The organism is Streptococcus sp. 1004_SSPC (assembly GCF_001069025.1).
Lineage (GTDB): Bacteria > Bacillota > Bacilli > Lactobacillales > Streptococcaceae > Streptococcus > Streptococcus vestibularis.
Genome location: NZ_JWGQ01000052.1, coordinates 1 through 43869 on the forward strand (window position 1 = coordinate 1; position 43869 = coordinate 43869).

A 43869-nucleotide genomic window follows, 5' to 3' on the forward strand; every position below is an offset into this window, starting at 1 on the left:
CTGAACATACAAAAAGAGAAAACCTATCAGGTTCTCTCTAGATGTTAGCTTTTCGTCACCCACCACAGTTGACATAGAGCCAAACTCTGTAAGCTATTCCCCCAAAAGGCTCTTAAAACCTTGACTTCAGATAGGGGAAAAGAGTTTGCCTGCTATCCTCAGGTAGAGAATTTAGGAATTTCATTTTTTTTGCGGAGCCTACTCATCCTGGCAGAGAGGAAGCAATGAAAATGCAAATGGCTTAGGCTTACTAAGAGAATATTTCCCAAAGAAAACAGATTTAGCCGCCATCTCTGAGGAGGCTTTGAACAAAGCCTTATATGATATCAATCACAGACCACGAAAATGTTTAGCTTACAGAACTGCTTGTGAAGATCTAGAGAATAGGTTCGAGTAAATGTTGCACTTATTCTTGCAATTTATCATTAGAAAAAAGTCTATTACTCTTCTTTCAACTTCGCCAATTCTTGAGCAAGTAACTTGAGGGCTACTTGTGGGTTAGCTTGGCCTTTGGTTGCTTTCATGAGGAAACCTGTGAAGGCCTTGTCAGCGTTACGTTTACCTGACTTGAAGTCGGCTACGGCTGCTTCATTATCTGCAAAGACTTGGTGGATGATTGGGATCAAGACTTCAGGGTCTGAAATCTGTACCAATCCAGCTTTTTCGACGTATTCACGCGCACCTCCACCGTTTTTCGCCAAGTGAACGAATACTTTCTTGGCAATCTTAGATGAAATTGTTCCATCTTCGATGATGGCAATCATTTCGACCAAGTTTTCCGGTGTCAATTGGATTTCTTCCAATGTCTTGCCTTCTGCATTCAAGAATTGTGCGACTTCACCTTGGAGCCAGTTAGACACTTGCTTGGCATCTCCGCCAAGGGCTACGGCTGCTTCGAAGAAGTCAGATGTGACCTTAGTAGCTGTCAATTGGTTGGCATCATAGTCAGACAAGCCAAGCTCTGCCACATAGCGAGCACGACGGTCTTTTGGAAACTCTGGCAACTCAGTACGCATTTCCTCAATCCAGTCATCTGAGATTTCAAATAATGGTAGGTCTGGTTCTGGGAAGTAACGGTAATCCGCTGCCCCTTCTTTGACACGCATAAGGATAGTGCTCTTATTAGCTTCATCATAACGGCGTGTTTCTTGACGAATGACACCACCTGAACGCAAGATTTTCGCTTGGCGTTGCACTTCGTATTCAAGACCTTTACGGACGTTTGAGAAAGAGTTCAAGTTTTTCAACTCAGTCTTGGTACCAAATTCCTCTTGACCGTATGGGCGAAGGGAAATGTTAGCATCCACACGCATAGATCCTTCTTCCATCTTGACGTCTGAAATACCAGTATATTGGATGACTTCTTTGAGCGCTGTCAAATAGGCGTAGGCTTCTTCTGGAGAACGCATATCGGCTTCAGATACGATTTCGATCAATGGAACCCCTTGACGGTTAAGGTCTACGTAAGAGAATCCATCTGTTCCGTGGGTATTCTTACCGGCGTCTTCTTCCAAATGGGCACGTTCAATCCCGATTTTCTTAGTTGAACCATCTTCCAATTGCACTTCAATCCAACCGTTGTAACCGATTGGTTCGTCAAATTGCGAAATTTGGTAGGCCTTTGGATTATCAGGGTAGAAATAGTTCTTACGGTCAAAGTGCATGTGCTGGTGGATATCCATATTCAGCGCCAAAGCAGCCTTGATACCAGCATCCACAACACCCTTATTCAAGACAGGAAGCACCCCTGGGAAAGACCAGTCAATCACATTAGTGTTGGCATTTTGCTCGTTCCCAAAGTGAGCAGAGGTTGGTGAGAAAATTTTTGAGTTTGTATTCAATTCAACGTGGACTTCAAGTCCGATGACTGTTTCAAAGTTCATTAATTGTCACCTCCGAAAATTAGGGGTTGTTGCTTGTGGTAATCCGTTGTTGCTTCAAAGGCAGCTGCAGCTTGGTAGATGGTTTCTTCAGAATACTTCGGACCAATCAACTGCAAACCAACTGGTAGACCTTGCGCAAAACCTGCAGGAATCGAAATTCCTGGAAGGCCTGCCAAGTTGACTGGGATTGTCAAGAGGTCAGCCAAGTACATGGCAACCGGATCATGATTGAGCGAATCCAAATCAAAGGCCACGCTTGGAGCTGTAGGACCAAGGATGAGGTCGTAATCCGCAAAGACTTTTTCGAAGTCTTGGATAATGAGGGTACGAACTTGACCAGCTTTCTTGTAGTAAGCATCGTAGTAACCAGATGACAAACTAAAGGTACCAAGCATGATACGGCGTTTGACCTCATCGCCAAAGCCTTGGCTACGAGTGTTCACGTAGATATCATCCAAGTTCTTGGCATCCTCTGCACGGAAACCATAGCGAATACCGTCGAAACGTTGCAAGTTTGAAGACGCTTCTGAAGAAGCGATGATATAGTAAACGGCAACACCGTATTTAGAGTGTGGCAAGCTGACTTCTTCGACAGTTGCTCCCAATTTTTCAAAATGTTTCGCCGCATTAAGGATCGTTTCTTTGACTTCTGGGTCAATCCCTTCACCGAGGTATTCCTTCGGAAGGGCAATCTTCATGCCTTTAATGTCTTGACCAATCTTAGAAGTAAAGTCTGCTACACGAACAGGCGCTGAAGTTGAATCCTTGGCATCTTCACTGGCAATGACATTGAGCAATTGTGCATTTTCCTCAACCGTTGGTGAGAAAGTACCAATTTGGTCAAGTGAGCTACCAAAGGCAATGAGACCAAAACGTGAAACCGTTCCATAAGTTGGTTTGAGACCAACAATTCCGTTAAAAGCAGCTGGTTGACGGATAGAACCACCTGTATCTGAACCAAGCGACAAGCGGACTTGTCCTGAAGCTACAGAGGCTGCTGAACCACTAGAAGATCCACCAGGCACCTTGCTGTGGTCCCAAGCGTTTTTAGTCGCTCCATAGTAAGATGTTTCACCAGATCCACCCATGGCAAATTCATCCATGTTGGTCTTCCCGATGACAATCATATCTTTGGCTTTTGCATTGGCAACAGCTGTCGCATCAAAGATTGGCTCGTAGTTATAGAGCATTTTTGAAGCCGCAGTTGTCAAAATGCCATCTGTTGAGATATTGTCTTTGACAGCGAGTGGAATCCCTGACAGAAGGTTATCTGCATCGATCCCTTTTTCATCAATGGCCTTAGCTTGCGCAAGAGCAGCTTCTTCGGCCACCGTTACAAAGGCATTAACGGCTTCTTCACGCGCCTTAATATCATCAAGCGTCGCTTGTGTCAATTCAGTTGCCGAAATTTCCTTAGAGACAAGGAGGTCGTGCAACTCTTCAATGTTTTTATTGTTGAATGACATTAGGCATCTCCTCCATCTTCTAGGATAGCTGGTACCTTAATGTAATAGTTATCTTTTTCAGGTACATTTTTAAACAAGCGGTCACGGTCTGTCCCTTTTTCAGCAACATCCGGACGCAATACGGTCTTGCGATCAGCCATGGTCGTTGTTGGGGCAACACCTGTTGTGTCCACTTCTTCCAACAATTCCACCATGTCGACAATTTTAGACAAGGTTGTCGCAAATTCAGCTGTCTCTTCTGGAGAGAATTTCAATTTTGAAAGATTGGCAACATGGGTTACCTCTTCTTGCGTAATTTTCATCTTGCTTCCTTTCGTGAAATGATGATTTTTCAATACCTTCTATTTTACCATAATTTAGCCTATTTTGCTTGGAGGATAAAAAAACTGTAGTAACTTTTTTATCACTACAGTTTACAGAGATAGAGCTTTTTCAAAATACTTATCGTATGGCTATCAAGAGCTTTCTCCAAGCCTCTAGGATTTCTGGTTTCAAATACTGTTTTGCCAGGTCATATGAGACTTGGTGCATAGACTCAAGATCACTCTCTAAGGCAAATACAATTTTGTCTGCCATCTGAGAAACAAGTAGGTCTTCATCCATAGTCTCGCTATAAGGAACCAGATAGCCATTATCACCATCTTTGATGAAGGTTGGATTACCGTAACGCGGGCATCAAAACCAACCAGGGCTAAACCTGCTCCTACCGCTTCCATCAGAGTCAAACCAAAGGTCTCCCACTGAGAGGTAGTGACATAAAGTTAATACTGTGGGTAGACGTCACGCAAATCCGCATGTCCTCTAAGTTGAATGTAATCATTTGCCCCAAGAGTATTAATCAGATCTTGTAGATTCTCTTGCTCCCCACCTTTACCGTAGATGTCAAAGCGAAGATTAGGTTCTTTTTGATGGGCAAGGGCAACGGCTCTTATAGCTAAATCCGCCCAGATTCACTCCAAAAAGTGGTGACAAATCCTGCGTAAAAATCATATCACAATCCAAATAGAGAACACGATCTTCTTGAACAAACTCAGGAACCGCATAACGGAAAAAAGTCGCATAATGAATATGCGTACTTGGAAGCGAAACATGTTTAAAGCTTTCTGCAGACACACGACAATTAAGAATTTCAGAATCAGTAGCCTCTAAACGACGATTTATCAGCGTAAACCATTCTGTTAGTAAATTCTTATTTAGCACATAAATTTTCCACTGCCCTTTATGTGCACACAAATATTTAAGAGCTACCTCTAACTTTTCCATATAGGATAGCTCAGATACAAATACAACTGATTTTTTACCCATGTTTTCTCCCTCTCAAACTTTAATAAAAATATCATTTTTTAGAAAACATTACAATTTCTATCCCTTACAAAAAAGCCAACCCTAAGGCTGACTTTAAATGGAGATCAATTTTCTCTTAGTGCTAGTTACATGCGTAAAACAGGATTCAGACTAACACATGGCTTAGAACACTCAACACCTCTCAACTCATAGTGTCATAGGGCGAGAACTCATACCCTATTCTACAGAGGAACCGTTACTTGCGATAACTTCTTTGTACCAGTTAAATGATTTCTTCTTAGAGCGTTTAAGGCTACCATTACCATCATTGTCACGGTCCACATAGATGAAGCCATAACGTTTCTTCATTTCACCAGTTCCGGCAGAAACAAGGTCGATACAACCCCAAGTTGTGTAGCCCCAAAGCTCTACACCATCTTCATTGATTGCATCACGCATGGCCTTGATGTGGGCTGCCAAGTAGTCGATACGATAATCGTCTTCAACATAACCATTTTCATCTGGTGTATCCACAGCACCAAGCCCATTTTCAACGATAAACATCGGTTTTTGGTAACGATCCCAAATAGCATTGAGGGTAATACGAAGGCCTAGTGGGTCAATTTGCCAGCCCCACTCTGAAGCTTCCAAATAGGGATTTTTAATAGAGGCAAAGATATTTCCAGCAGTCTTTTCATTAACTTCTGGATCACCTGAAGCCACACGACTTGCATAATAAGAGAAGGAAATAAAATCAACAGTATGCTCTTTAAGAAGGGCCAAATCTTCTTCCGTCATCTCAAGCTCAATGCCATCACGTTCCCACTGTTTCTTAGCATAATTTGGATACTCTCCACGAGCTTGAACATCAGTAAAGAAATAGCTACTACGGTCTTCTTGCATGGCTGCCCAGTAGTCACGTGGATGGGCTGTATTTGGATAATATTGACCTGCTGCCAACACACAACCGACCTTATTTTCAGGGTCAATCTCATGGGCCAACTTCGTCGCCATAGCTGAAGCTACCAACTCATGGTGAGCTGCTTGGTATTTAACCTGCTCCTCATTCTCACCCTCTTCAAAGCAGAGTCCTGCTCCCATAAATGGTGCATGGAGAATCATATTGATTTCATTGAAAGTGAGCCAGTACTTAACCAAACCTTTATAACGTGTGAAAAGGGTACGGCAAAGATTTTCATAGAAGCCAAGCATCTTACGATTACGCCATCCTCCATACTCGGTAATCAAGTGCATTGGACAATCAAAGTGTGTGATGGTCACCAAGGGTTCAATGCCATGTTTATGACATTCCTTGAAGAGGTCCTCGTAAAAGGCAAGCCCAGCTTCATTTGGCTCAGCCTCATCACCCTTAGGAAAAATACGTGACCAAGCAATAGAAAGTCTATAAGTCTTAAAACCCATTTCACCAAAGAGAGCAATATCTTCCTTGTAACGGTGGTACATATCGATGCTTTCCTTAGCTGGATAAAAATAACCATCCTCAAAATTAAACATCTTGCGACGTCCAGTAATAATGGAAAGGCGATCCTCACCAATCGGCACCACATCAACATTGGCTAAACCACGCCCATCAGCATCATAGGCACCTTCACATTGGTTGGCTGCTGTCGCACCACCCCACAAAAAAACGTTAGGAAAAGTTATTTTTTTAGTCATTATTCTACCTCCTATATATTTCGACTTAATATGGTAATAGTATATAATAGCCTGTAATCGTTTTCTTATAGTAAACTACGGAAAACTGATACTATCCTATGATTTTAGACAAAGAATTGAGAGTAGGACTTACTCCTACATTCGATAAGAACTGAATTTCAATCCTCTCACCATTATTACAATTATCAAAAAAAGAGTAAGAACCAACTCTTACTCTACAATTGTTGCTCCAAGAACATTTTTTAAATGCCCAATAGCAAAGTCATGTGCTTCAGGTGTCAAGGAAGCTGTTGCACTCTCTACCACCTCGATATCATAGCCCAAATTATAAGCATCAATAGCCGTATGTAACACACAAATATCCGTTAAAACTCCCGTTAAAACAACTGTCGTCACACGACGCTCACGCAAACGAATATCCAAATCTGTTCCTGAAAAAGCCGAATAGTGACGTTTGTCCATCCAAAAGACACGATGGTCATCCTTGATGGCATCATATACACCAGCTAACTTACCATAAAGTTCTCGTCCGTCTGTCCCTGCAATATTGTGAGGCGGAAAGAGTTTAGTCTCAGGATGGAAAGTATCCCCCTCATCATGTCGGTCCATGGCAACAAAGATATAATCTCCATTGTCATAAGCTTCTTGCGTTACCTGAGCAATACGATCTTCAATGGCTTGGGCAGGCTTACCAGCCGTCAACTTCCCATCATCTGCCACAAAATCATAAGAGTAATCAATTGAAATCAATGCCTTGGTCATAAAACCTTCTCTTCTCCTTTTAAAAAAGTGCAGCGACCTCAGCCTACCTCACTTCTATTCAATGTTTTATTCGTATTCTTTCAATTTGTCGTAGATACCTTCGTTAAGGACTTTAAGATAAGTTCCTTTCATACCAAGCGAACGACTTTCAATAATACCAGCTGATTCTAATTTACGAAGAGCATTAACAATAACAGAACGAGTGATTCCAATACGGTCCGCGATAACAGAGGCTGTCAAACGACCTTCTAAACCGTCCAACTCATTCAAAATAGCTGAAACTGCCTTGATTTCTGAGTAAGACAAGGTGTTAATAGCCATATTAATAGCTGTTTGTTTACGAATCGTTTCTTCCAAGTTTTCTGTTTGAAGATTCAACAATTGCAAACCAACTACTGTAGATGCAATCTCAACCAAGATAAGGTCGTCGTCCACAAAATCATGGTCGTTACGCCAAATAATGAAAGAACCAAGACGCATACCACCACCATAGATTGGTGCAATTGTCGTTAAACCGTCTGGAAAATCATCTTTTGATTCCACTGGGAAAATGGTCAAGTCACTGTCAATACCGATATTTTCTTGAGTATCATAAACACGGCTGATACCACGTGTGTATTCCTCTGGAAGTTGTTTCGCTTCAAAAAACTCTTCCACACGGTCAGTGTTGGTTTTGTATTTCATAGCAAAACCAAGGAGAGCACCACCACCATTTACGATAGCAGCATTACAATCAATAATATCTGCCAACTGAGCAGCCATGTTGTTGTATGGAAGATCTCCTTCCAAGCTATCTACTGAGCGTTGCAAGATAGAAGTAATTTTACGTGTTTTAGCCAGCAAATTCGCCATTTTTATTATCTTCACTTTCTATTTATAATCTTAATAATCTCAGGTCCTGTACCAAGCATATCCGTTAAGACCCGCTAGCCCTATCATTATAGCACACCTGACCTAAAAATTGCAAATAATTATCTGAAAATTATTTATTATTCTACTATTCATTATATTATGTCTTTTTCAAGGAAAACGTTCGGATTTTAGGTAAAAACGACTCCTTTTTAAGCAAGATAAAAACCGGACAAGCCTTTTTGTCCAGTTTTCACGAATTTAGCGCTTGTAATATGACAAAACACGTTCGATTTTATTTCCAAGATCAGCCAATTCTTCCACACGAGGAAGGTAGACAATACGGAAGTGGTCCGGTTCATTCCAGTTAAAGCCTTTTCCTGGAACCAAGAGGACTTTTTCCTTCTTCAAGAGACGAAGACAGAACTCTTCATCATCGTCAATATCATACATGTTACGGTCAATCTTAGGGAAAATGTAAAGACCTGCATCTGGCTTAACAGCTGTAAGTCCTGGAATATCGTTTACTGTGTTTGTAATAAACTCACGTTGTTCATAAATACGACCACCAGGAATCAGGAGCTCATCAACAGATTGGTAACCACCAAGTGAAGTCTGAATTACGTGTTGAGAGAGCACATTAGAACAAAGGCGCATATTAGACAACATATTAAGCCCTTCAATATAGCCCCGAACATTCTTCTTAGGCCCAGAAAGAACCATCCAACCCACACGGAAACCACAAATACGGTGAGATTTAGAAAGACCATTCATAGATACACAGAAAACGTCTGGTGCAAGACTTGCAATAGCAATGTGCTTCTTACCATCCATAACCAAGCGGTCATAAATCTCATCCGCAAAGATAATCAAGTCATTTTGGCGTGCAATATCAACAATCTGTTCAAGAACATCTTTAGGGTAAAGAGCACCTGTAGGGTTATTCGGATTGATGATAACAATAGCCTTAGTATTTGATGTAATCTTTGATTTGATATCATCAATGTCTGGATACCAGTTAGATTTTTCATCACAGACATAGTGCACAGCGTTACCGCCAGCTAGACTGACACAGGCAGTCCAAAGAGGATAGTCTGGCATTGGGACCAAAACCTCATCTCCATCATCAAGCAAGGCCTGCATAGACATGGAAATCATTTCTGAAACACCATTACCAATATAAATATCATCAATATCTACATTTGGGAATCCCTTTAGCTGGCAATACTGCATAATCGCCTTACGAGCTGAGAAAATCCCTTTACTATCCGAATACCCTTCACTGTTACGAACATTCATAATTAAATCACGAATGACTTCATCTGGTGCTGTAAAACCAAATTCCGCAGGATTTCCTGTATTAAGACGGAGAATTTTTTCACCGTTGGCAATCATACGGTTGGCCTCATCCAAAACTGGACCACGAATATCATAGGCAACGTGTTCCAACTTTGATGATTTATCAAATGTTTTCATAAATTAATCCTTTCAAAAGATACTAAAGCAGATACATCTAGTAGAAAATAAAAAAATTCAACACCTGATGGAGATTTCCACTTTTATTGACACCAACTTTAGGCTCGGCCATTTCATTTGGTATCATTTCTGAAGACTTGTCTTCCTCTTTTTTAATTATCATGTTTCTTACGAAGCTAATAACAGATTGTATTATACCTCTTTTTCAAGCAATCTTCAATTTTTAGATAATACTGAAATCTTCACATTACCAAGAGCATCCTAAAGTAAGCAGTCAAAAAAAGATTTCAGAAAATCTATAACAACGCTTTCATTTTTTAGATTAAAGGAGTATAATAAAGCTAAAGATAGGAGGTAGAGCTTATGTCTCAACAATATGAACGTATTATGGTAGCTATCGACGGTTCTTACGAATCAGAACTGGCCTTTATTAAAGGTGTGCACGTTGCAAAACGTAATAATGCTCAGTTACTATTGGTACACGTTATCGATACACGCGCCCTTCAAAGCGTTGCGACTTTCGACTCTTATATCTATGAAAAACTAGAAGACGAAGCTAAAGCTGTTTTGGCTGACTTTGAACGCCAAGCCAGAGAAGCTGGTTTAACCAAGATTCGCAAAGTTATTGAGTTCGGTAATCCTAAGAGCCTCTTGGCTGTTGATATCCCTGATAAGGAAAATGTTGACCTTATTATGGTTGGTGCCACTGGTCTCAATACTTTTGAACGCTTGCTTATTGGTTCATCTTCTGAGTACATTCTCCGTCACGCAAAAGTTGACTTGCTCATTGTTCGTGACTCTGAAAAAACACTTTAGTCACCTCTCACAAGCACCTATGGTGCTTTTCTCATATGAAAAAGAACCGAGATTTTAACTCTCAGTTCTTTTTTGTTCTATTTTTCAGACTTTGCTGCTTCAGACATCACTGCTGACTCTGAAGTTGACTGACTTTCTATGGCCAGGTCTTCACTAGCAGACTGACTTGAGGCACCTGCTTGCTCCAAAGCAAGGCTAGTTGAAAGACTCTCACGCTCCGCTTCCTGACTAAGGCTAGCTTCAACAATCATGAGTTCCTTTTGACGTTCTGTTTCACGAAGATACTCACGTTCTTCTTGTTCTTCCTGACGTCGTCTTTCTTGCTCACGTCTTTGAGCTTTCTGACGTTCACGCTTAGCATGGCGTTTTTGCGTCTCATCAATCAAGACCTTAGTGTTGTCTTTAATACGCATCCACTTAATAAGACGAACCAAGAGTCTCCATAGGAAAACAATAATCGATTCTGCAAAAAGAAGAATCTCAACCAGAATAACACCTAGCAAGCTCCAAGCCATGAAGAGTGTAATCAATAATTGCGTGAAAATCTTCTTCAAGTCACCCAAATGATTGTTGTGAATATTAAGAGTCTCAAGGAAAAGATCTAAAATTCCTTGCAAGAGGTGTGATTTAACCGATTTATCTCCCTCTAAGCTCAAGTCCGTTTGAACTTCTGCCGGAGTAACAACGGTTAAGTCACCATCTTGGTAGACGTCAATACGGTCTCCTAATTTTATATCAAAATCAAAAAGCGTGCGATCTATTTTCTTAAGTCGCCCGTCAGGATGACTGAGATAAACAAAGTCATCATCAAATTTTAAAATACGAAACATAATTTACCTGCTATTTATTGCTCCCTAAATAATAGCAAAGTTAAAAAGCCCTTGTCAAGAGCTTCTTTTTCAATCCAAGGTTTTGACACCGATACGATTTTTATACTCTTGATAGGTTTCCGTATGCATAAGAGCCTTAGCATTTTTAACACGGTCTGCAGTTGGTGGTTTGACACCTTCCAATGGATAAGGGATGCCAAGTTCACGCCATTTAAACTCACCCATTGTATGATAGGGAAGAATTTCAAATTTATCGACATTTTTCAAGGTCTTTACAAACTCACCAAGCTTAACCAAGTGTTCGTCAAAGTCTGTCAAACCAGGTACCAAGACATGGCGAATCCAGACTGGAACTTGTTTATCAGACAGATATTGAGCAAATTCCAAAATATTCTTATTAGGTTGACGAGTCACAAACTTGTGTTGTTCGGGGTCAATCTCTTTGATGTCAAGTAGGACCAAGTCTGTCACAGCCAAAAGTTTGTCAACAACTTCATGATACTCAGGAGTATTGCGGTAAACAAACCCACAAGTATCAAGCGTACAATGAATTCCTAGTTTCTTAGCCTCTGTAAAGAGGGCAGTGACAAAATCAATCTGAAGCATGGCCTCACCACCTGATACAGTGATACCACCATGCTCACCCCAGAAATGACGGAAACGAAGAGCCTCATCTAAGACATCTTCAACTGTACGTTCAACAGCCTTATTTGACTCCATAGCCCAAGTATCTGGGTTATGACAATATTGGCAACGCATCTTACAGCCTTGCATGAAAACAATAAAACGGATACCAGGACCATCTACAGATCCAAAACTTTCGGTTGAATGAACAAGTCCAGTCACCTGACTGTAATCAATATCTGCCATGGCAGCCTCCTTGAAAACGCTTTTTACATGATTTTATTATACCTCTTTTATCGGAAACATGCTCCATATCTGCCTGAATTCAAGCAAAGGTTATACTATAATACATCTGAAATTACAATATAACTATACTATACCAGAAGAAAAAGTAAAAAGCTGGAAGAATCCAGTTTTTTTATTATCTATACGATTAGGCACGTTTCTTAAATCCCAATAAAACTGCAAGAGCAAGGAAGAATGTTCCTACAAATGTCAAGATTGCAGTTGATGCTTCACCAGTCTTGGGAAGAGTGACTTCTTTACCTTTGGCATCTTTACCAGTCAATGTACCGTCAGCATTCACTTTGAATCCTTTACTTCAGGAGCAACAAGACTTGTTGTACCGTCATTATCGGCAACAACAAGTTGACTATTTTGTGTAGAAACGATTGTTTGACCAGCTGCTGTGATAACTGGTGGTGTCACAGTAACAACAGGTTGACCATTAACGTTGACTGAAGGAACTTCAGGTGATTAAGGGGCCTCACTTGTATTTATATCTGTATCATTTTTTGGCTGCGTAAGAACAGTATCATTTGTCGCAATGCCGTCATCTGCAAAAGAAGTTACTGGTAGAAAAGCTCCTAGAGTAAGGGTGAGTAAAAGCAAGCTACTATGTATAGAATATAGAGATTTTTTAGAAGCTATTAAAATTTTCCTTTTTCATTTATCAGTTAATTTATATTCTGTCATAAAAAGAAATAGAGAAGCGTTTTAATCAAAATCTTATTTATTTTTATTCTTAATCTACCATCATTTCAAAAACTGTTTAAATTACTTCAAAAAACAAGGTCGCAGGACAATAATAACTAGATGTTTTATTGAAATATAAAAACATAGCGATTTTCATCCATTTTCTAATCTAATTACATCTATTAAAAACATTTAGCAAAAAGATAATAAAAAGCGCTTCCTATTCAAAGGAAAGAAGGCGCTCAATTATCATTATCTTACTTTTTAGCTCTAGTCTTTTCTAATCTAAAGCTGGTAAATTCTATTCTCCTGCTTCTTCTGGAGCTGATGTGATGATTACCTTAAGTTTGGTTACGCGACCATCCTTAACCTTATCGTTAATAAATTCAAGATGTTTGTCCTTGTTGATAACTTCATAATGTTCCTTGACTTCTTGAGTGGGAATTGCTCCTACACCAGTCAAATAATAGCCTGCAATAGTATCAACATCATCACTTTCAAGCTCTGTGTCAAAGTGTTCATTGAAGTCATTAAGAGTCATAGCCCCCTCAACAATATAGGTATTCTCTCCTATTTCACAAACTTCCACACTAGCTTTATCTGTTTCGTCATCAATTTCACCGACGATTTCTTCCAAAAGATCCTCGAAGGTCACCAGACCAGCCACACCACCATATTCATCAAGCAAAATGGCCATTTGATTATTGGTGTTACGAAAGGCTGCCAAGAGGTCATCAACGAAAATTGTTTCTGGAACAAAGAGGGGGTCATTCATGATGCGGCGAAGCTTAACATTCTCAAAACCAAGCTCATAACCCGCTTGAAGGAGGTTTTTAGTATGGATTACACCGATAATTTTATCCTTATCATCTTCGTAGACAGGGATACGAGAGAAGCTTTGTTTTAGAATGGCTTGGATATTTTCCTGAGTATTGTCTTCAATATCAATCATGAAGGCATCTGTACGAGGAACCATGACTTCACGCGCCATTAATTCATCAAGAGAAAAGACACCTTGAAGCATTTCGATTTCTTCAGCCTCAAGTGTATCTTCGCTCTTGGTCAACATGTACTCGATCTCATCACGAGTCATCTGCTCATCCGCATCATCAAAAGTCATAGGTGTTAAACGAGACACAAGATTTGTCGATGCTGAAAGAATCCAAACAAAGGGACTAACAATCTTACCAGTAACAATAATGACAGGCGCTGAGTAGATGGCTAGATTTTCTTTAAGATTCATGGCAATACGCTTAGGATAAAGCTCACCAAAAACGATAGAAATATAAGTCAAGATCACCAAAGATACCACGCTACCTGCTGTTTTAGCCCAGGCTACGTGGCCAAACCAGGTCGCTATGACTGCTCCTAGCGAAGCAGAGAGACTGGCCCCTTGCAAAAGACTGATAAAAGTAATACCAACCTGAATAGTCGATAAGAAATTATTGGGATTTTCAAGAACCTTTAGCAGACGAATAAATTTCTTGTCGCCTTCTTCAGCCTTTTGTTCCACACGTGAACGGTTTAGTGATACTAAAGCCATCTCAGACGCTGAGAAAAAGGCCGTAAGCAAGGTTAAAATTAGTAATAAAATAAATTGAAATAATAAGGACTGACCACTAGAGTCTTCCATTTTATCTTCTCCTCTAAAAAAATTCTGACTTCCATTATATCACAATTTTCCAATATAGGTTCCTATTTTATGCTATAATTAGAGTAATTTATCATCGAAGGAGAGACTTATGTCACTTATACGCTTAGAAAATGTCAGCTTGGCTCGCCAAGGAAAAACACTCTTGTCCGAACTTAACTGGACAGTTGAAAAAGACCAGACCTGGGCTATCCTTGGACTTAATGGTGCAGGGAAATCAACACTTCTACGCTTATTGACAGCTGAATTCTTTCCTTCTGAAGGTCATGCTGAAATACTTGGCTATGCCTTTGGTAACGGGGACATCACGGGTCTTCGCAAACATATCGGTATTGTCAGTTCCTTCATCACTGAGCGTCTGCCTAAGCATATGACCGCTGAAAAAATCGTCCTTACTGGTAAATACAAGAGCTCAATCCTCTACAAGGCATATGGGGATAAGGAGTTGCAAGAAGCTAAGGACATGCTGACCTCACTTGGTGCTGGGGATTTGATAGGTCGTAAATACCATGACCTCTCTCAAGGAGAAAAACAAATTTGTTTGATTGCTCGCAGTCTCATGGAAGATCCTGACATCATTATCCTTGATGAAGCGACTGTTGGCTTGGACCTATTTGCTCGTGAAAAGCTCTTGCGTCAGATTGATCGTATCACCTCGCTTCCTCATGCTCCGCTGGTTCTTTACGTCACTCATCACGCTGAGGAAATTACCGAAAACATGGACCATATTCTCCTACTCCGTCAAGGAAAAATCGTAGCACAAGGACCTAAAAATGATGTCATCACACCAGAAGTTTTAGCTGACTTCTACCAAAACCCTGTTCAAATTATTCCAATTGATGACCATCGTTTTTACATTAACCCACTTCTCTAAAAACCGATCAATATTAGCTTGATTTAGGGCTAATTTACGAACAACATTAAAGAAACAAGTCCCTTAGACTATAAGTCTGGGGGATTTGTTCTTTCATCATTACTTCTCTTTTATTTGAGATACACCATACAAAATTAAAGCTAGAAGGACAAGGTGTTCTATAGACATTCTTGAATAAAATAAATAGTGCAGCGACTATATATAAGCGGCTTTTGTCAGAGATTTTACTGTGTGAGGAAATCTTTTGACTTTTACCAATTCAATAACAAAACAGTTCTTTTTTTGACCGAATAGATTCTAAGATTAACCACATAGACATATGATATTGTCCGAGAGCTACCCTTTCGATACATTAGTAAGTGTTAAAACAACAGATCTTCAGATATAGAAAGAGAGGTAGAAACATGACTAAAGTAACAGGTTTTGGATTAATCGGTACAGCAGTAACAGTTATCATTTACAGTATTCCCGGCTTCCCAAAAATAGAGACTTCCCTTGGGCCACTCTTTCCAGTTGCCTTATTGATCTTCTTTACAATTGAGAATCTCATGAAAAAAAGATTATAAATCTAGCCTCATTAGTATCTTGACTGGGCTGATGATTGCTAATGCAATCTATGACCTACTCCCTATTCCTACCGAAACTCTGATTGTTGCCGGTATCCTAGTAGGCCTAGGATTGGGCTATCTCTTTCCTGACCACGATAATGAGAAAAACAAACATTAAAAGAAGCCAAATTAATAACTTGGCTTCTTTTTTACTCTAAATTCTTTCTTAAGCTCCCCTTCGGGCCAGATTAATCATATCATAGGTCAAAGTATTGCTTGTTTCTTTGAGAGAATAGTCCTCCAAAGTATTGACTTCCTTACGAAGCTGTTTGGCATAACGACTAGAAATAAGCTCAGCCTGTTCATATTCGTTGATAACCTTACGTTCCAAATAATAGCCTCGCAACATTTCATCAACATTGTCTGGATTTAAGTGGGTGATAACCCTCTCGACAAAGGCTCCTGATTGGATAATTTCAGCCTCTCGAAGTCGACTGCGTTTCAAATAAGACAAAAGATCTGAATGATAGACACCTTCCAGGTTGCTCAAGGCTTCCAAAACCTGCTCAGTATTTGTTAAATAAAGCTCAGTCATATGGTCACGATTTTCCTCAGTCAATCGAGGACCTCGCCTATTCTCCTCTTGTTCAATTCGAAACTTGAAGGTAAGAGCTAAGTGCAAAATTCTACGAATGCCACGAACGAAAACAGCAAAGGCATAAGAGAGACTAGAAACAAAACCTCGGTTAATACGACGCTCTAAGCCCTTGATATAACGTTGGTAGAGATTGTATTCGAGTTCTGAAATCTTACCCTTCTTGTAGGCATATTCCAGACCCTCACTCTCAATTTCCATAATCATGACTCGGATATTGGCCAACTCTTTTTTGACATCATTTGATTCCTGCTCCAAGATTAAATCTTCCAAGCGTTGATTGTAGTTGTCAATAGTAGCATAGACAGATCCTTGATTAGTTGACTGTTTTAGATCTTTTTCCAACTCACCGACCACATCATTAAGAATGGCAATCTGCATATAATGGTTGGTCGTATGAGCTGGTCCAGTCGCTAGCTTAGGTAGGACTAAAATACCTATCAAGAAGCTCAATAGCGTAACACCCGCTACCGTAAAGAGTAAGAGACTGTGTTCTAGCGCAGTCATATTGGCAATCGGAAGCAAAAGGATTGTTGCAATCGAAACCGTTCCTTTTACGCCAGAAAAAGTCAAAAGCGTAGCACCCTTCCATATTTTTTTCAATGACCGTTTGGTCCGCCAAGCTCTTTGGGCAAACACTGCGCTAATCATGACAAATCGAATTCCAAACATGATCGCTGTTAACAAGACGATGGCAAGAAACATCCAAAGCGTATCACAAGTACTGATAGACAGTACTGGGGTTGCTAAGGTTGGCAGTTCCGTCCCCAGAAGGAAAAAGACCATACCATTAAGCATGAAGGTAATGGTTCCCCAAATCGTATGGGAAACACTATCCAGTTTGGCATCAAAAACGGTGATTTTTTTGAAACGACTGGCAAGCGAAATCCCTGCTACGACAACAGCAATAATTCCAGAAGCATGAATTTCCTCGGCTACAAAATAAGAGGAGATCGGTAGTACCAGCTCTAGTAAGAGAGCACCTGTGACATCTGCAGCATCCATATTATCCAAAATGGTCAAAAAGAGGCGATTAAATAGGGCTGTAATCAAGCCAACCAAAAAACCACCAAGCACAGAGATAACCAAATTCCAGCTCGCATCCAGGATGGAGAAGGCACCCGTTGTCAAAGCGGTCACTGCCACCTGAAAGGCGACCAAGCCAGAGGCATCATTCAGCAAACCCTCTCCCTGCAGAATATAACTAATCCACTTTGGAAAACTGAAACGTTTAGAAATAGCGGAATAGGCAACCAAATCCGTTGGACCAAGAGCGGCACCGATTGCTAGACAGGCAGACAAGGGCACCGAAGCAGGCAAGACGGCCTTAGCAAGATAGCCGATTCCCAGTGTAGACACGAAGATGACTGGAAAGATCAAAAATAGAATGAGTTTCCAGTTACGGAGAATACTGGTAATGTCACTCTCTTCGCCCTCACGAAAAAGCAAGGGAGCAATAATAAACGCTAGAAAAAGTTCCGTTTCAAGCTCAAAAACTTCCCCCTTAAGAAGAAAACCAATACCAACCCCAAAAATAATTTGAATCAAAGGTAGGGGAAGACGTGGAAAGACACGATTGATAACGTTCGATAAAATCAAGCTAAAAAAAAGAACAAGCAAAGCTAATGATAAATGCATAGTTCCTCCTAACCTTCCTTATGACAACAGTTTGAGAATAGTTCTTTTTGCTTGCGAATTTTTTTATCAATGGCAGTCACGTCTTCTTTTGCTAAAAGTTTATGGCAACGTTCGACCTCAAGACTAGCTAACTTTTTCTTAATTTTAGCCGTTTTACGATTATCAACCTTTTTCAAAGTATCTTCGGCACTTTGCTTATCTATATATTTGACCTGCATATCTGCAAGCTTTTCTTTAATATCTGTAATCATTGTAATTTCTCCAACATCACCAAAAATGGTGGGGTATTAATTTGATTAAGGGGTTGGTAAAGCATGGCTGTAAAATCACGCTGGTCCAAACCGATAACGTACTCGAGCACAGCATCCTTCTCCATATCGCCGCCATCATGACCATAGTAAATCATAATAGCTAAACGACCACCCACCTCTAGACGGTCAAGAATCTTCTCAATGGCCTCAAGAGTCGTGTGGGGTTTGGTAATAACACTCTTATCTGCAGATGGCAGGTAGCCCAGATTGAAAATAGCTGCACGAATAGGTTCCGTGACATAACGGTCCAGATTTTCATGGCCATCTAAAATAAGTTGCGCATTTTCAATTTCCAAGTCCGACAAGCGTTGACGAGTCTTTTCGAGCGCCTGCTCCTGCACGTCAAAAGCATAGACCTTCTTGGCAAGGCCAGCCAGAAAGGCTGTATCATTACCGTTTCCCATGGTTGCATCAACAGCAACACTCTCGTCATCCAGCACTTCTGCTAGAAAGTCATGAGACAGATGAATTGGTAGTTTAATCATGCTTTCTCCTCCTTCTCGCTAGCTGCTTTGCACCCTTGCCATGAGTCACGACGTTCCATCTCTTTGTCAATAGCATTGAGGACTTCCCACTTATTGAGACTCCACATAGGACCAATCAACATATCTCGCGGCGCATCACCAGTGATTCGATGAATAACGATATCCTCAGGGATGATTTCCAACTGGTCACAGATGATGGACACATACTCTTCCTGACTCAGTAATTTAAGACGTCCCTCGTGGTAGTCCCTTTGCATACGCGTATTGGTCATCAAGTGGAGGAGGTGGAGTTTAATTCCCTGAATGTCATTATCCGTCACACAACGGCGAACATTTTCCACCATCATCTCGTGGGTTTCCCCTGGCAGCCCATTAATCAGATGCGATACAATCTCAGCCTTTGGCGCACGCTCACGCACGCGCTTAACCGTCTCCACATAGAGATCATAACTGTGTGCTCGGTTAATAAGCTCCGACGTCTCTTCATAAGTCGTTTGCAAGCCAAGTTCAACGGTCACATGCATACGTTCTGTGAGTTCTGCCAGATAATCAATCACATCGTCTGGCAAACAGTCTGGACGGGTACCGATATTGATTCCAACAACACCAGGCTCATTGATAGCCTGTTCGTAGCGTTCCTTAATAACCTCAAGCGGCGCGTGGGTATTGGTAAAATTTTGAAAATAAACCAGATATTTCTGAACTTCTGGCCACTTGCGGTGCATGAAGTCAATCTCATGGTAAAACTGCTCACGAATCGGTGCCTCAGGAGCTACAATAGCGTCACCAGACCCTGATACTGTGCAAAAGGTACAGCCACCGTGAGCAACTGTTCCATCACGGTTGGGACAATCAAAGCCCGCATCTATAGGAAGTTTGAAAATCTTTTCGCCAAAAATTTCACGATAGTAATCATTGACTGTTCTATAACGTTTTTTCATAAAGACTATTATAACACTTTGCCCTAAAAAAGAGAGTAAGACTAGGACAAAAATCATGGATTTCTGCCTGTCCCACTCTCGCTTCTTATTTAGTTTTTTTCAAATAATCAATGGCTTCTTGAGCTGTTTTAATAGGGACGATTTTCATCTTGGTCCCCAGTTTCTTGGCAGCTTCCTTGGCCTCTTGATAATTAGTCTTGGCATCCGGATCAACCTTTTTCATTTCCTTAGTTACTGGATTATTTGGCACGAAGAAAATGTCTGCGCCACTATCAGCCGCTGATTTCACCTTAAGGTAGGCACCACCGATATCACCAACCGAACCATCTTTTTCAATAGTTCCTGTCCCAGCAATCTTACGGCCAGCCTTAAGATCTTGACCAGACACCTGATCGTAAATAGCTAAGGTAAACATAAGACCAGCGCTCGGTCCGCCAACACCATCTAGTTTAAACTTAACATTCTCAGGACTCTTGACCTCAGTATGGTCCGTTAGGCCGATACCAATACCATTTTTGCCATTGGCAATCTTAATAATCTTACCAGTAGCAGTCTTTTCTTTGTCATCTGTCGTATAAGTGACCTTGACCTTTGAACCTAGCTTAAGCCCTTGAACGTATTTAATCAAGTCAGTAGAATTATCAAAGGTTTTGCCATTAACAGCCGTCACCGTATCAGCGATATTGAGGACACCCTTGAAGCTAGAATCATCAGCAACCTGAAGCACATAGACACCCATATACTCCAAACTAGCCTCCTTACCAGCCAGTGTCAAGCCCTGATAAATCGCTTGGTTTTGAGAAGTCTCCATGTAAAATTGGTTAATACGCATGAAATCTTCATCAGAGTAATTTCCAGTTGCCTCTTCAGCTGTTTGAAGCTTTGCAAAATCATTAAGCTGAGCATAGAGCATCAAGGCCAAAGTCGCCTTGGTTTGGGCCACCGCCACAAAATTGTAGGATCCTTTTGAATCATCAGCTTTCTTATCTACAGTCAAGACTTCCTTGGTATCAAAAGCACCACCCGGAAGCTCAACATAATAATTATTTAGCGGGAAAAAGAGGGCAAAAAGGAGGAAAAGTACCGTAAAAATACTTAATAACCACCACTTAATACGCCACATTTTCTCTAATAGTAATTTAGATTTTGTCTTGTTTGCCACGCTTGGCCTCCACTTCCTTAACAACTGCTTGCGGAACATAAGAGCTAATGTTCCCCTCAAAATAAATCAACTCACGTACACGACTGGAAGACACTGGTGTCACCTCATGACTAGCAATCAAATAAACCGTTTCTAATTCAGGCGCTAAACCTTTATTGAAATAGTCCATATTGGCCTCATAGTCAAAATCTGTCGCATTGCGAAGGCCTCGAACCAGATAAGTCACACCAAGCTCTCTGGCGACATCTACAGCCAGACTATCGTGAGCCGTTATAACCTTGACATTGGGAAAATCTGCTACAACCTCTTCCAAGATACGCTTGCGAGTCTCAATGTCCCAGAAGCCCTGCTTATTTTTATTATAAAATAGTCCAATATAGAGCTCATCAAAGAGCTTGCTGGCTCTGGCAATGATATCCATATGCCCATTGGTAATTGGATCAAAAGACCCCGTAAACATAGCAATCTTTGTCATAGCATTCCTTTCTACAACTTACCTATCAAAGGCTAACGCACGTAAACGGTCACCTTACTGATACCATAGGTTTTCTGCTTCCAAATCCCAAAGTTTGAAATTTCTTCAGGCAAGTCCACTGCCTTATCCGTCTCGCAAACCAACATAACTTCTTCAGCCAAGAGCCCTTGCTCCTCTAACTGAGTAATATTGGCCACAATCTGCTCTTTGGCATAAGGCGGATCTAAAAGCACCAAGTCAAATTGACCTGTCAATTGGGTCAGTGCACGCGCTGCATCCATCTTCAAAAGCTGGAACTGCTTCTCACTCTTGGTTATTTTGATATTTTCCTGAATAATGGCTTGTGCCCGACGGTCTTTCTCCACGAGGACAGCAGACGACATGCCACGACTAATAGCCTCAATGGCCAGACTACCACTCCCAGAAAAAAGATCCAAAACACGTCCTCCATCAAAGAAAGGACCAATCATATTGAAAATGGCACCCTTGACCTTGTCCGTTGTTGGACGAGTCGTTTTGCCTTCTAACGTTTTAAGCGGACGTCCGCCAAAATCACCTGCTACAACACGCAAGTCGGTCACCTCATTTTTACTGATTTTTAGTAAGACTTTTCTATTATACCAAAAAACCACACATAGATGTTGATCCAAAGGGGACTAGACAAACTAAAGACCAGCAAACAAACACAAAAAACTGGCTCTATAATTTCTGTAGTGGGTAAAACCACCATAGAGATTATAGAGCTTTTTGATTACAGACAAAAAGTCACAGACGAACTATAATGAAAAGCAACCAAACCATCATTAGGAATGAATACCACAGAATTAACCGGAATTAAAAACCCTAACATCATTATTTCTTTTATTATAGATATGTCAGAAGCCAATATTCCACTAGCTCGAAGACTCTTTTCAAACGACGAAATCATTATTGAGCGTTCCAACATCATCCATCACCTTGGTCGAGCATTCTTAAAGATAAGAATTGCCATCATGAGCCAGTTTGACAAGAAATCGCTATCCTATCAAGCCTTGAAAAATCACTGGAGACTCTTTCAAAAGGACAGACGTAGGTTATCTTGTAAATCATTTCACTCGAAGACCTTCTGTCACCACCTAAGTCCACATGAAGTCATTGAGAAATAAGCCACAATAAAAAGGACTATCAAGTCCTCTTATAGATTTTCACATTAACCCACTAAATACTTATACAAGAAAACAGCACAAGCAGATGCAATAAATGGTATGATAACTGGCACAAATGCATACCACCATTGTGAATTTTTTTCTTCTTCCCCTGTAATTGAGTTTGGAAGGAAAGTATATACAAGACGAGGTCCAAGGTCACGCGCAGGATTAAGTGCTGGCCCTACACCCCCACCAAAAATCATCACAAGTCCTACTGTCAAAAGTCCTAATACAATAATAGCGCTAGTCATAGCACCACCGGTTTGGATTGAGGCTTGAGCTTCAACGGCCGAACGATTATAACCTGCTTGTGTATATTGGGCAATCATTTGCTCAACAACTTGTGAACCATAATAGTGTTTTGTCAAGAACATTGTTCCAAAGACGAAGATAAATGATCCAAAGAACTCACTCAAGCCACCATGGATCCAAGCCATATTTCGATTTTCTTCGTCGCTAACTGTTGCAAATGTACTAAGAATCAAATGATCACTTTCAATTGTATTATATTTTTTATACTGTGTAACAACAATAATCAATTGTCCAATAATTGCACCTAAAAATTGCGCAGTAACATATTGAATAACTTGACCCCACTCAAAGTAACCGCTTGCTGCCAAGCCAACTGTAATAGCTGGGTTGAGATGACTACCAGAAATGCTCGCAAACATAAGAACTGAAACCATTACTCCAAAACCATAACCTAGAGCAACCATCAATCTATTAACCTTACGATCACCGTTTCCATTTGCTACAACATTTGTAACAACACCATTACATAAAATAACTAAAATTGCCGTTCCAAGAAATTCTGCGATATACTTCATAGTCCATGTGATATCCATGTCTCATTTCCTCCTTTTATCTATGGAATTATATCAAACTACACCTGAAAAGTAAAGATAAGCTAGTTTTAGTCGTTAAACTATTGAATTAGTTCCCTCCTCATAATCTTTAAATTAGTCGCATTATAATCAATAATTATTAGAATATAATTGATTTTAGCCTAATATCAATCCTACCTATACTATCATACAGGCCGTTTATCATAATAACTCAACAAACCTTTATCACATATCTTACAAAATAAGCTTGCTGGTTAACAGACTAGTTTTCACTTAACAAGGACTTTTTTGACATAAATTCCTTCTATTAGTAAAACTTAAAAAATCAAAAACCATCACTCTAATATAGTTTTAGTTCTATTCATGATCTACTATAAGGAAAAAAATCATTTTTCCCGAGTTTCCATTCATTTTACTTATCACCGAGTGCAGTCACGTAGTTGTAAGCTTCGATGCCAGCTGTGGCACCATCCCCTACGGCTGTTGTAATCTGGCGAAGGTCTTTCTGACGGACATCTCCAATGGCAAAGATACCTGGAATACGTGTCGCCATCTTATCATCTGTAATTACCCAACCGTCCTGGTCAGTGATGTCGAGACCAGTCAAGTAATCTGAAACAGGATCAAGTCCCACATAAACGAAGACACCGCCAAATTCGTGGTTAGTCACCTCACCAGTTTTGACATTCTTGATATCAACACTGCGAACCTTGATGTCATCACCCTTGATTTCTTCAACGACTGAATCCCAGATAAACTTGACCTTTTCATTGGCGAAGGCACGGTCTTGAAGGACCTTTTGGGCACGCAATTCGTCACGACGGTGAACAATGGTCACGCTGTTGGCAAAGCGTGTCAAATAAATTCCTTCTTCAACAGCAGAGTCTCCACCACCAACAACCAAGAGGTCTTGATTACGGAAGAATGCACCATCACATACCGCACAGTAAGATACCCCACGGCTGTTGTACTCTTCTTCACCAGCAACACCAATGTGGCGGTGTTTAGCACCAGTCGCAATGATAACTGTCTTGGTTTGGTACTCCTCGTCACCAGTTTTGACAACTTTATAATCGCCCTTGTCTTCGATACCAGACACGATACCATAAAGATTTTCAACGCCCAATTTTTCCAAGGGTTCAAACATCTTCATGGATAATTCTGGACCAGAAATACTTTCAAAACCAGGGTAATTTTCAATATCAGATGTGTTATTCATCTGTCCACCAGGAGCACCTTGCTCCAAAGTTGCCACTTTAAGGTTGGCACGGGCTGCATAAAGTGCTGCCGTCATTCCCGCAGGACCAGCTCCAATAACAATTGTATCGTACATGATTAACTCCTTATATGATTTTCTTGTAAAGATATCTTACACCTAATGTGCCAACAAAGCTAGAATTATGCATTCAGTACGATAAGAATCGCCATAAAAGCAAATGCCAATACTGGAATCGAAACCATCGACATCATAATAGCATCATAGAGGGCACCTTGACGCTCCTTAACGGTTTTGTCTGCACGACGTAGGGCACGCCATCCAAGCCAAAGGGCGCCAAGCACCAAGCAAACAAAGAAAGCAATCACAAGGCCTAAGAGATAAAATTTAAAAATATTTAATAACATAAATCATCCTAAAGTAAAAATAGAAAAGGCTGAGACAATATTCTCCAACCTCTGAATCCGAATAGTAATAACTGTGCGGTGTAGTATCTGATTGGACTCCTTAGTCGCCTTTGAAGTACTCGAAAGTTCCTAATCATCCTTGTGGGACTCTGACTATAAACTAGAAATGTAGTCCTATCCCATCACCTTTTCTATTGTAACAAAAATCCCATCTTAAAGGTATTGTTTTGAATAAGAAGCGAAAAATTCTTTTGTTCGCTCTTCTTTTGGATGGTTAAAGATTTCATCGGGTGTTCCTTGTTCAAGGATATGACCTTTTTCAAGGAAAAGCACCTTATCAGCCACTTGATAAACAAAGTTCATGTCGTGACTGACCAAAATCATGGTTTGACCTGACTTAGCCGCATCAGCGATTGATTTTTCAACCTCACCAACCAACTCAGGGTCAAGAGCAGATGTTGGTTCGTCAAGCAAGAGCACATCAGGCTTCATGGCAAGGGCACGGGCCAAGGCCACACGTTGCTTTTGACCACCTGACAAGTGACGTGGGTAGTGATTTTCTCGATTAGAAAGTCCAACCTTAGCGAGTTCTTCTTTCGCAATCTTAGTAGCTTCTTCGTCAGAAAGTTTCTTAACAATCTTAAGACCTTCCTTAACATTATCCAAGGCTGTACGACGTTCAAAGAGGTTAAACTGTTGGAATACCATGGCCAACTTACGACGAAGGGTAAGGATTTGCTCTTTGGTAATTGTTTCGAAATCCACCTTAAAATCATCAATGATAATTGTACCAGAATCAGGTTGTTCCAAATAGTTTAAGCTACGAAGGATTGTTGACTTCCCTGCACCAGAGGCACCAACCAGAGCGACAACTTCACCTTTTTCAATGTCAATATCAATGCCATCGAGAACCTTTTGTCCTGAAAATTCCTTGGTCAAATTTTTGATACTAATCATTAGCGGTCACCTCCAATGCCAGAAATGTCAGTTGCTTCAGGAACCTTAATAGCCATATGATTTTCAACTGAACGACCAATGTTTTCAATCAAGATTGAGATTACCCAGTATACAAGAGCTACTGAGATATAACGTTCAAAGTAACGATAGTCAGCACCACCTAGGATCTGAGCCTGTGCATACATTTCGACGATACCAGCACTGAAGGCAAGTGATGTTCCCTTAGTCAAACCAATCAAACTGTTAATTAAACTTGGTGTCGCAATAACAGCCGCATTTGGAATAATGACACGACGGTAAACCTGTGCTGATGTCATCCCAAGAGAACGGGCAGCTTCGATTTCCCCAGCATCAACAGCCTGAATTGCCGCACGAATAGTTTCACTCATGTATGCCGCTTCGTTAAAGGCAAAGGCTGTAATAGCGAAGATAGCTGGTGGAATCTCATTAATATTCCAATCTAATCCGAATTCGCCATTCAAGTAACGAAGGAAGAGTGGGATACCATAGTAGGTTAACATGAGTTGGACAAGAATTGGTGTCCCACGCAAGAAACTCACAAAAACAGCTTGGATCGGATAAAGGATACGTACTCGATTGATCTTAACAACCGCAAAAACAAGGGCTAAAATCAAACCTAAGAAAGCACCTGCAATGGTCAAACCCAATGTTAAAGGTAAGTGTTCTACAATCTTAGGAACCGCATCAAAGACAGCCTTCCATGAGAAGAGCTTACCAGCTGGCATCCAAGATGAAATCCATTTGAAGACAATTGTAACCAATTGCAAAATATAGCTCCAAAGAATCTCCACTAACCATGATACGGGAATAGCCAAAGCAACAACCACTGCCAAACCAATTAAACCAATGATAACTTGGAGATACCAAGGTGACCGATTAAATGCTTCGATACTCTTTTTCACAATGTTGCCCTTTCTTTCTAAAAAAGTCGGTTAGCCTAGTGCTAACCGTCTTAATATCTTATCATAAATTTTATAATATTCATTTTAGCACGACTCGGAAAGTCTGTGAAATAGTCTTTTCTTATCATAGTGATAAGAAAATCATATCACTGATAACACTATCTTGTTGAGGTTTAAACAGATTTTTGAGAATTTCTCTAAACGAATCCCTATTTTAGGAACAAAGTGAGAATAAACCAAGGCTTTCCGCCGTGAGAAAAACACCTGACACTTTAACGTTTCAGGTGTTCGGAAGTTTTAAGTCCTTAGGCTTAAAACTTAGTCATGGAACTTCGAAGAAGGTCACTGACGTCCGTTGTTACCTAAGGAAATCCTCAAAAGAAAACTTTGTTTTCGATCTAAAGCTGAGACAGCAGTCTCACCTTTTAACCATCTTATTTCAAATCACTGACGTAATCGCCACCAAAGTATTCCTTACTGAGTTTGGCAAGGGTTCCATCCTTCTTGAGCTCTTTGATACGCTTATTGACAAAAGTCTTGAGTTCCTTACCTTGCTTATCATTTGAGAAAAGAAGATATTCAAGGCCATCAGTCTTCATACCGATATCGTCTTTAATCTTGTTTACAGCCAACTTATAGCCTTGATCTTTAACAATGTACTCAGACGAAATGGCATCATAAAGGATAAAATCAATTTTTCCTTCTTGAATGTGTTGAACACGCGTTGAAAGACCAGTTGAGCTAGAAGCGTAGTTGATTGTAATTGGTGTCTTGTCCGCATTGGCGTGGTTCCAATTTTCAAGCAACTGAGCGTAGTTAGAACCAGGAAGCACCTCTGTCGTCTTACCAGACAAATCGTCTAGGCTAGTATACTTGGTACCCTCAACACTGGTGATTGCATAGTTAGAACGTGAAATCGGATCTGAAAAACTATATTTCTGTGCACGCTCTTCATTGTAGTTGAAATCATTAGCTGCAATCTGATAACGTCCAGAATCCACCCCTGTCAAGATGGAATCAAAAGGCGTCGTCACAAACTTGACCTCATACTTGTCCGAATCCTTGAAAACAGCCTTTACCAAATCAATATCATACCCCTTGAAGTCGTCACCTTTTTTGAAAGTGAAAGGCGCCGTATCAGAGTCTGTCGCAACAGTAATCGTCTGCTTTTCACCAGATACCTTACTGTCACTTTTGTTTCCACAAGCTGCCAAAGTCAAAACCGACAAGCCAAGAATCCCTATGCCTGCAAGCCATTTTTTCATATCTATAATCCTCGATACCTTCATTAATAGTTAGTGATAACAGTTTACCATCTTCATCCAAACTCGTCTAATAATAAAAACCTAAGAGGTGATAGATAAAGGTTATAGGGATAAGGCTAGAAATAACAAGATAGAAAAGAGCTGCCATATCAGTGACAACTCTTTTCATCTTTAACATATTACATTAAATATTGATTGTCTAGTATTCATGTGAAATACTATCAACCTATCACTCCTATATAATCCTAAGAGGGAAAACAACTAAAAATAATCTATTATCCACACTACTTGTCCTTACCTGATAACTTATTACTTGAGTCGCTACTATCTTCAGGTTGATAGTCTGACAAATTATCATGGATACGTTCGGCGTAAACGGCTTTACTTCCTGATTCATCATGGCCAACCAGATCCTCGACAAGTTCTTTATAATCTAAGGAACTTCGTTGTGAGATCTTTGTCCTTACCCTTTTCATCATTACTCTTATCAGATTAGTTCCAGTGCTTCAACTTGTCAATATTAATACCATAGAGACTCATGAGGAGAGAACGAACAGCAGCTTCAGCTCCATGGACACTAACAGAGCGCGAAGTAAAAGTCACTGTTGCTTCATTTTCCTTGACTTTAACATCCTTCAGTTTATAGTCCTGAATCTTGCCAATCATATTACGGCGTACCCTGAGAAACTTTGAAAACACTTGAGTTGGTGCCTTAGCATCATAGCCTTCGATGTACTTATAGGTGTAATTTTCTTCAGGCGTGAATCCCTTCTCTTCAATAGTATCTGCAACCTGTTTTTTAAAGACATTCGTTTCGGTCCATGTTTCGTAATTTGTTCTGTATAGTTTTGAAAAACCGTTACTTGATTTTCCAAGCATGATATCAATAAAAATCGTCGCATCAGCCTTGATACGTTATGTCGAAGTTGATTCGTTTTTTTCTTTTTAGCTGGCTTATTTGAAGTACAGACTACAAGAACCAAGAAGGTTGTTAAAATCAAGCACAGATAAGTAAAAACTTTTTCATTACTTTTATTACCTCATTTCTATTACTTACTAATTAAGATAGCATAGGTCTGATGATGCTTTAAGGTCAACTGGCAACGTAACAAGTCAAAACTCTACTATATATAATATAATCACGCCAAATCGTCTAAGTCTAACTGTCTACCTTCTTGCTCTTCCAAACCTGTCAGCGTAACACCCAACAGTCGGACACCACTACTATTTTCGTCTAGCTGATCAAAAATGCTATGGGCAATCCTTTCGATGGTGTCAAAGTCCTGGGTCGATTTGTCCAAGGTCATACGTTTGGTTAGGGTTGAAAAGTCCGAATAACGAACCTTGATAACAATGATACGACCGACTTTTTTATTTTTCTGGGCACTTTCCGCTACCCGTCTAGCATTCTTAGTCAACTCAGCCTTGATGTCATCTTCATTATACAGGAGCTTACCATAGGTTCGCTCACTTCCTATAGATTTACGGACACGATTGGGCCTAACAGGACTATTGGAAATCCCTCTAGCCTTTCGAAAGAGGTCAAATCCAAAACGCCCAAAGCGGTCTATTAAGGTCATCTCAGGAATCTTCAGAAGATCAGCACCGCTGTATATTTCCATGTCATGAAGACGTTCAACTGACTTTTTACCAACACCATGAAACTTTTCAATAGGTAGCTTTTCCAAAAATTCCTGAGCCTCCTCTGGAAGTACCACCGTCAAACCAGCAGGCTTTTGAAAATCAGAGGCTAGTTTGGCAATAAATTTATTATAGGAAACGCCTGCTGAACAAGTCAGGTGAAGCTCCTGCCAAATATCATACTGGATAAGCTTAGCTACCTTAACTGCAGACTTGATACCAAGCTTATTTATCGTCACATCAAGATAAGCTTCATCGATAGACATAGGTTCAACCAAGTCGGTATAGCGTTTAAAAATCTCACGAATTTGCATCCCTACCTCACGGTAATGGCTATAATTTCCTGAGATAAAGACAGCATTAGGACAACGTTCATAGGCTTCCTTAGAAGACATGGCTGAATGGACACCATATTTTCTAGCCTCGTAATTACAAGTAGACACCACACCACGGCCTCCTGTTTTTCTGGGATCATGACCGATAATAACAGGTTTGTCTTTAAGACTAGGATCATCTCTCATCTCGACCTGAGCAAAAAAGGCGTCCATGTCAATATGGATGATTTTCCGACTGGTATCATTAATTAGAGGGAACTCTAGCATGGCTTCTTGCCTCCTTCCTCAGATTCGTTTCATTATAAAGATCTTTACAGAAAACTTTGGGCCTACAAAGCACTCTCCCCCCTATAATACCAAAATCTATCAAAAAACAGAAATTTATACTACAGATTTTCAGTTTTATAAACTGTATTATAAAAGAATGTCTCTAAAATCACAGTTTTAAAGTTGTGTAAGCGGTTACTGTATGATAAAATACTTTTAGAGAATGTAACAGATTATTTGTTACTAGAATTATAGGAGATCCAAACTATGGCAACGGTTAAAACTAACACAGATGTTTTTGAAAAAGCGTGGGAAGGCTTTAAAGGAACTGATTGGAAAGAAAAAGCAAGTGTATCTCGCTTTGTACAAGCAAACTATACACCATATGATGGTGATGAAAGCTTCCTTGCAGGACCAACTGAACGCTCACTTAAAATCAAAAAAATTGTAGACGAAACTAAAGCTGGCTACGAAGCTGCTGGACGCTTCCCAATGGATACTCGTCCAACTTCAATCGCTAACATTGACGCAGGATACATTTCAAAAGAAGATGAACTTATCTATGGTATCCAAAATGATGAGCTCTTCAAATTGAACTTCATGCCTAAAGGTGGTATTCGTATGGCGGAAACTGCCTTGAAAGAACACGGTTATGAACCAGACCCAGCTGTACACGAAATTTTCACAAAATACGTGACTACAGTTAACGATGGTATCTTCCGTGCTTACACTTCAAACATCCGTCGTGCACGTCACGCTCACACAGTTACTGGTCTTCCAGATGCTTACTCACGTGGACGTATCATCGGGGTTTACGCTCGTCTTGCACTTTACGGTGCTGACTACTTGATGCAAGAAAAAGTTAACGACTGGAATGCTATCAAAGAAATCGACGAAGAAACTATCCGTCTTCGTGAAGAAGTTAACCTTCAATATCAAGCACTTCAAGACGTTGTTCGCCTTGGTGACCTTTATGGTGTAGATGTTCGTCGTCCAGCCTTCGATACTAAAGAAGCTATCCAATGGACAAACATCGCCTTCATGGCAGTATGTCGTGTGATCAACGGTGCCGCTACTTCACTTGGTCGTGTGCCAATCGTCCTTGACGTATACGCAGAACGTGACCTTGCTCGTGGTACTTACACTGAATCAGAAATCCAAGAATTTGTTGATGATTTCGTTATGAAACTTCGTACAGTTAAGTTTGCTCGTACAAAAGCTTACGACCAATTGTACTCAGGTGACCCAACATTCATCACAACTTCTATGGCTGGTATGGGTGCTGACGGTCGTCACCGTGTTACTAAGATGGACTACCGTTTCTTGAACACTCTTGACAACATCGGTAACTCTCCAGAACCAAACTTGACAGTTCTTTGGACTGACAAATTGCCTTACTCATTCCGTCGCTACTGTATGCACATGAGCCACAAACACTCTTCTATCCAATACGAAGGTGTAACTACTATGGCTAAAGACGGATACGGTGAAATGAGCTGTATCTCATGTTGTGTATCACCACTTGACCCAGAAAACGAAGAACAACGCCACAACATCCAATACTTCGGTGCTCGTGTTAACGTACTTAAAGCCCTTCTTACTGGTTTGAACGGTGGTTACGACGATGTTCATAAAGACTACAAAGTATTTGACATCGAGCCAGTCCGTGATGAAGTTCTTGACTTTGACACTGTTAAAGCTAACTTCGAAAAATCTCTTGACTGGTTGACTGACACTTACGTAGATGCCCTTAACATCATCCACTACATGACTGATAAGTACAACTACGAAGCTGTTCAAATGGCCTTCTTGCCAACTAAACAACGTGCTAACATGGGATTCGGTATCTGTGGTTTCGCAAATACTGTTGATACATTGTCAGCAATCAAATACGCTACAGTTAAACCAATCCGTGACGAAGATGGCTACATCTACGACTACGAAACAATCGGTGAATACCCACGTTGGGGTGAAGATGACCCACGTTCAAACGAATTGGCAGAATGGTTGATCGAAGCTTACACTACTCGTCTTCGTAGCCACAAACTCTACAAAGATGCCGAAGCTACGGTTTCACTTCTTACAATCACTTCAAACGTTGCTTACTCTAAACAAACTGGTAACTCTCCAGTTCACAAAGGGGTATACCTCAACGAAGATGGTTCAGTGAACTTGTCTAAACTTGAATTCTTCTCACCAGGTGCTAACCCATCTAACAAAGCTAAAGGTGGATGGTTGCAAAACTTGAACTCGCTTGCAAGCCTTGACTTTGGTTACGCAGCTGACGGTATCTCATTGACAACTCAAGTATCACCTCGTGCTCTTGGTAAAACTCGTGACGAACAAGTTGACAACTTGGTAACAATCCTTGATGGTTACTTTGAAAACGGTGGACAACACGTTAATTTGAACGTAATGGACTTGTCAGACGTTTACGAAAAGATCATGAGTGGTGAAGATGTTATCGTACGTATCTCTGGATACTGTGTAAACACTAAATACCTCACTCCAGAACAAAAAACTGAATTGACACAACGTGTCTTCCACGAAGTTCTTTCAATGGATGATGCTTTGGGATAAAATGAATAAAGAGCTCGCAATAGTGAGTTCTTTTCTTTTTGTAAAACACTTATTTTTTAATTATAATTTTCTAAAAAAACTATAATTTACTTTCTTTCATATTAGCTATAAAATAAAAGCGTTTCTGTTTGGTTTCTCCAGACACTTCATTCTCAGAAGTAGCTCAAAGAACTAAGACTCTGTCACCATCTGACTGCTAGTTTACAAATAACGTGTTAACTAGCATACATGTCAAAAAATAAAAGCATATAGGGAGGATAACTAAGAAAAGTTTTAAGCTAATTGGATTATTGTCTCTTATAGCCGGTACCATCCTACTCGTAGCCTGCCAGTCTGAAACTCAAAGTAAAACCTCTAAGCCTCAAGAAGTCCAATGGAGCTATGCGGGTATAACTGGTCCTGAACATTGGGGTGACCTTTCTAAAGATTATAAACTCAGCAAGGCGGATAAGGAACAATCTCACATTAATATCACCGGAGCTGAGAACGTTAATCTCCCAGAACTAAACCTTAATAATCAAGAATCAGAAGGCCAAGTTGAGAATGAACTAGATGGCAAAACCTATACTCTTGTAGGGCATTTCGTCTACAAGACGGATAATGGAAAAATCACAGTTGTCTCAGTTCTCTATAACTATGGAGATAAAAGCCAAGCCTTGCAATTAAGCTGGGATAAAATGCCTCAGGCCACTAATACTGAAACGGATTTATCTCAGGCTATCTCACTTGATGATTTCTATCCTGAAAACAAGGTCTATTGCAACTTTGAAGGCTCATTGACAACACCGCCTTGTACTGAAGGCGTTTACTGGATTGTCTTCAAAAGCCAAGAAACTGTTAGTAAGGAACAGGTGGAAGAATTCACCCAAGCTCTTGGATTTGAAAACAACCGTCCTATCCAAGATGCAAACGGCAAAAAAATTAAAGAATAAAACCTATCAAAAGCTTGGTGACTACTCCTCTCATCAAGCTTTTTCTCATTGACGATAGACTAAAATCTTTGCTACACTATTCCTATGATTATCAAACATACAAGAGATACACTTTCAGAGACTTATCTAGATGCTGTGGCTATTCGAAACACCGTTTTTGTTAAAGGCCAAGGAGTTCCGCACTCTATCGAGATTGACGCAAATGAAGCCTACTGCATTCACTTTGTCCTCTATGATGACAAGGGCCAGGCTACAGCAACCGTACGCCTACTTCCTAACATAGACTTGACACAAGTTATACTCCAACGCATGGCCGTGCTTGACGACTACCAAGGTCAAGGTCTGGGTAGCATCCTCCTAAAAGAGGCTGAAGATTTCGCTCAAGAGCAGGGCTTCAAATCTATTTCTCTCCATGCTCAACTAGGGGCACTTAAGTTCTATCTCAATAATGGCTATCAAGAAGTCGGCCAAATCTTCGAAGAAGCTGGTATCCAACACATCACGGTTGAAAAATCCTTAATAAGTAAAAAAGCTTAATCAGTAGGTCAACTGCTTAAGCTTCTTCTTTTGTCGCAAATATAGGATAGCCATGCTCAACAGCAAGAACTGCCACATTTTCTCCTGCCTTTACTATCTCTGTGATTTTTTTCCAGTATTTCTCCCCTGTAAAAAGAAGGACAAAAATTTCCATGTAGACCAAAAAAGCAAGAGACAAGCTTTCTTTTCTTAGAGTGTCTACTCGACCGTTTCACAAACCAACTCCTTCTTCATTATCTCAATCAAAATATCTCTGTCCTTGATCCATTGAGCCCTCTCATCCTTGTAATAGGTACGATTACTGAGGAAAATCCCCGCACGTTGACGAGGGATATTAATAAGCACAAAGGTACCTGTATAACCAGTATGAATAAGCCAATCGCCTTGAAGGTCCCACGCGACACTACGCTCCTTCTTGGATTGACTGATATTTTGCGTCAGATTTTTAGCAAAATCATCCTTCAAATAATGGTTAACAAAGATTTCCAAGTCCTTTAGGGTTGAAAAGAGGCCTGCTGAACCTGTATGCTCTTTGAGCACTCGAGCCTTGGGATCGTGAACAGTCCCTCCCGGAACTCCCTCAACAGTTGGAACAGCAAGCTCAACTGGCCCAAACCGTGTTTCAAACATACCAAACGGTTGAAAAATCTCTATGTCAAAGAGCTTATCCAGAGTTTGTCCAGATAATTTCTCAAGCATCAACCCCAGGAGAATAAAGTTAATATCTGTATACAAGAATGGTTTATCAGACTTAACTTTGATGGCATTTATTGCAGCAATCAAGCCCTTTTGGTCTAATTCATCACGATTTGGAATAAAAGGATCAATTCCGCTACTATGAGAAAGAAGCTGACGAAGAGTTAGCGTCTTGTCTGCTACTTCAGGATAATAGGTGGACAACTTCTCATCCAAATCCAGTTTTCCTGACTGTAAGTAGAAGATACAAAGAGTCCCAACTCCCACCACCTTAGAGACACTAGCTAGATCATAGGTTAAATCTGGAGTTACTGAATTCTTGCCATCCTGAGTACCACAATAGTACTCTTGCCAATTCTTTCCATCATAAAGTGCAAGGCTGGCACCCGGGAAGATGTCAGCCTTGATATAGTCTGTAATTGTTAGCAATGTTTGTTTGAAATTAGTCATTATTTTGTTAACCAAACCTCAATATTACTCATATCAGTCAGTGCAAGTAGACTTCCTTTAGGATCTAAATAACTTGAGAACTGTTCCTTGTCAAGTTTCTCATGCAAGGCAGCCAAATCATAGTCTTCAGCTACCTTAAATTCTAGAATTTCCAAATCCCAAGTTTGGTCTGGACTTACTTGAAGGTCAGGACCTTCTGCCTTTTCAAAGTGGATAGATAAAGGCAATTCTTCGCCAAACAGATTATCGTAGAAAAAAGCCGCTTGAACCGTATCAACAACATTCAAAGTCAAAGACTGAACAGTAAAGTCTGAAACTCCTTTGAAATCTTCTTTTTCTTCAACATCTGCGTACTCGACTGTCTTTAAAGTTGATAAATCATCTTCAGCATGCACCAAAATAAGACCATTTTCTGGTGAGATAGTCTCAAAAGCGTAACCATTTTCCCCTTGGAAAATAGCCTTAGCTTGATGAACATCACGCGCCAAAAGGTACTCAATCTCAAGTGGATTTGAAACCTTAATGACCACTTTATTAATTTTCTTAGGACCTTCAACTGCACGACAACGGTAAGCTGGAGACTCCTCAATTACAAAAAGTGAGTTATGTTCTGCCCAGTCAGTGAAGACAGCAAGAGCATTTTCCTCAGTCAAAAGCTTAAATCCTAACGTATTTTGGTAAAAATCGATATTTTCTTGTCTATTATTCACACGAAAAATTGGTGTGTGAAACTTAAAATTCCCTGATTGCGTCATGACACCCTCCATTCTTTTCTATTTTATCCAAAAAGAGTCTGTGTGACAAGAATTTTCCTAAGAAAAAACAGGATTGTAATTTTTTCACTTTCTTTCGCATAAATTATGAAAATCATTATATTATCTTTACCTTAGGACTAGCTATTCCTCATTTTAGAATATAATAAAGACTCTGAAAACTTTCGTCAATCATTTGGCGTTTAGACATACCTATCAGGGATTCTTTTTACTACTTGGGGTTTTGTTCTTATTTTTTGATGAGAGTTATTGGGAGCAATCTTATGCTACCGACCCACACCAACTACCATGCGGAACTTCAAAGAACTCTTACGACAACGTCTATCCTCCCAGTAGCCATTAGCATGATGATTACTGCCTTCTTGCAAGAACTACTCTTTCGTAAGTCGGTTTGCCCTTAGTTGGCTCCTTATTCGATAGTTACTGCTTTAGTGAGTACCAGTCTCTTTTTCCTATTTCATATGCCTATCAACCTTGCCCACCTCTTCCTCTATATTGGAATGGGCTTGGCTCTCTCTATGGTCTACCAAAAAAGAGAAAACTTATCTGCAAGTATCACACTTCATGTTTTATGGAATCTTTACACCTTAGGTGCTACCATTCTAGTAATGACTATTACGATGTGACTGAGAATATTTTGGCTCTTTTCTACCATTTGTTAAGTCTATCAAGGCTTTCAGTAAAAAAAGAGATAAGACAGTAGCTAGGCACTGCACCCTTATAATGGGACACAAGAAAAACACATTTATGAGGCCAGTTTTCTGTACTCTACAGGAGACTGATCATTTAATTTTTGTTGAATTCTAGTTTCATTATAAAATATGATGTAATTTTTAACAATATCTGTTATACTATCTTTAGTTAAATTTCTCCACCTATGGAGATAGAAGGTTTCAGACTTTAGGATGGAATGAAACCATTCGATACAGGCATTATCTGCTGGTGTTCCCTTACGGGACATAGAGCGGGTGATGCCTTTTTTACGCAAGCCTGATAGTAAGCTTTTGAGGTGTAAACCGATCCTTGATCACTGTGTAAGATCGCTCCTTGAGGTAATTCCAATTGATGGAGCGTATCCAACACAAATTCCGTATCCTGACAATCTGAGATGGTATAAGCCACAATCTCACGATTATAGAGATCCATGATGGAGGACAAGTATAGCTTACATTTACCAAAGTATAAATAAGTAATGTCAGTAACAAGCTTCTCCATAGGCTTATTTGCTTGAAAATCACGATCTAGCTTATTGTCTGTTACATGGTAAGGTTTACCTAGATTTGGTGTCTTCTTAGGACGTGTCCGACAGAGCCATCCATTCTCCTTCATGATACGATAAACCTTCTTGCGATTAACGACAAGACTATGAATTTTCTTGAGCAATCGGGTGATGCTACGATAGCCGTAGATAAACTGGTTTTGCATACAGAGTTGCTCTATTTTATCGACCATTTCATCTCTCTTCTCAGGCTTCTTACTGTCTTTTTTCCAACGGTAGAAGGTTGAGCGTTTGACGCCGAAGCAGTCCAAAATGGCTGAGACAGGATAGGTTTTCTTATATTCTTCCACAAGCTTGATAAGACTTACTTTATCGATTGTCTTACCAAGCTGCGATACTTTTTTAGTAGTTCCACTTGTAGGCGCAACTGTTCTACTTCGGATAGCTGTTCCATTCCTTTACCATAGGTATATTGTTTTCCCAGAGGTTGATGAAAACGATGTAGCTCATCATTCTCATACCATCTTATCCAGGTGTAGATTTGACTGACATTCTTAATTCCCAAGGTCTCCATGATGATCTTATTGGACTTACCAGCCTTTTTCATTTCGATGCAGGCTAACTTAGTTTCTAATGAATATGCTTTTTTGACCATAACAAAACACTCCTGTTTCTAGTTTACTAGATTTCAACAGAAGTGTTTTTCTTGTGTCTCATTTTTGGGGGCTAGTACCCTACTCTAAGGTTACTGTTTTATTTTTAACACTTTTTGATCCATAAAAGGGCATGCTATTTAATAATAAAAACACCCCATGTTAGATTTTTTCTGTCTAACTTTTTGGGAGGACGTTAACATTTGTCTCAGTCATTTAGACTTTTATCATTTTATCAAGTATAATGTCTGATGTAAAGATATTTCTGGAATGTTTACGTATTATTTTTGAGGTTTTTGAATATGAAATTTAACCAGTTTAGTTACATCCCTGTTAGTCCTGAAATTGCTTGTCAAGAGCTCCGTTCTTTGGGGTTTGGAGTTTCTCTAGATGCTAGTGCCAAAGCCAATTTTGAATCATTTGTTCGCAAGAACTTCCTTTTCTTTGAAGATACTGATTTGGCTTTGAAAAATTGGATTTCCGATCCAGAGACAGACCTCCTGGCCTTTTTCCAATCAGATCGTCCTTTAACTGCTGAAGTCTTTGGCTTGGTAGCCCTTCAACTGCTAGGATTTGTCCCTAACGTGGACTTTACCGACAGTGTTGCTTTCCTTGAGAAAATGGCCTTCCCAATCACTTTTGATGGTAGCCTTAATAACCTCCACCAGTTGTTAGCGACACGCACACAATCTGGCAATACCTTAATTGATCAGTTAGTAGCCCAAGATTTAATCCCAATAAGTAATGACTACGTCTTCTTTAATGGTAAGAGCTTGGCCACATTTGACACCAATCAACTTCACCGTGAAGTGGTTTATGTCGAGACTCCTGTAGATACCGATAAGAATGGGCAGTTAGACTTGGTCAAGGTAACCATCTTACGTCCTAATGTGGACTTCCCGGTTCCAGCCATGATGACCGCAAGTCCTTATCAACAAGGGACTAATGAACCTGCCTCTGATAAGCTCACCCACAAGATGGAGGGAGACTTGCTCGTCAAACCAGTAGGTGAAATCTCCCTTAGCCAACCAAAAATCAAGACACCAGAGGCAGACCTTACGCCTATCACTCCTGTCACGAAGGCTCAGGAGCGTTTTGCTCACACTGATACCTATACACTTAACGATTACATGTTGGCTCGTGGTGTGGCTTCTATCTATGTATCTGGTGTCGGTACTTTCAACTCGGAAGGTTTCATGACCTCTGGAGACTATCAACAAGTTCTGGCCTATAAAGCTGTCATTGACTGGCTCAATGATCGTGCACGCGCCTTTACTAGCCATAGTAGACAGCATACCATTACTGCTGATTGGGCTTCTGGTAAGGTGACTACTACTGGGCTGTCATACTTGGGTACCATGTCCAACGCCCTTGCTACAACTGGTGTTGACGGTTTGGAAATGGTTATTGCTGAAGCGGGGATTTCTTCTTGGTACGACTACTATCGTGAAAATGGACTCCTCGTTAGTCCTGGAGGCTACCCTGGTGAGGATCTCGATACCTTGACTGAATTCACTTATTCTCGTGCCCTATTAGCTGGAGAATACCTACGCCACCAAAAATACTACGAGGCCTACCTTAAGGCGCTAAGCACAGCTATTGATCGTAAGCACGGAGACTATAACCAGTTTTGGCACGACCGTAACTATGTACAGTTCGCAGACCGTGTCAAAGCTACTGTAGTCTTTACACACGGTAGCCAGGATTGGAACGTCAAACCGATTAACGTCTATCAAATGTTCAGAGCCCTCCCTGACTCTCTTGAAAAACACCTCTTCTTCCACAATGGTGCCCACGTTTACATGAATGCTTGGCAGTCTATTGACTTCCGAGAAAGTATGAACGCCTTGATTTGTCAGAAACTCCTTGGTTTGGAGAATGGCTACACACTGCCTACTGTTATCTGGCAAAACAACCAGTCTGAACAGACCTGGGAAGTCCTCGATAATTTTGGACACGACAATAGTAAACACATTCGGCTTGGTGAGGCTGAAGCTAGCATCGCTAACCATTATGAAGAGGAAACCTTTGCCAAATACGGTAAAGCTTACCAAAGCTTCAAGAATGACCTCTTTGCAGACAAAGCCAATGCCATTACCTTGGACTTTGAACTGGATCAAGATATCCAAATCAATGGTCGTGTCCACCTTGAGCTCAAGGTTAAGTCTAGTACAAACCGTGGTCTCATCTCGGCCCAAGTTCTAGAAATGGGTGATAAGAAGTATCTCTCACCTATTCCCGCACTCAAACGTATGAATTTAGATAACGGCCGTCTCTTCAAGGAAGAAGCCTTACGCGAATTGCCATTCAAGCAGGCAAAATACCGTGTCATTACCAAAGGACACCTTAATCTGCAAAATCGCAAGAACCTCCTTAGCATTGAGAATGTCACTCCAAATAAATGGATGACTATCGGTTTGGATTTGCAACCAACCATCTACAAACTCAACAAGGGCGACAAACTCCGACTTGTGCTCTATACCACAGACTTTGAGCACACTATTCGTGACAATAGTGACTATGAAGTGACTGTGGACCTAAGCCAAAGTCAGATGACATTGCCTTATTAGTATTTATCGCAAAAAATCCCATAGGATGAGAACTCCCATGGGATTTTTTGATTGTGTGGAAATAAACAAGATTTAATCTTCAATTTTTACGATTGATTTTATTATTATTTAAACAAATGATGTAGCCAAGACAGTGGAATAACACAAATTCTCAATGGACAACTCAACCTTAAAACCAAGAAATCCTCCCTAATGGCATCAATAGCCATAACGAATCGCTAGCAATTTTCGCAACTCTGCCATTCGCTCCTCGATAAAGGGAGAAAAGGTTAGCTGGTCTTTTCTGACCACTTCGGATATTTCCAGTGACATCCTGCTTAAGATATAGGGAGTGGCTGAACGAGAGTCTGCAAGTTCCGTTCTGTAGGAGTGCAGGACCTGCTTCAAATCAGCATAATCTGGCTTATCTCCAATAGTTTCAATTACTTCATCGATAATAGCTACTGCTTGTTCTCGTCTCTCTTTGCCTCCTGCAAACCATTTAAGTCCTGTCATTAAGAAAACCTCCTTATTTCTTTCAACTAATTTTTCAATCACATCTTTAGTATAGCACACTGATAGTCATTTAAAAGCCAGCGTCCCAAAAAGTGGCTATACGTCCTGAATGGTCATTCATATACAAAATGAAAAAAATTGAGGGAGATACTCAATCTTTTTACCTATTTAATATAATATCTCAGTGCTAACATGAGTGAAGCTAAGATTGCTAATGCCCCCACAAAAGAGACAAGTGATTGCTCACCGTCATTTGTTTTAGGGAATTCTTTTGTGTCTGCTACTTTATCAGTCATTGGTGCCATTTGCCCTGTTTGAGCGTTCAGTTCCTTCTGAACCGTTGACATCGGCTGTGGTTGAACAGTTGGCAAAGATTTCTCTTTCGTACTCTCTTCGGTTACTCGTGTAGGACGAACAGTTTTAGTTTGAGGTTCAGAGATGGTTGTTTGTTCCTGATTCAAAGTCATAAAACGTGGACTAGAGCTGGCTAAATGGTCATAAACTGTTTGAGCAGGTCCACCACCAACCCATCCTGATAATAGCTGACCATTTTCCAGATAAAGTAGTGTAGGTGTACCTGGAATACCAATCTCACCAAACACATAGTTTCGGTCAAAATCCTCACGATCTGTATCGTAATACTCTAAACGACCATCCATCAGTTGGTTCAAGACCTTCAACTCTGGTGAAAATTGACGACAATAGTAACAGGTTCCACGTCCAAAATAAATCGTATGTGCCTGACCATCCTCGGTAAAGGCATTACGCACATCATCTAAACTTATTTTAGGTAAATCAGCAACATTAGCGTCGTATTCCTCACGAGATACTGCTGGGATATCATTTGCAGTCTCCTCCTCAGACTCAGCCAAGGTTACTGATTCAGTCGCTGCTGGTGCCTCTTTATCTTCAGGAAGCGACTGCTCCTGACTATCTGATGGTTGTTCTACTGGAGTAGATTCGGTTGCTTCAACCTTTGGAGAATTATCAGCTCCCGTTTCTACCACCTCATCCGCTAAAGCAGTTCCTACCGATAGATTCAGTAACAAGGCTGAACTCATCAGCCATAGCGTTAATGTCCGTTTTTTCATCATAAACTCCTTTCGATTACTTAGTCTAGTTTAACAATTTACAACTCTCATAGAAGCTAACGTCCCAAAAAGTGACTATACGTCCCGAATGGTAAGAATATAAAAAATCCCACTATCACCAGAAGGTTCGGGTAATAACAGGGACTTTTTAAATTCTTATCAAATGAGAGTTGTCATTTCAAGTTCTTACATAATAGCACAGACAGGTAAGTATACCATCGGATAGGCTTCGTCTCGTGGATGCCGAGGCAGTGGCACTAGGGTTCCTTTAAAAGGGTCACCCTCCTTGTTATTCACATTTGGCATACGACAGACAGCGCCACCTTGAATAGCTTCAAGTTCTTTATATGTTAGTTCTATAAGCATTAGTTTACCTCCTTATGGTACGACAGAAGTGTATTGCTATAAGGGCAGAATTTATTCCTCAAGGTGTCACTAGAGATACTAAGTTAACTCTAGGCCCCATTATTCCTGTAGATTACTTTTCCTTTCTGATTATTTTTAACACTTTGGGAGTTATATAAGCTAAGTAACAAACGTCAAGAAAAAGTAAAATAACCATATAGTTATTCCATTCTTCATCAGTACTGATACAAATACTGTAAATCGCGTATAAAATAGCACCTAAATTAACCAGTCCTAGCACTGCATAAATCTGTTTAGGTGTAAAGTTTTGTTCCTCTACTGGACGAATGCTCAGTTCTCGTTTAATAAGCAGTGGTAGATAAATCAGGAAAAGTAACGAAACCAGACCTAACGGCAACCAAAAAAGGAATGAATAACCATTAGAAAATAACTCAAGACAAATATTCCCACCTAGTAATCCTAAAGTGACAATTATTAATCGTAAATAACGTAAAGTACTTGAACGAAGTCGGTTAAGATGCAACATTTCATTATACCTCAAAGTCAATCATACGTTTCTAGAATCACGATAACTATTAGTGAGTTCTAAGAATCACCCATGTGCCCCCACAATATTGTGCACCTAATACTGCTCCACCAAGCGCTCCCGGTACAGAACCTAAGGCACCTCCAATAACAGCACCTGCTGTGGCACATATTCCAAATGCAGTCCCTACATCACCTGCAGAAAGATTACCTCCTTCAATATTAGAAAGAGTTGTATCGTTCAAGTTCAAGAATTTTTCAAGTTCTTCAGTTTTCATTATTTTTTCTCCTTAAATAAATTTAGCTTGCTCTAGTGTGGAAAGAAGGCTCCGACCACCGCTCCAATGCCAGCACAACCAACAACAGTATACGGTGTGAGAGCTCCAACGCCAGCACAATAGTAAACTCCTTCAGCAGCACCCCCAACAGAACTTAAAAAGACATCTGCTGTTCTTTTCCCTCCTCCTTCAACACTAGCAAGTGTTTCAAGGTCGAGGGTGTTAAAGTTTTCAATTGTTTGAGTTGCCATGGCAACTACCTCCTAAAATTTTTATCGT

At 40.3% G+C, this 43869-nt stretch carries 49 protein-coding genes and 3 pseudogenes; 12 read left to right on the plus strand and 40 right to left on the minus strand.

The genetic code is table 11. The annotated features are described in order from the left end of the window. Positions 1–81: 81 nt before the first annotated feature. A pseudogene (locus ADF62_RS11410) lies at positions 82–397 on the plus strand (IS30 family transposase); the annotation flags it as partial. A 43-nt stretch (positions 398–440) separates the two neighbouring features. Here the strand turns inward: ADF62_RS11410 and gatB are convergent. From gatB to ADF62_RS04190, 9 genes are all read right to left on the minus strand, one after another. Further along, positions 441–1883 carry an Asp-tRNA(Asn)/Glu-tRNA(Gln) amidotransferase subunit GatB gene (gene gatB / locus ADF62_RS04150; RefSeq protein WP_048788164.1) on the minus strand — a complete coding sequence of 481 codons (1443 nt, stop codon included), beginning with the start codon at positions 1881–1883 and terminating at the stop codon, positions 441–443. Beyond that, positions 1883–3349, minus strand: coding sequence for an Asp-tRNA(Asn)/Glu-tRNA(Gln) amidotransferase subunit GatA (gatA, locus tag ADF62_RS04155; protein WP_048788165.1), 1467 nt, complete (start codon positions 3347–3349; stop codon positions 1883–1885). Before gatA ends, gatB begins: the two co-directional genes overlap by 1 nt. Beyond that, on the minus strand, positions 3349–3651 hold the full coding sequence (gene gatC / locus ADF62_RS04160) for an Asp-tRNA(Asn)/Glu-tRNA(Gln) amidotransferase subunit GatC (RefSeq protein ID WP_002884769.1): 303 nt from the start codon (positions 3649–3651) through the stop codon (positions 3349–3351). Before gatC ends, gatA begins: the two co-directional genes overlap by 1 nt. Before the next feature lie 139 nt (positions 3652–3790). Next, the gene (locus ADF62_RS11940) at positions 3791–3952 is read right to left on the minus strand and encodes a hypothetical protein (protein ID WP_227278761.1); all 162 of its coding nucleotides are present in this window, start codon (positions 3950–3952) and stop codon (positions 3791–3793) included. A gap of 291 nt (positions 3953–4243) precedes the next feature. Further along, positions 4244–4654 (minus strand): glycosyltransferase, encoded by a 411-nt coding sequence (locus ADF62_RS04170; RefSeq protein ID WP_227278760.1) that lies wholly within the window; start codon positions 4652–4654, stop codon positions 4244–4246. Between the two features lie 216 nt (positions 4655–4870). After that, positions 4871–6310 carry a 6-phospho-beta-glucosidase gene (locus tag ADF62_RS04175; protein WP_048788167.1) on the minus strand — a complete coding sequence of 480 codons (1440 nt, stop codon included), beginning with the start codon at positions 6308–6310 and terminating at the stop codon, positions 4871–4873. A gap of 210 nt (positions 6311–6520) precedes the next feature. Next, positions 6521–7072 carry a cysteine hydrolase family protein gene (locus tag ADF62_RS04180; RefSeq protein WP_048788168.1) on the minus strand — a complete coding sequence of 184 codons (552 nt, stop codon included), beginning with the start codon at positions 7070–7072 and terminating at the stop codon, positions 6521–6523. Positions 7073–7138: 66 nt separating this feature from the next. After that, positions 7139–7924: a GTP-sensing pleiotropic transcriptional regulator CodY gene (gene codY, locus ADF62_RS04185; RefSeq protein WP_003093975.1), complete on the minus strand. Its 786-nt coding sequence runs from the start codon at positions 7922–7924 to the stop codon at positions 7139–7141. A gap of 258 nt (positions 7925–8182) precedes the next feature. Beyond that, positions 8183–9397, minus strand: coding sequence for a pyridoxal phosphate-dependent aminotransferase (locus ADF62_RS04190; RefSeq protein WP_003096246.1), 1215 nt, complete (start codon positions 9395–9397; stop codon positions 8183–8185). Between the two features lie 363 nt (positions 9398–9760). Here ADF62_RS04190 and ADF62_RS04195 point away from each other — a divergent pair, with 363 nt between their 5' ends. Continuing rightward, entirely contained in the window at positions 9761–10213 is a 453-nt protein-coding gene (locus tag ADF62_RS04195; protein WP_002891687.1) for a universal stress protein, read from the plus strand. Between the two features lie 77 nt (positions 10214–10290). On the opposite strand, the gene ADF62_RS04200 is transcribed toward ADF62_RS04195, so the two are convergent. From ADF62_RS04200 to ADF62_RS04215, 5 genes are all read right to left on the minus strand, one after another. Further along, entirely contained in the window at positions 10291–11043 is a 753-nt protein-coding gene (locus ADF62_RS04200) for a hypothetical protein (RefSeq protein ID WP_048788169.1), read from the minus strand. A gap of 69 nt (positions 11044–11112) precedes the next feature. Then, entirely contained in the window at positions 11113–11913 is an 801-nt protein-coding gene (pflA, locus tag ADF62_RS04205; protein WP_048788170.1) for a pyruvate formate-lyase-activating protein, read from the minus strand. Between the two features lie 187 nt (positions 11914–12100). Then, complete coding sequence (locus ADF62_RS04210; protein WP_003094577.1) at positions 12101–12253, minus strand: LPXTG cell wall anchor domain-containing protein; 153 nt, start codon at positions 12251–12253, stop codon at positions 12101–12103. Continuing rightward, the gene (locus ADF62_RS11660) at positions 12250–12375 is read right to left on the minus strand and encodes a hypothetical protein (protein WP_263973187.1); all 126 of its coding nucleotides are present in this window, start codon (positions 12373–12375) and stop codon (positions 12250–12252) included. The genes ADF62_RS04210 and ADF62_RS11660 overlap by 4 nt, the downstream gene beginning before the upstream one ends. Positions 12376–12943: 568 nt before the next feature. Then, complete coding sequence (locus tag ADF62_RS04215; protein ID WP_048788171.1) at positions 12944–14275, minus strand: hemolysin family protein; 1332 nt, start codon at positions 14273–14275, stop codon at positions 12944–12946. 109 nt (positions 14276–14384) lie between these two features. Here ADF62_RS04215 and ADF62_RS04220 point away from each other — a divergent pair, with 109 nt between their 5' ends. The 3 genes from ADF62_RS04220 (at position 14385) to ADF62_RS11665 (ending at position 15893) form a co-directional block, all read left to right on the plus strand. After that, on the plus strand, positions 14385–15167 hold the full coding sequence (locus ADF62_RS04220) for an ABC transporter ATP-binding protein (RefSeq protein WP_048788172.1): 783 nt from the start codon (positions 14385–14387) through the stop codon (positions 15165–15167). Between the two features lie 404 nt (positions 15168–15571). Further along, positions 15572–15733, plus strand: a complete 162-nt coding sequence (locus ADF62_RS11415; protein WP_082162585.1) for an MFS transporter — start codon at positions 15572–15574, stop codon at positions 15731–15733. A 31-nt stretch (positions 15734–15764) separates the two neighbouring features. After that, positions 15765–15893 (plus strand): hypothetical protein, encoded by a 129-nt coding sequence (locus ADF62_RS11665; protein WP_268688063.1) that lies wholly within the window; start codon positions 15765–15767, stop codon positions 15891–15893. Between the two features lie 48 nt (positions 15894–15941). Here the strand turns inward: ADF62_RS11665 and ADF62_RS04230 are convergent, their stop codons facing one another. The 7 genes from ADF62_RS04230 to rsmD form a co-directional block, all read right to left on the minus strand. Further along, entirely contained in the window at positions 15942–18008 is a 2067-nt protein-coding gene (locus ADF62_RS04230; protein WP_048788173.1) for a cation:proton antiporter, read from the minus strand. 8 nt (positions 18009–18016) lie between these two features. Continuing rightward, a complete protein-coding gene (locus tag ADF62_RS04235) occupies positions 18017–18259 on the minus strand; it encodes a hypothetical protein (RefSeq protein WP_003094091.1) in 243 nt (80 codons plus the stop codon). After that, positions 18256–18804 carry a tRNA (mnm(5)s(2)U34)-methyltransferase gene (locus tag ADF62_RS04240; RefSeq protein WP_048788174.1) on the minus strand — a complete coding sequence of 183 codons (549 nt, stop codon included), beginning with the start codon at positions 18802–18804 and terminating at the stop codon, positions 18256–18258. The genes ADF62_RS04235 and ADF62_RS04240 overlap by 4 nt, the downstream gene beginning before the upstream one ends. After that, positions 18801–19745 (minus strand): TIGR01212 family radical SAM protein, encoded by a 945-nt coding sequence (locus ADF62_RS04245; protein ID WP_003094636.1) that lies wholly within the window; start codon positions 19743–19745, stop codon positions 18801–18803. Before ADF62_RS04245 ends, ADF62_RS04240 begins: the two co-directional genes overlap by 4 nt. Before the next feature lie 85 nt (positions 19746–19830). Continuing rightward, positions 19831–20868 carry a SepM family pheromone-processing serine protease gene (locus tag ADF62_RS04250; protein ID WP_048788187.1) on the minus strand — a complete coding sequence of 346 codons (1038 nt, stop codon included), beginning with the start codon at positions 20866–20868 and terminating at the stop codon, positions 19831–19833. 16 nt (positions 20869–20884) lie between these two features. Further along, positions 20885–21382, minus strand: coding sequence for a pantetheine-phosphate adenylyltransferase (coaD, locus tag ADF62_RS04255; RefSeq protein WP_048788175.1), 498 nt, complete (start codon positions 21380–21382; stop codon positions 20885–20887). 32 nt (positions 21383–21414) lie between these two features. Then, positions 21415–22014, minus strand: a complete 600-nt coding sequence (gene rsmD, locus ADF62_RS04260; RefSeq protein ID WP_082162586.1) for a 16S rRNA (guanine(966)-N(2))-methyltransferase RsmD — start codon at positions 22012–22014, stop codon at positions 21415–21417. 177 nt (positions 22015–22191) lie between these two features. Between rsmD and ADF62_RS10735 the strand changes: the two are divergent. Next, positions 22192–22524 (plus strand): annotated as a pseudogene (locus tag ADF62_RS10735) (ISL3 family transposase); the annotation flags it as partial. A 47-nt stretch (positions 22525–22571) separates the two neighbouring features. On the opposite strand, the gene ADF62_RS04270 reads toward ADF62_RS10735, so the two are convergent. The 9 genes from ADF62_RS04270 to dinB form a co-directional block, all read right to left on the minus strand. Next, positions 22572–23414, minus strand: coding sequence for an MIP/aquaporin family protein (locus ADF62_RS04270; protein WP_003093762.1), 843 nt, complete (start codon positions 23412–23414; stop codon positions 22572–22574). 412 nt (positions 23415–23826) lie between these two features. Continuing rightward, positions 23827–24750, minus strand: coding sequence for a thioredoxin-disulfide reductase (gene trxB / locus ADF62_RS04275; RefSeq protein WP_275043070.1), 924 nt, complete (start codon positions 24748–24750; stop codon positions 23827–23829). 62 nt (positions 24751–24812) lie between these two features. After that, positions 24813–25037, minus strand: a complete 225-nt coding sequence (locus tag ADF62_RS04280; RefSeq protein WP_003093939.1) for a DUF4059 family protein — start codon at positions 25035–25037, stop codon at positions 24813–24815. 213 nt (positions 25038–25250) lie between these two features. Further along, a complete protein-coding gene (locus ADF62_RS04285) occupies positions 25251–25994 on the minus strand; it encodes an amino acid ABC transporter ATP-binding protein (RefSeq protein ID WP_048788176.1) in 744 nt (247 codons plus the stop codon). After that, positions 25994–26740 (minus strand): amino acid ABC transporter permease, encoded by a 747-nt coding sequence (locus ADF62_RS04290; RefSeq protein WP_172798560.1) that lies wholly within the window; start codon positions 26738–26740, stop codon positions 25994–25996. Before ADF62_RS04290 ends, ADF62_RS04285 begins: the two co-directional genes overlap by 1 nt. Positions 26741–27351: 611 nt before the next feature. After that, positions 27352–28182: a transporter substrate-binding domain-containing protein gene (locus ADF62_RS04295; protein WP_003094100.1), complete on the minus strand. Its 831-nt coding sequence runs from the start codon at positions 28180–28182 to the stop codon at positions 27352–27354. A gap of 284 nt (positions 28183–28466) precedes the next feature. After that, a complete protein-coding gene (locus ADF62_RS04300; protein WP_048788177.1) occupies positions 28467–28658 on the minus strand; it encodes a hypothetical protein in 192 nt (63 codons plus the stop codon). A 16-nt stretch (positions 28659–28674) separates the two neighbouring features. Next, positions 28675–29061, minus strand: a complete 387-nt coding sequence (locus tag ADF62_RS04305) for a hypothetical protein (protein ID WP_048788178.1) — start codon at positions 29059–29061, stop codon at positions 28675–28677. A 260-nt stretch (positions 29062–29321) separates the two neighbouring features. Further along, complete coding sequence (dinB, locus tag ADF62_RS04310; protein ID WP_048788179.1) at positions 29322–30425, minus strand: DNA polymerase IV; 1104 nt, start codon at positions 30423–30425, stop codon at positions 29322–29324. A gap of 267 nt (positions 30426–30692) precedes the next feature. Here dinB and pflB point away from each other — a divergent pair, with 267 nt between their 5' ends. The 3 genes from pflB to ADF62_RS04330 all read left to right on the plus strand — a co-directional run bounded on the left by pflB (position 30693) and on the right by ADF62_RS04330 (position 34474). Next, positions 30693–33005 carry a formate C-acetyltransferase gene (gene pflB / locus ADF62_RS04320; protein ID WP_048788181.1) on the plus strand — a complete coding sequence of 771 codons (2313 nt, stop codon included), beginning with the start codon at positions 30693–30695 and terminating at the stop codon, positions 33003–33005. Positions 33006–33262: 257 nt separating this feature from the next. Further along, on the plus strand, positions 33263–33937 hold the full coding sequence (locus ADF62_RS04325; protein ID WP_048788182.1) for a carbonic anhydrase family protein: 675 nt from the start codon (positions 33263–33265) through the stop codon (positions 33935–33937). 84 nt (positions 33938–34021) lie between these two features. Continuing rightward, on the plus strand, positions 34022–34474 hold the full coding sequence (locus ADF62_RS04330; RefSeq protein WP_048788183.1) for a GNAT family N-acetyltransferase: 453 nt from the start codon (positions 34022–34024) through the stop codon (positions 34472–34474). A gap of 16 nt (positions 34475–34490) precedes the next feature. Here the strand turns inward: ADF62_RS04330 and ADF62_RS04335 are convergent, their stop codons facing one another. Genes ADF62_RS04335 through ADF62_RS04345 form a run of 3 tightly spaced genes read right to left on the minus strand, consistent with a single transcriptional unit; the run spans position 34491 to position 36375 of the window. Then, a complete protein-coding gene (locus ADF62_RS04335; RefSeq protein WP_172798559.1) occupies positions 34491–34652 on the minus strand; it encodes a hypothetical protein in 162 nt (53 codons plus the stop codon). A gap of 20 nt (positions 34653–34672) precedes the next feature. Continuing rightward, a complete protein-coding gene (locus tag ADF62_RS04340; RefSeq protein ID WP_048788184.1) occupies positions 34673–35620 on the minus strand; it encodes a serine hydrolase domain-containing protein in 948 nt (315 codons plus the stop codon). Beyond that, positions 35620–36375: a CppA family protein gene (locus tag ADF62_RS04345; RefSeq protein ID WP_003094434.1), complete on the minus strand. Its 756-nt coding sequence runs from the start codon at positions 36373–36375 to the stop codon at positions 35620–35622. The genes ADF62_RS04340 and ADF62_RS04345 overlap by 1 nt, the downstream gene beginning before the upstream one ends. 281 nt (positions 36376–36656) lie before the next feature. Between ADF62_RS04345 and ADF62_RS11420 the strand changes: the two genes are divergently transcribed. Continuing rightward, the gene (locus tag ADF62_RS11420; RefSeq protein ID WP_003096182.1) at positions 36657–36794 is read left to right on the plus strand and encodes a hypothetical protein; all 138 of its coding nucleotides are present in this window, start codon (positions 36657–36659) and stop codon (positions 36792–36794) included. A 60-nt stretch (positions 36795–36854) separates the two neighbouring features. After that, a complete protein-coding gene (locus ADF62_RS11425; protein WP_239664986.1) occupies positions 36855–37019 on the plus strand; it encodes a type II CAAX prenyl endopeptidase Rce1 family protein in 165 nt (54 codons plus the stop codon). Between the two features lie 119 nt (positions 37020–37138). Here the strand turns inward: ADF62_RS11425 and ADF62_RS10245 are convergent. After that, positions 37139–38267: pseudogene (locus tag ADF62_RS10245) on the minus strand (IS3 family transposase). A gap of 300 nt (positions 38268–38567) precedes the next feature. Between ADF62_RS10245 and ADF62_RS04365 the strand changes: the two are divergent. After that, entirely contained in the window at positions 38568–40835 is a 2268-nt protein-coding gene (locus ADF62_RS04365) for a Xaa-Pro dipeptidyl-peptidase (protein ID WP_048788185.1), read from the plus strand. Between the two features lie 198 nt (positions 40836–41033). Here ADF62_RS04365 and ADF62_RS04370 read toward each other — a convergent pair whose 3' ends face one another. The 6 genes from ADF62_RS04370 to ADF62_RS04395 all read right to left on the minus strand — a co-directional run bounded on the left by ADF62_RS04370 (position 41034) and on the right by ADF62_RS04395 (position 43841). Then, entirely contained in the window at positions 41034–41330 is a 297-nt protein-coding gene (locus ADF62_RS04370; protein ID WP_003094006.1) for a bacteriocin immunity protein, read from the minus strand. 164 nt (positions 41331–41494) lie between these two features. Then, positions 41495–42421, minus strand: coding sequence for a thioredoxin family protein (locus ADF62_RS04375; RefSeq protein ID WP_003093326.1), 927 nt, complete (start codon positions 42419–42421; stop codon positions 41495–41497). Between the two features lie 186 nt (positions 42422–42607). Continuing rightward, positions 42608–42787: a hypothetical protein gene (locus ADF62_RS04380; RefSeq protein ID WP_003096170.1), complete on the minus strand. Its 180-nt coding sequence runs from the start codon at positions 42785–42787 to the stop codon at positions 42608–42610. A 112-nt stretch (positions 42788–42899) separates the two neighbouring features. Beyond that, positions 42900–43313: a hypothetical protein gene (locus ADF62_RS04385; RefSeq protein ID WP_003096168.1), complete on the minus strand. Its 414-nt coding sequence runs from the start codon at positions 43311–43313 to the stop codon at positions 42900–42902. A 49-nt stretch (positions 43314–43362) separates the two neighbouring features. After that, positions 43363–43590 carry a bacteriocin class II family protein gene (locus ADF62_RS04390; RefSeq protein ID WP_003096166.1) on the minus strand — a complete coding sequence of 76 codons (228 nt, stop codon included), beginning with the start codon at positions 43588–43590 and terminating at the stop codon, positions 43363–43365. 32 nt (positions 43591–43622) lie between these two features. Further along, positions 43623–43841 (minus strand): Blp family class II bacteriocin, encoded by a 219-nt coding sequence (locus ADF62_RS04395; protein ID WP_003096164.1) that lies wholly within the window; start codon positions 43839–43841, stop codon positions 43623–43625. Between the last annotated feature and the right edge of the window lie 28 nt (positions 43842–43869).

Bases quoted from the DNA above. Each gene is read 5' to 3' on its own strand.
- gatB (WP_048788164.1), bottom strand. From the start codon at position 1,883: ATGAACTTTGAAACAGTCATCGGACTTGAAGTCCACGTTGAATTGAAT.
- gatA (WP_048788165.1), bottom strand. From the start codon at position 3,349: ATGTCATTCAACAATAAAAACATTGAAGAGTTGCACGACCTCCTTGTC.
- gatC (WP_002884769.1), bottom strand. From the start codon at position 3,651: ATGAAAATTACGCAAGAAGAGGTAACCCATGTTGCCAATCTTTCAAAA.
- ADF62_RS11940 (WP_227278761.1), bottom strand. From the start codon at position 3,952: ATGGATGAAGACCTACTTGTTTCTCAGATGGCAGACAAAATTGTATTT.
- ADF62_RS04170 (WP_227278760.1), bottom strand. From the start codon at position 4,654: ATGGGTAAAAAATCAGTTGTATTTGTATCTGAGCTATCCTATATGGAA.
- ADF62_RS04175 (WP_048788167.1), bottom strand. From the start codon at position 6,310: ATGACTAAAAAAATAACTTTTCCTAACGTTTTTTTGTGGGGTGGTGCG.
- ADF62_RS04180 (WP_048788168.1), bottom strand. From the start codon at position 7,072: ATGACCAAGGCATTGATTTCAATTGATTACTCTTATGATTTTGTGGCA.
- codY (WP_003093975.1), bottom strand. From the start codon at position 7,924: ATGGCGAATTTGCTGGCTAAAACACGTAAAATTACTTCTATCTTGCAA.
- ADF62_RS04190 (WP_003096246.1), bottom strand. From the start codon at position 9,397: ATGAAAACATTTGATAAATCATCAAAGTTGGAACACGTTGCCTATGAT.
- ADF62_RS04195 (WP_002891687.1), top strand. From the start codon at position 9,761: ATGTCTCAACAATATGAACGTATTATGGTAGCTATCGACGGTTCTTAC.
- ADF62_RS04200 (WP_048788169.1), bottom strand. From the start codon at position 11,043: ATGTTTCGTATTTTAAAATTTGATGATGACTTTGTTTATCTCAGTCAT.
- pflA (WP_048788170.1), bottom strand. From the start codon at position 11,913: ATGGCAGATATTGATTACAGTCAGGTGACTGGACTTGTTCATTCAACC.
- ADF62_RS04215 (WP_048788171.1), bottom strand. From the start codon at position 14,275: ATGGAAGACTCTAGTGGTCAGTCCTTATTATTTCAATTTATTTTATTA.
- ADF62_RS04220 (WP_048788172.1), top strand. From the start codon at position 14,385: ATGTCACTTATACGCTTAGAAAATGTCAGCTTGGCTCGCCAAGGAAAA.
- ADF62_RS11415 (WP_082162585.1), top strand. From the start codon at position 15,572: ATGACTAAAGTAACAGGTTTTGGATTAATCGGTACAGCAGTAACAGTT.
- ADF62_RS11665 (WP_268688063.1), top strand. From the start codon at position 15,765: ATGATTGCTAATGCAATCTATGACCTACTCCCTATTCCTACCGAAACT.
- ADF62_RS04230 (WP_048788173.1), bottom strand. From the start codon at position 18,008: ATGCATTTATCATTAGCTTTGCTTGTTCTTTTTTTTAGCTTGATTTTA.
- ADF62_RS04235 (WP_003094091.1), bottom strand. From the start codon at position 18,259: ATGATTACAGATATTAAAGAAAAGCTTGCAGATATGCAGGTCAAATAT.
- ADF62_RS04240 (WP_048788174.1), bottom strand. From the start codon at position 18,804: ATGATTAAACTACCAATTCATCTGTCTCATGACTTTCTAGCAGAAGTG.
- ADF62_RS04245 (WP_003094636.1), bottom strand. From the start codon at position 19,745: ATGAAAAAACGTTATAGAACAGTCAATGATTACTATCGTGAAATTTTT.
- ADF62_RS04250 (WP_048788187.1), bottom strand. From the start codon at position 20,868: ATGTGGCGTATTAAGTGGTGGTTATTAAGTATTTTTACGGTACTTTTC.
- coaD (WP_048788175.1), bottom strand. From the start codon at position 21,382: ATGACAAAGATTGCTATGTTTACGGGGTCTTTTGATCCAATTACCAAT.
- ADF62_RS04270 (WP_003093762.1), bottom strand. From the start codon at position 23,414: ATGGATATCACATGGACTATGAAGTATATCGCAGAATTTCTTGGAACG.
- ADF62_RS04280 (WP_003093939.1), bottom strand. From the start codon at position 25,037: ATGTTATTAAATATTTTTAAATTTTATCTCTTAGGCCTTGTGATTGCT.
- ADF62_RS04285 (WP_048788176.1), bottom strand. From the start codon at position 25,994: ATGATTAGTATCAAAAATTTGACCAAGGAATTTTCAGGACAAAAGGTT.
- ADF62_RS04290 (WP_172798560.1), bottom strand. From the start codon at position 26,740: ATGCCAGCTGGTAAGCTCTTCTCATGGAAGGCTGTCTTTGATGCGGTT.
- ADF62_RS04295 (WP_003094100.1), bottom strand. From the start codon at position 28,182: ATGAAAAAATGGCTTGCAGGCATAGGGATTCTTGGCTTGTCGGTTTTG.
- ADF62_RS04300 (WP_048788177.1), bottom strand. From the start codon at position 28,658: ATGAAAAGGGTAAGGACAAAGATCTCACAACGAAGTTCCTTAGATTAT.
- ADF62_RS04305 (WP_048788178.1), bottom strand. From the start codon at position 29,061: ATGCTTGGAAAATCAAGTAACGGTTTTTCAAAACTATACAGAACAAAT.
- dinB (WP_048788179.1), bottom strand. From the start codon at position 30,425: ATGCTAGAGTTCCCTCTAATTAATGATACCAGTCGGAAAATCATCCAT.
- pflB (WP_048788181.1), top strand. From the start codon at position 30,693: ATGGCAACGGTTAAAACTAACACAGATGTTTTTGAAAAAGCGTGGGAA.
- ADF62_RS04330 (WP_048788183.1), top strand. From the start codon at position 34,022: ATGATTATCAAACATACAAGAGATACACTTTCAGAGACTTATCTAGAT.
- ADF62_RS04340 (WP_048788184.1), bottom strand. From the start codon at position 35,620: ATGACTAATTTCAAACAAACATTGCTAACAATTACAGACTATATCAAG.
- ADF62_RS04345 (WP_003094434.1), bottom strand. From the start codon at position 36,375: ATGACGCAATCAGGGAATTTTAAGTTTCACACACCAATTTTTCGTGTG.
- ADF62_RS11420 (WP_003096182.1), top strand. From the start codon at position 36,657: ATGCTACCGACCCACACCAACTACCATGCGGAACTTCAAAGAACTCTT.
- ADF62_RS11425 (WP_239664986.1), top strand. From the start codon at position 36,855: ATGCCTATCAACCTTGCCCACCTCTTCCTCTATATTGGAATGGGCTTG.
- ADF62_RS04365 (WP_048788185.1), top strand. From the start codon at position 38,568: ATGAAATTTAACCAGTTTAGTTACATCCCTGTTAGTCCTGAAATTGCT.
- ADF62_RS04370 (WP_003094006.1), bottom strand. From the start codon at position 41,330: ATGACAGGACTTAAATGGTTTGCAGGAGGCAAAGAGAGACGAGAACAA.
- ADF62_RS04375 (WP_003093326.1), bottom strand. From the start codon at position 42,421: ATGAAAAAACGGACATTAACGCTATGGCTGATGAGTTCAGCCTTGTTA.
- ADF62_RS04380 (WP_003096170.1), bottom strand. From the start codon at position 42,787: ATGCTTATAGAACTAACATATAAAGAACTTGAAGCTATTCAAGGTGGC.
- ADF62_RS04385 (WP_003096168.1), bottom strand. From the start codon at position 43,313: ATGTTGCATCTTAACCGACTTCGTTCAAGTACTTTACGTTATTTACGA.
- ADF62_RS04390 (WP_003096166.1), bottom strand. From the start codon at position 43,590: ATGAAAACTGAAGAACTTGAAAAATTCTTGAACTTGAACGATACAACT.
- ADF62_RS04395 (WP_003096164.1), bottom strand. From the start codon at position 43,841: ATGGCAACTCAAACAATTGAAAACTTTAACACCCTCGACCTTGAAACA.